Source organism: Alteromonas halophila (assembly GCF_014651815.1).
GTDB lineage: Bacteria > Pseudomonadota > Gammaproteobacteria > Enterobacterales > Alteromonadaceae > Alteromonas > Alteromonas halophila.
Map to the genome: position 1 here is coordinate 115,343 of NZ_BMXP01000001.1, position 57,671 is coordinate 173,013.

General features: G+C 49.2%; 54 protein-coding genes, 1 tRNA gene and 2 pseudogenes (2 of these 57 running past the window's edge). 38 read left to right on the plus strand and 19 right to left on the minus strand.

Annotated features, from left to right (window positions below):
* Positions 1-412, minus strand: the 5' end (the start) of a protein-coding gene (gene mltF, locus IE054_RS00555; protein WP_229804955.1) for a membrane-bound lytic murein transglycosylase MltF. The gene continues 986 nt to the left of window position 1, outside the view; the window shows 412 of its 1,398 coding nt (coding positions 1-412); the start codon lies at positions 410-412; its stop codon lies off the left edge, out of view.
* 145 nt (positions 413-557) lie between these two features.
* Here mltF and purL point away from each other — a divergent pair, with 145 nt between their 5' ends.
* Positions 558-4,451, plus strand: a complete 3,894-nt coding sequence (gene purL, locus IE054_RS00560; RefSeq protein WP_189403144.1) for a phosphoribosylformylglycinamidine synthase — start codon at positions 558-560, stop codon at positions 4,449-4,451.
* A gap of 337 nt (positions 4,452-4,788) precedes the next feature.
* On the opposite strand, the gene smrA is transcribed toward purL, so the two are convergent.
* Positions 4,789-5,379 (minus strand): DNA endonuclease SmrA, encoded by a 591-nt coding sequence (gene smrA, locus IE054_RS00565; RefSeq protein ID WP_189403145.1) that lies wholly within the window; start codon positions 5,377-5,379, stop codon positions 4,789-4,791.
* A 150-nt stretch (positions 5,380-5,529) separates the two neighbouring features.
* On the opposite strand from smrA, the gene IE054_RS00570 reads away from it, so the two are divergent.
* Entirely contained in the window at positions 5,530-6,642 is a 1,113-nt protein-coding gene (locus IE054_RS00570; protein WP_189403146.1) for a transporter substrate-binding domain-containing protein, read from the plus strand.
* 113 nt (positions 6,643-6,755) lie between these two features.
* On the opposite strand, the gene IE054_RS00575 is transcribed toward IE054_RS00570, so the two are convergent.
* The 3 genes from IE054_RS00575 to IE054_RS00585 all read right to left on the minus strand — a co-directional run bounded on the left by IE054_RS00575 (position 6,756) and on the right by IE054_RS00585 (position 9,614).
* Positions 6,756-8,000 (minus strand): hypothetical protein, encoded by a 1,245-nt coding sequence (locus IE054_RS00575; protein WP_189403147.1) that lies wholly within the window; start codon positions 7,998-8,000, stop codon positions 6,756-6,758.
* Between the two features lie 268 nt (positions 8,001-8,268).
* A tRNA-Arg gene (locus tag IE054_RS00580) sits at positions 8,269-8,344 on the minus strand.
* A 61-nt stretch (positions 8,345-8,405) separates the two neighbouring features.
* On the minus strand, positions 8,406-9,614 hold the full coding sequence (locus tag IE054_RS00585; RefSeq protein ID WP_189403148.1) for a flagellar assembly protein T N-terminal domain-containing protein: 1,209 nt from the start codon (positions 9,612-9,614) through the stop codon (positions 8,406-8,408).
* 250 nt (positions 9,615-9,864) lie between these two features.
* Between IE054_RS00585 and IE054_RS00590 the strand changes: the two genes are divergently transcribed.
* Positions 9,865-10,356: an LPP20 family lipoprotein gene (locus IE054_RS00590; RefSeq protein ID WP_189403149.1), complete on the plus strand. Its 492-nt coding sequence runs from the start codon at positions 9,865-9,867 to the stop codon at positions 10,354-10,356.
* A 23-nt stretch (positions 10,357-10,379) separates the two neighbouring features.
* Here the strand turns inward: IE054_RS00590 and flgN are convergent, their stop codons facing one another.
* The 3 genes from flgN to flgA all read right to left on the minus strand — a co-directional run bounded on the left by flgN (position 10,380) and on the right by flgA (position 11,992).
* Positions 10,380-10,808, minus strand: coding sequence for a flagellar export chaperone FlgN (flgN, locus tag IE054_RS00595; RefSeq protein ID WP_189403150.1), 429 nt, complete (start codon positions 10,806-10,808; stop codon positions 10,380-10,382).
* A gap of 11 nt (positions 10,809-10,819) precedes the next feature.
* The gene (gene flgM / locus IE054_RS00600; protein WP_189403151.1) at positions 10,820-11,152 is read right to left on the minus strand and encodes a flagellar biosynthesis anti-sigma factor FlgM; all 333 of its coding nucleotides are present in this window, start codon (positions 11,150-11,152) and stop codon (positions 10,820-10,822) included.
* A gap of 150 nt (positions 11,153-11,302) precedes the next feature.
* Positions 11,303-11,992: a flagellar basal body P-ring formation chaperone FlgA gene (gene flgA, locus IE054_RS00605; RefSeq protein ID WP_229804956.1), complete on the minus strand. Its 690-nt coding sequence runs from the start codon at positions 11,990-11,992 to the stop codon at positions 11,303-11,305.
* Between the two features lie 234 nt (positions 11,993-12,226).
* Here flgA and IE054_RS00610 point away from each other — a divergent pair, with 234 nt between their 5' ends.
* The 13 genes from IE054_RS00610 (at position 12,227) to flgL (ending at position 24,911) form a co-directional block, all read left to right on the plus strand.
* Positions 12,227-13,156 (plus strand): chemotaxis protein CheV, encoded by a 930-nt coding sequence (locus IE054_RS00610; protein ID WP_189403153.1) that lies wholly within the window; start codon positions 12,227-12,229, stop codon positions 13,154-13,156.
* A gap of 15 nt (positions 13,157-13,171) precedes the next feature.
* Positions 13,172-14,005 (plus strand): CheR family methyltransferase, encoded by an 834-nt coding sequence (locus tag IE054_RS00615; RefSeq protein ID WP_189403154.1) that lies wholly within the window; start codon positions 13,172-13,174, stop codon positions 14,003-14,005.
* Positions 14,006-14,075: 70 nt separating this feature from the next.
* A complete protein-coding gene (gene flgB, locus IE054_RS00620; protein WP_189403155.1) occupies positions 14,076-14,486 on the plus strand; it encodes a flagellar basal body rod protein FlgB in 411 nt (136 codons plus the stop codon).
* Complete coding sequence (gene flgC / locus IE054_RS00625; protein ID WP_189403156.1) at positions 14,486-14,908, plus strand: flagellar basal body rod protein FlgC; 423 nt, start codon at positions 14,486-14,488, stop codon at positions 14,906-14,908. The genes flgB and flgC overlap by 1 nt, the downstream gene beginning before the upstream one ends.
* Positions 14,909-14,938: 30 nt before the next feature.
* Positions 14,939-15,631: a flagellar hook assembly protein FlgD gene (locus IE054_RS00630; RefSeq protein ID WP_189403157.1), complete on the plus strand. Its 693-nt coding sequence runs from the start codon at positions 14,939-14,941 to the stop codon at positions 15,629-15,631.
* A gap of 15 nt (positions 15,632-15,646) precedes the next feature.
* Entirely contained in the window at positions 15,647-17,035 is a 1,389-nt protein-coding gene (gene flgE / locus IE054_RS00635; protein ID WP_189403158.1) for a flagellar hook protein FlgE, read from the plus strand.
* Between the two features lie 137 nt (positions 17,036-17,172).
* Positions 17,173-17,916 carry a flagellar basal-body rod protein FlgF gene (flgF, locus tag IE054_RS00640; RefSeq protein ID WP_189403159.1) on the plus strand — a complete coding sequence of 248 codons (744 nt, stop codon included), beginning with the start codon at positions 17,173-17,175 and terminating at the stop codon, positions 17,914-17,916.
* Positions 17,917-17,961: 45 nt separating this feature from the next.
* The gene (gene flgG / locus IE054_RS00645; protein ID WP_189403160.1) at positions 17,962-18,750 is read left to right on the plus strand and encodes a flagellar basal-body rod protein FlgG; all 789 of its coding nucleotides are present in this window, start codon (positions 17,962-17,964) and stop codon (positions 18,748-18,750) included.
* An 11-nt stretch (positions 18,751-18,761) separates the two neighbouring features.
* Positions 18,762-19,442 (plus strand): flagellar basal body L-ring protein FlgH, encoded by a 681-nt coding sequence (gene flgH, locus IE054_RS00650; protein ID WP_189403161.1) that lies wholly within the window; start codon positions 18,762-18,764, stop codon positions 19,440-19,442.
* Positions 19,443-19,451: 9 nt separating this feature from the next.
* On the plus strand, positions 19,452-20,564 hold the full coding sequence (locus IE054_RS00655) for a flagellar basal body P-ring protein FlgI (RefSeq protein ID WP_189403162.1): 1,113 nt from the start codon (positions 19,452-19,454) through the stop codon (positions 20,562-20,564).
* A gap of 1 nt (position 20,565) precedes the next feature.
* Positions 20,566-21,534 carry a flagellar assembly peptidoglycan hydrolase FlgJ gene (gene flgJ / locus IE054_RS00660; protein ID WP_189403163.1) on the plus strand — a complete coding sequence of 323 codons (969 nt, stop codon included), beginning with the start codon at positions 20,566-20,568 and terminating at the stop codon, positions 21,532-21,534.
* Positions 21,535-21,536: 2 nt separating this feature from the next.
* Positions 21,537-23,675: a flagellar hook-associated protein FlgK gene (flgK, locus tag IE054_RS00665; RefSeq protein WP_229804957.1), complete on the plus strand. Its 2,139-nt coding sequence runs from the start codon at positions 21,537-21,539 to the stop codon at positions 23,673-23,675.
* Between the two features lie 6 nt (positions 23,676-23,681).
* Complete coding sequence (gene flgL, locus IE054_RS00670) at positions 23,682-24,911, plus strand: flagellar hook-associated protein FlgL (protein ID WP_189403164.1); 1,230 nt, start codon at positions 23,682-23,684, stop codon at positions 24,909-24,911.
* Here flgL and IE054_RS00675 read toward each other — a convergent pair.
* Positions 24,879-25,865 (minus strand): hypothetical protein, encoded by a 987-nt coding sequence (locus IE054_RS00675; RefSeq protein ID WP_189403165.1) that lies wholly within the window; start codon positions 25,863-25,865, stop codon positions 24,879-24,881. The genes flgL and IE054_RS00675 overlap by 33 nt on opposite strands.
* A gap of 227 nt (positions 25,866-26,092) precedes the next feature.
* Between IE054_RS00675 and IE054_RS00680 the strand changes: the two genes are divergently transcribed.
* Positions 26,093-26,929, plus strand: a complete 837-nt coding sequence (locus IE054_RS00680; RefSeq protein ID WP_189403166.1) for a flagellin domain-containing protein — start codon at positions 26,093-26,095, stop codon at positions 26,927-26,929.
* A gap of 583 nt (positions 26,930-27,512) precedes the next feature.
* On the opposite strand, the gene IE054_RS00685 is transcribed toward IE054_RS00680, so the two are convergent.
* Positions 27,513-27,704, minus strand: coding sequence for a hypothetical protein (locus tag IE054_RS00685; protein ID WP_189403167.1), 192 nt, complete (start codon positions 27,702-27,704; stop codon positions 27,513-27,515).
* Between the two features lie 189 nt (positions 27,705-27,893).
* Here IE054_RS00685 and IE054_RS00690 point away from each other — a divergent pair, with 189 nt between their 5' ends.
* From IE054_RS00690 to IE054_RS17805, 8 genes and pseudogenes are all read left to right on the plus strand, one after another.
* Positions 27,894-28,730 (plus strand): flagellin N-terminal helical domain-containing protein, encoded by an 837-nt coding sequence (locus IE054_RS00690; protein ID WP_189403168.1) that lies wholly within the window; start codon positions 27,894-27,896, stop codon positions 28,728-28,730.
* Positions 28,731-28,818: 88 nt separating this feature from the next.
* Positions 28,819-29,286, plus strand: a complete 468-nt coding sequence (locus tag IE054_RS00695) for a flagellar protein FlaG (protein ID WP_229804958.1) — start codon at positions 28,819-28,821, stop codon at positions 29,284-29,286.
* Between the two features lie 11 nt (positions 29,287-29,297).
* Positions 29,298-30,722, plus strand: coding sequence for a flagellar filament capping protein FliD (gene fliD / locus IE054_RS00700; protein ID WP_189403170.1), 1,425 nt, complete (start codon positions 29,298-29,300; stop codon positions 30,720-30,722).
* A 21-nt stretch (positions 30,723-30,743) separates the two neighbouring features.
* The gene (gene fliS / locus IE054_RS00705) at positions 30,744-31,172 is read left to right on the plus strand and encodes a flagellar export chaperone FliS (protein WP_189403171.1); all 429 of its coding nucleotides are present in this window, start codon (positions 30,744-30,746) and stop codon (positions 31,170-31,172) included.
* Positions 31,169-31,483, plus strand: coding sequence for a hypothetical protein (locus tag IE054_RS00710; RefSeq protein WP_189403172.1), 315 nt, complete (start codon positions 31,169-31,171; stop codon positions 31,481-31,483). Before fliS ends, IE054_RS00710 begins: the two co-directional genes overlap by 4 nt.
* 7 nt (positions 31,484-31,490) lie before the next feature.
* A complete protein-coding gene (locus IE054_RS00715) occupies positions 31,491-34,976 on the plus strand; it encodes a 6-hydroxymethylpterin diphosphokinase MptE-like protein (protein WP_189403173.1) in 3,486 nt (1,161 codons plus the stop codon).
* Entirely contained in the window at positions 34,969-35,973 is a 1,005-nt protein-coding gene (gene pseB / locus IE054_RS00720; RefSeq protein ID WP_189403174.1) for a UDP-N-acetylglucosamine 4,6-dehydratase (inverting), read from the plus strand. Before IE054_RS00715 ends, pseB begins: the two co-directional genes overlap by 8 nt.
* 243 nt (positions 35,974-36,216) lie before the next feature.
* Positions 36,217-36,692: pseudogene (locus IE054_RS17805) on the plus strand (IS481 family transposase); the annotation flags it as partial.
* Positions 36,693-36,726: 34 nt separating this feature from the next.
* Here IE054_RS17805 and IE054_RS00725 read toward each other — a convergent pair.
* The 9 genes and pseudogenes from IE054_RS00725 to IE054_RS00765 all read right to left on the minus strand — a co-directional run bounded on the left by IE054_RS00725 (position 36,727) and on the right by IE054_RS00765 (position 45,278).
* Positions 36,727-37,485 (minus strand): WbqC family protein, encoded by a 759-nt coding sequence (locus tag IE054_RS00725; RefSeq protein ID WP_189403175.1) that lies wholly within the window; start codon positions 37,483-37,485, stop codon positions 36,727-36,729.
* A gap of 7 nt (positions 37,486-37,492) precedes the next feature.
* The gene (gene pseI / locus IE054_RS00730; RefSeq protein ID WP_189403176.1) at positions 37,493-38,548 is read right to left on the minus strand and encodes a pseudaminic acid synthase; all 1,056 of its coding nucleotides are present in this window, start codon (positions 38,546-38,548) and stop codon (positions 37,493-37,495) included.
* Positions 38,549-38,852: 304 nt separating this feature from the next.
* The gene (locus tag IE054_RS00735; protein WP_189403177.1) at positions 38,853-39,818 is read right to left on the minus strand and encodes a hypothetical protein; all 966 of its coding nucleotides are present in this window, start codon (positions 39,816-39,818) and stop codon (positions 38,853-38,855) included.
* A complete protein-coding gene (locus IE054_RS00740) occupies positions 39,811-40,776 on the minus strand; it encodes a sulfotransferase family protein (protein WP_189403178.1) in 966 nt (321 codons plus the stop codon). Before IE054_RS00740 ends, IE054_RS00735 begins: the two co-directional genes overlap by 8 nt.
* Entirely contained in the window at positions 40,776-41,834 is a 1,059-nt protein-coding gene (gene pseG, locus IE054_RS00745; RefSeq protein WP_189403179.1) for a UDP-2,4-diacetamido-2,4,6-trideoxy-beta-L-altropyranose hydrolase, read from the minus strand. The genes IE054_RS00740 and pseG overlap by 1 nt, the downstream gene beginning before the upstream one ends.
* Positions 41,834-42,523, minus strand: a complete 690-nt coding sequence (gene pseF, locus IE054_RS00750; protein WP_189403180.1) for a pseudaminic acid cytidylyltransferase — start codon at positions 42,521-42,523, stop codon at positions 41,834-41,836. The genes pseG and pseF overlap by 1 nt, the downstream gene beginning before the upstream one ends.
* Positions 42,520-43,755, minus strand: a complete 1,236-nt coding sequence (pseC, locus tag IE054_RS00755) for a UDP-4-amino-4,6-dideoxy-N-acetyl-beta-L-altrosamine transaminase (RefSeq protein WP_189403181.1) — start codon at positions 43,753-43,755, stop codon at positions 42,520-42,522. The genes pseF and pseC overlap by 4 nt, the downstream gene beginning before the upstream one ends.
* Positions 43,756-43,972: 217 nt before the next feature.
* A pseudogene (locus tag IE054_RS00760) lies at positions 43,973-44,148 on the minus strand (cytidylyltransferase domain-containing protein); the annotation flags it as partial.
* On the minus strand, positions 44,145-45,278 hold the full coding sequence (locus IE054_RS00765) for a glycosyltransferase (RefSeq protein WP_189403182.1): 1,134 nt from the start codon (positions 45,276-45,278) through the stop codon (positions 44,145-44,147). The pseudogene IE054_RS00760 and the gene IE054_RS00765, both read right to left, overlap by 4 nt.
* A 169-nt stretch (positions 45,279-45,447) precedes the next feature.
* Between IE054_RS00765 and IE054_RS00770 the strand changes: the two genes are divergently transcribed.
* From IE054_RS00770 to IE054_RS00830, 13 genes are all read left to right on the plus strand, one after another.
* Positions 45,448-46,251: a flagellin N-terminal helical domain-containing protein gene (locus IE054_RS00770; protein ID WP_189403183.1), complete on the plus strand. Its 804-nt coding sequence runs from the start codon at positions 45,448-45,450 to the stop codon at positions 46,249-46,251.
* A gap of 223 nt (positions 46,252-46,474) precedes the next feature.
* The gene (locus IE054_RS00775) at positions 46,475-47,926 is read left to right on the plus strand and encodes a sigma-54 dependent transcriptional regulator (RefSeq protein WP_189403184.1); all 1,452 of its coding nucleotides are present in this window, start codon (positions 46,475-46,477) and stop codon (positions 47,924-47,926) included.
* A gap of 136 nt (positions 47,927-48,062) precedes the next feature.
* Positions 48,063-49,217 carry a sensor histidine kinase gene (locus IE054_RS00780; RefSeq protein WP_189403185.1) on the plus strand — a complete coding sequence of 385 codons (1,155 nt, stop codon included), beginning with the start codon at positions 48,063-48,065 and terminating at the stop codon, positions 49,215-49,217.
* Positions 49,214-50,557 carry a sigma-54-dependent transcriptional regulator gene (locus IE054_RS00785; protein ID WP_189403186.1) on the plus strand — a complete coding sequence of 448 codons (1,344 nt, stop codon included), beginning with the start codon at positions 49,214-49,216 and terminating at the stop codon, positions 50,555-50,557. Before IE054_RS00780 ends, IE054_RS00785 begins: the two co-directional genes overlap by 4 nt.
* 109 nt (positions 50,558-50,666) lie before the next feature.
* Positions 50,667-51,011 (plus strand): hypothetical protein, encoded by a 345-nt coding sequence (locus tag IE054_RS00790; protein ID WP_189403187.1) that lies wholly within the window; start codon positions 50,667-50,669, stop codon positions 51,009-51,011.
* Positions 50,986-51,300 (plus strand): hypothetical protein, encoded by a 315-nt coding sequence (locus IE054_RS00795; RefSeq protein WP_189403188.1) that lies wholly within the window; start codon positions 50,986-50,988, stop codon positions 51,298-51,300. Before IE054_RS00790 ends, IE054_RS00795 begins: the two co-directional genes overlap by 26 nt.
* 133 nt (positions 51,301-51,433) lie before the next feature.
* A complete protein-coding gene (fliE, locus tag IE054_RS00800) occupies positions 51,434-51,769 on the plus strand; it encodes a flagellar hook-basal body complex protein FliE (RefSeq protein ID WP_189403189.1) in 336 nt (111 codons plus the stop codon).
* Positions 51,770-51,781: 12 nt separating this feature from the next.
* Positions 51,782-53,479 (plus strand): flagellar basal-body MS-ring/collar protein FliF, encoded by a 1,698-nt coding sequence (fliF, locus tag IE054_RS00805; protein WP_189403190.1) that lies wholly within the window; start codon positions 51,782-51,784, stop codon positions 53,477-53,479.
* Positions 53,480-53,490: 11 nt separating this feature from the next.
* Positions 53,491-54,534, plus strand: coding sequence for a flagellar motor switch protein FliG (gene fliG / locus IE054_RS00810; protein ID WP_189403191.1), 1,044 nt, complete (start codon positions 53,491-53,493; stop codon positions 54,532-54,534).
* Between the two features lie 16 nt (positions 54,535-54,550).
* A complete protein-coding gene (gene fliH, locus IE054_RS00815; RefSeq protein ID WP_189403192.1) occupies positions 54,551-55,336 on the plus strand; it encodes a flagellar assembly protein FliH in 786 nt (261 codons plus the stop codon).
* Positions 55,329-56,672: a flagellar protein export ATPase FliI gene (gene fliI, locus IE054_RS00820; RefSeq protein WP_189403193.1), complete on the plus strand. Its 1,344-nt coding sequence runs from the start codon at positions 55,329-55,331 to the stop codon at positions 56,670-56,672. The genes fliH and fliI overlap by 8 nt, the downstream gene beginning before the upstream one ends.
* Entirely contained in the window at positions 56,669-57,115 is a 447-nt protein-coding gene (gene fliJ / locus IE054_RS00825; RefSeq protein ID WP_189403194.1) for a flagellar export protein FliJ, read from the plus strand. Before fliI ends, fliJ begins: the two co-directional genes overlap by 4 nt.
* A 199-nt stretch (positions 57,116-57,314) precedes the next feature.
* Positions 57,315-57,671, plus strand: the beginning of a protein-coding gene (locus tag IE054_RS00830; RefSeq protein ID WP_189403195.1) for a flagellar hook-length control protein FliK. 1,524 nt of this gene lie beyond the right edge of the window; 357 of the gene's 1,881 nt are visible here — the first part of the coding sequence; it begins with the start codon at positions 57,315-57,317; its stop codon lies off the right edge, out of view.

A 57,671-nucleotide genomic window follows, 5' to 3' on the forward strand; every position in this document is an offset into this window, starting at 1 on the left:
GGTGCTGATCAACCCGCTGATAGGCTGGCCCGTAGTCGAACAGACTGGTGTCGTTGTAATCAATGACATCACCGGTTGCAATGATGTCCAGTTCCCCTTCAATTAAGTGCTGTCTGGCACTCTGGTAGGAGAAAAAGGGGTAAACCTGCAACTCGACACCCAGATAGTCAGCAAAGTTTTCAAGCAGTTCGTACTCAAAGCCCATGGGGCCGGCGGGGCCGTTATAATAGGTAGTTGAACCGTACAGCGTGCCAACTTTCAGTACACCACGCTCACTGAGCTCGGCCAGTGCGTTTTGCCCAGAAGGGGAATAGCAACTAAACAGCACTGATATACAAAGAACCAGCACGCCCAGTCGCAGGGAGCGATGACAGAAAGGCTGAACCAAAGTTAATAAAGTTATATTCTTCACCAAACCGTAAAAAATCCGTCCTAAACGCTTGCTGACGGTTATCAACGCAGTCGAATTCCTCTATAATCCGCGCGCAAACACTCGTCAAATTCCGGCGGTCGATTGCTATTCGCGGCGTCCGTCACAAACAATCAGGTAACGCACTATGTTGGTCCTTCGAGGCGCTCCCGCTCTGTCCGATTTTCATCAAACTAAACTGATTAACAGGCTGGGTCAATCCGGCATCAGTGTTAAACGGCTCTACAGTGAATTTGTTCACCTGGTTGATACTGACGCGACACTCAGTGATAGTCAGCATCAGGTACTGGACCAACTGCTGACTTACGGGCCGGGCCGTCAGAGCCAGGCGCCGGACGGAAAACTGTTTTTTGTGACGCCCCGCCCGGGCACCATTTCTCCCTGGTCTTCCAAAGCCACCGACATTGCCCACAATTGCGGATTAACCATGATCCACCGCATAGAGCGTGGTACCGCATTTTATATCGAAACAGACACCAGCCTGAATGATGAGCAGGCCCGTCAGGTTCGCGACGCGCTGCACGATAAAATGACACAGACGGTGTTTGGTACACTGGAGGATGCCGGGGTGCTGTTTGCCCAGGCCGAACCGCAGACCTATGCATCGGTAGATATTCTGGGCAGTGGCAAACAGGCGCTGGTTGAGGCAAATCAGACGCTGGGGCTGGCGCTGGCCGACGATGAAATTGATTATTTACATGAAAATTTCACACGGCTGGGACGCAATCCTAACGACGTCGAGCTGTACATGTTTGCGCAGGCAAACTCAGAGCACTGCCGCCATAAAATTTTTAATGCCGACTGGACCATTGACGGCGTCAAGCAGCCCAAGTCATTGTTTAAAATGATAAAAAATACGCATGAGACACATCCTGAGCATGTTTTCTCGGCGTACAAAGATAATGCCGCGGTCATGGAAGGCTGGCCGGCAGGGCGTTTCTTTCCTGAGCCACAGTCTCATCGCTACGATTTTCATCACGAAGACATTGCCATTCTGATGAAGGTAGAAACCCACAATCATCCAACCGCTATCTCCCCCTTCCCAGGCGCAGCCACGGGATCTGGCGGTGAGATCCGCGATGAAGGAGCCACCGGTCGTGGTTCTAAACCCAAAGCCGGACTGGTGGGGTTTAGTGTGTCTAATCTGCGTATTCCCGGTGCACAGCAGCCCTGGGAGACCGACTATGGCAAACCTCAGCGCATTGTCAGCGCACTGGATATCATGCTTGAGGGGCCTTTAGGTGGTGCGGCGTTTAATAATGAGTTTGGCCGGCCTAATCTGCTGGGCTATTTCCGTACCTACGAACAGCAGGTGAACAGCTTCAACGGTGAGGAAGTTCGTGGGTATCATAAGCCCATCATGATTGCGGGCGGGCTTGGTAATATTCGCCAGTCGCACATTGAAAAGGGTGAAATTACGGTTGGCGCGAAACTGATTGTACTGGGCGGCCCGGCCATGAATATTGGTCTTGGCGGTGGCGCGGCCTCGTCAATGGCATCGGGCCAGTCTAACGAAGATCTGGACTTTGCCTCGGTGCAGCGTGAAAACCCGGAAATGGAACGCCGTTGTCAGGAAGTGATTGATGCCTGCTGGCAACTGGGCGACGCTAACCCTATTCAGTTCATTCATGATGTCGGGGCCGGTGGTCTGTCGAATGCGCTGCCTGAACTGGTCAGCGACGGAGGCCGTGGTGGCAACTTCGATTTGCGCAAAGTGTTGTCTGACGAACCTGGCATGACGCCGCTTGAATTGTGGTGTAATGAGTCACAGGAGCGCTATGTGTTGTCAGTGTCTGATGACAACCTGGCAGTGTTCGAGGCAATTTGTCAGCGTGAACGGGCACCGTATGCCATTGTCGGCGATGCAACCGAAGCGCCACATCTGACCCTGAGCGATGACAAATTTAATAACACGCCTATCGATATGCCGCTGGATGTATTGCTGGGCAAGCCACCGAAAATGCACCGCGACGTAGCCACAGCGCAGTGCAGCAGCGAAGCCTTTGACCACATGGGTATTGCACTTGAAGATGCCGTGTCGCGCGTATTACGACTGCCAACGGTGGCAGAGAAAACATTTCTTATTACTATTGGCGACCGTTCAGTGACCGGACTGGTGAGTCGCGACCAGATGGTGGGTCCCTGGCAGGTGCCGGTGGCGGATGTGGCTGTGACAGCCTCGGCGTTTGATACCTATCACGGCGAAGCGATGGCCATGGGCGAGCGCACGCCGGTCGCACTGTTATCTTATGCGGCATCAGCGCGGATGGCGGTCGGTGAGGCACTGACCAATATCGCTGCCGCGCATATTGGTGACAGAAAGCGGATCAAGCTGTCTGCGAACTGGATGGCGGCAGCCGGGCACCCCGGTGAAGATGCCGGACTGTATGAGGCAGTAAAAGCTGTAGGTGAAGAATTATGTCCGGCACTGGGACTGACCATTCCGGTGGGTAAAGACTCAATGTCGATGAAAACAGCGTGGCAGGACGGTGATGAGAAAAAGGCAGTGACCGCGCCGCTGTCGCTGGTGATCTCGGCATTCGGTGCCGTCACCGATATTCGCAAGACCGTCACCCCGCAGTTAAATACTGAGGAAGACGCAACGCGCCTGCTGTTAATCGATCTGGGCGCGGGACAGAACCGCTTAGGCGGCAGTTGTCTGGCGCAGGTATTTTCACAATTAGGTGACAGCCCCGCTGATGTAGATAACGCCGACACACTGGCGGCCTATTTCGATACTATGCAGACACTGATAGCAGATAAAAAAGTACTGGCTTATCACGACCGTTCAGATGGTGGTTTATTTACCACGGTGACTGAAATGGCGTTTGCCGGCAAAACCGGCGTGTCACTGAACCTTGATGACCTGACAGGGGATAGCCTGTCAGTGTTGTTTAACGAAGAGCTTGGTGGTGTGATACAGGTGCGCGATGCGGATCTTAGCGCGGTGCGTGCGGTATTTAATGAGGCCGGGCTTGGAGAGCTGGTTCACGACATCGGTACGCTGAATAACAGTGACACCCTGTGTGTTGAGCACGGCGGCCAGACACTTTACCAGGAAAGTCGCGTTAACCTTCGCCTGATGTGGGCGGAAACCACCCATCACATGCAGACATTGCGCGATAATCCAGACTGCGCACAGCAGGAACATGACGCGAAAAAAGATGTCAATGATCCGGGCCTGCATGCGGCTCTGTCTTATGACGTGAATGAGGATGTTGCCGCGCCGTATATTGCCACGGGCGTGCGCCCTTCAGTTGCAATTTTACGTGAGCAGGGTGTTAACTCGCATCTGGAGATGGCCGCGGCGTTTACACGTGCTGGCTTCAATGCGATTGACGTACATATGAGCGATATTCTGGCAGGTCGCGTCGCGCTGGATGGCTTCAAAGGGCTGGCGGCCTGCGGCGGATTTTCTTACGGTGACGTGTTAGGGGCCGGAGAAGGCTGGGCAAAATCTATCTTATTTAATGCGCAGGCACGGGATCAGTTTGAAGCCTTTTTTAACCGCAATGACACCTTCAGCTTTGGGGTGTGTAATGGCTGCCAGATGCTGTCGAATCTCAAGAGTCTGATCCCCGGAACGGCTCACTGGCCGCATTTCGTTGCCAACCAGTCTGCACGTTTTGAAGCGCGGGTCGCGATGGTCGAGGTACAGCAGTCTGCTTCCGTGATGTTTGAGGGCATGGCGGGATCACGTATGCCGATTGCCGTCTCGCACGGCGAGGGGCAGGCGGAGTTTGCAAAGGCGGATTCATTCGCGACCCTCAAGCAGGGGCGTCAGGTTGCGCTGCGCTATATCGACAACTATGGAAACGTAGCCTCACGGTACCCCGCAAACCCAAATGGTTCACCTGAAGGGATCACCGGTCTGACTTCTGAAGATGGCCGCAGTACCATTATGATGCCGCACCCGGAAAGGGTATTCCGGGCGGTAGCCAATTCATGGTATCCACAGGAGTGGCAGGAAGACGGGGCCTGGATGCGCTTGTTCCGTAATGCGCGCGTATTTGTCGACTAATAGGTATGTCAAAAACGTGACAGGGTGTCAAAAACATAACCAGACACCTTGTCATCTTTCTGTAACTGACTTACATTAGTGAGTGCAATGGAATGTTTTGAGTTTACAGGATGTTAGATTCACCATTCTAACAGTCGGTCATTGTGGTGCGGCTGTGAAGATAACAAGAGACGACGATGAATCGTTCCAGTAAAGGGTTTGGCCTCGCAGGTGTAGCGGTAGCCGTTGCACTGATGTTCGTCACAGCTGTGTTCAGTTCTTCTGCAAAGTCAGCAGAAAATGAAACGCAGTCTTATTACAATATAGTCAACTCGCGCTAACCTGGATCAGATAGGCGTTAGCCGCGACGGTTTTTTTCGCGGTTGATTAACTTCTGCTCCGGATGTTTTTTCAAAAGTACGTAGGTGGCACCCAGGCCGCCATGGTGTGGCTGTGCCGAATGAAAGGCAATGACTTCATGAAGCTGTAACAGCCAGTGTTTCACGTAGCTTTTCTTCAGACCTGGATACGGCTTACTGTCATAGCCACGGCCATGCTGCACCAATAGCATTCTGACACCCCGCGCATGGCATTTTGCGATGCTGTCATAAAACGCGTCACGGCTCTGTTCTACCGTCAGCCCTTTTAACGACAGACGAAACTCAATGTCATACTTGCCCTGGCGAAGGTTTTTGTAAACCCCGTCCTGAATGCCAGGCTTTTGATAAGTCATGAAGTCATCCGGCTGTACAGGCACAACGCCTTCCATACTCAACGGGTTGTATTTCTTTTTACTGATTGAGGCCATCAGCGCTGCGCGCTTACTTTTTTCAGCCAGTTTTGCCGTCGGATTGTGAAGACTCACCTTATCGTCACCGCCGATCGGCTTCACATCCCCCATTTCTGCGTAAAACGAGTCCAAATCAGAGTTTCTGTCGGCATTATTCATACATCACCTCATCAAGCGCAGTGTAAATTGTCATTTATTGCAGTATATCAAGCGTAGAGCGTGTCTCTGAAGTACAAGCTAATTAACGTCTTTTCATTCCGTCTGTCGAAAAGTTTGTTAGAGTTAAAAAAATGCTCAAGGGAAAGCTTTATGTATTTTATTAATTCCATCGTTCGAAACCGCGTCCATTCGCGCGCAGTGCGGGTACCATTATTTATAGCGGCATTATTCTGTTTTGGTTTGGTATCGCAACAGGTTTCTGCACAACAGCAACAATCTCTGCAGGTTGGTACAAAGGTTGCGCCACCGTTTGTGCTTAAAAGTGACAGCGGTGAGCTGGAGGGGATAAGCATTGAGTTGTGGCGGCGAATTGCAGACGATGCGGGTCTTGAATATCAGTTCACTGAGAGTGAGCTGGACAGCCTGATAGCAGACACCGAAGGGGGGCAACTGGATGCCTCGGTGGCGGCGTTGACCGTTAACGCCGAACGTGAGGCGCGCATCGACTTTTCCCACCCGTTTTATACGACCGGACTGGCGATTGCCGTACCCAGCCGACAGGATAAGCTGACGGCCGCCATATCCGGGTTCTTTTCATGGGAATTTTTCGTAGCCCTGTCTGGCCTCTGTCTGCTGTTGTTTGCCGTTGGCGCGCTGCTGTGGGTCTTTGAACGTAAACGCAACGCGGAGATGTTTGGCGGTACGCCAGCGAAAGGTCTTGGTTCAAGCTTCTGGTGGGCTGCCGTTACTATGACGACCGTTGGTTATGGCGATAAGGCCCCGGTCACGCTGGGCGGGCGTATTATCGGGTTTATCTGGATGTTCGCGGCGATTATTATCATCAGTAGTTTTACCGCTGCCATTGCGACCAGCCTGACGGTGAGCCAGCTTGAGACCGACGTGCAGGGCGTCGATGATCTGCCCGACGTGCGGGTAGCAACGCTGGCCAATTCAGCCAGTGCTATTTTCCTGGACAAAGAAGACATTAGCTACAATAAGGTAAGTTCGGTCAGTGAAGGCTTGAAGCAACTTAAAAAAGGCAAACTTGACGCCTTCGTTTATGACAAGCCCATTATGCAGTTCTACATCAAGCGCGACTTTGACGACGATGTGGAAGTATTGCCAGAAATTATTGAACGTCAGGACTATGCCATCGCATTGCCCGAAAACAGCCCGTTGCGTGAACGTATAAATACCTCGTTATTACGGGTTATTGAACGTGATGACTGGGAAGAGGTGCTTAACGAGTATTTAGGGAAGTAAACAGCTGATCTTGCTGGTGACTTTACCCTACGCGAGGTAGTTATTCATTCATAGTAGGGTGTTGAGTGTGCCGCGCCCGGCTTCGGGCGCGTTACTTTATTGACCTGCTCTGGTTACGAGCCCAGAGTCTGGATAGGCTCGATATCGGTGGTGTTATTTTGAATGAAGCTGGCAACATCGTCGATGTTTTCATCACTGAAGCCTAACTTTGCTTTAATGGATATTTTACCATCGCGGTGTTCAGTCAACTCAAAGTGGTTCACTCCAAGGGTACGCGAAAAGAGTGTGTGCACTTGTTCGTTTGCGATATCTACCACTTTGACTTTGGTAGAAGTCCGGTAAAATGCAAGCGGCCCCTGAGGTGTATTTACCCAGCTAATCGACCAGTAATAGTGACTATTGTTGCGTAACCCCAGTTTGGTATAAAGCGACTCTTTAAAGTCGACGTCGTCGCATTTATTGATAAAGTCGTTCTGGCGCTTACAGTTTGAATGTTCGGCGATTGTTTTGCCCTGAATATTGACATCAAGTGGCACCGGCTTTGCCTTGTCCAGATTAACCAGCACGTAATGGTCTACTTTGTTAAGGCCCAGCGTGTTTCCAAGATTGGTAAATGAGGCCATAAGCCCACCGACCTGGTCGCCTTCAGCCCGGGCGTCTTTTTCGAGCAGTATGTAACCAGTCGACGCTGCGTCGCCATTCTGATATTTGGCAATATGATAGCCATCCAGCAGGGTGATAGATTTTACGCTGTTGTCTCCAATGACATAGCGAAAGGCTGAACCTTTGCGTCCGGCGATAAATCCATCTGATGTAGGGATTACCGCGTTGGCGGTGAACGTTTTGCCGGTTACAGTGCGGACCTCAAATTGCTCCCCCCGTTTTTTTACGGTGGCAATCTTTATCGGCGCCTCAGCCGAATTTGCCATATGGTATTTGAGGTTAAAAGAGCCGTCGAAGTTTTTTATTGCATAGGTGAATTCGCCGGTCAGTTTGTTGCCGCCGAAGTTCGCTACACTGCCTTCAAAGTCGTTAAAAATTTCACCGTTGATTGAGATCCCGTCTTTCTTTCTAAAGAAAATGGCGGGGCCGCCGGTGGCATCAATGGTGTTTTTTTTAGCGAGCAAATCTGCTTCGGAAAGTGTAGGTTCTGGCGCACGCTGCGGAGCTGGAGCCTGTTGCTGCGTTACCTGGCGACCAAGCAGTGCTTGTGCGCCACCCATTTCCTGGACTTTCCCCAACAGCGCCTGCTGCATCTTGTTCATCATGGCCTGCTCTTCAGGCGTAGGAGGTGTTGAGCCGCAACCACCAAGTAGGGCAGCGGCTATACTCATAGAAAGGATTACTTTTTTCTTCATTATGTTCTCTTGCTACAGTTGGTTAATACTGAAAGGAATCAGTAGAGTGCACGTATGCCATGCAATAGCAGAAAACGGGAGAGCAAGGTATACGCAAACCAACACTGCGCAAGTGCAGATTGTACACATCCTGTGTAGAAGCCATCCTTTTAGTTATTGTTATCGCTGGCTAACGACGCGATTGTAATATAGAGGAAAATAAAACGAATAACAATGAGCGACACCGCTGCCGCGAAAGACCTGGTACTTACTCGCAAAATAGTAACACTGGCATCCCCACCGCGACTCGAACGCAGATCTAAAGCTTAGGAGGCTCTTGTTTTATCCGGTTAAACTATGGGGACGTGTTAGCGCCTGAATAATATAGCATTTCAGGCGCTGATGAAACCGTAGGAACTGGGATTGTCAGCGCCGGGCAACAAAGTCATTAGGCTGAATATTGCCGAGCATGGTGCCTTCGACGGCCTCTACCGTCGCGTTATCCGCGTAGGCGGCAACGACCTGCACCTTGCCAGGGTAAACATTGTACTGCAGGAAGGTTTGTCCGAATGCATCAATTACCTGCCGCGACTTATAAACGTAAAGCTCATCGCCTTTTTGTAAGCCATGATCGCGACCAATGGATACCTGAAGCTGTTCACCCTGCGCCTCGATAACCCGCCCGGTCAGCGGTTGACAGGCCAGAGCGTCAGTCACATCGGTTACCACATTGCTGATGAGTGAATCCACGGCATCGCCATACGGAGAATGCCAGAATGCGCTAGATGTCACATCTACATTGGTAAAGCGATCAGCTTTCCAGGGCGCCTGCGTCTGATATTGCTTATTCAACAGGGTGCCGCCATTCATACCATCGATCACTTTAAGCGATAACCTGAAGTAGCGGGTAGCACGCTCCCCTTCCCAGAAACGCAGCGCTGAGCCTGCGTGACGCTCCACGCTTACATCGTCAATTTCTGCCGCAATAACATACTGGGTCTTGGTTTGCCGGGCCAGGGCTGGCGCCTGTCCTGCCACGCGCGGACTACTCCATTGCGCCGTGTAGGGGGCAATATAGCTGATACCAATACTTTCACTTTGCTCCTGAAAGCGCCGCTGCAGTCGGCTGACCAGCACATCCGGGAGTTGTTTAATCTGACCTTCAAGCAGATGCTGGGCATTTCGAACCGGAAAGACGGTAGTGGACAGGTTCTTTGGGTAGGCGGCGACACTGCAATGACTGGTTTTCGGGAAGATATCGGCGCGAATCGTCACCGAAACATAATCGTTATGCCAGACTTCATTCACCAGCTCCAGCTGTTCAACCTCGCCACTGCTGCTGATTTGCAGGCGATCATCGCCAAGCAGGCCGTTAGTTAGTGTCTGAACACTGCGCACAGATGCACCGGCGAACAACATAGCCTGTTTGATGGCCTCCTGAGTGGCAGCCTCACGGGCTGCAGGCTTATCTCCATCAATGATCAGGGCCTGACCTTTTGCTTCGTACCAGGCGGCAGATACTTGCCCTACCGGCAACAGAAATAGCCATAAAATGGCAATACTAAGGCGGTAGCGCAGGGAGCCTAGGCGTGCGACTTCGCGCAGAGTTGGTTGCAATTGTACTAACAATGACATGTCTTACTCACGATCCCGATGGTTTGGCTAACTATGCGCAGCACAGTGACAAGCAACGGCGTCATTCAGTTGACGATTTTGGCACTATTGCTGTCAGGCATACGCTTTTAACAGGGCCTTTGCATTTTTCGTTCCTGATTGTACAAGCCGGTGATGAAGTCGGCACATTGCTTGCAGCAGGTTTCGGGTAAAAAGTGACAGAGTTGAACCGCGCACAGTGCTGCGCCGGTTTTGAAAAAGGTAAATTCAGATGAAGACGTTAATACTATCAAATTACCGACGCGCAGCCTCTTTATGCTGTTTACTCATAGGTGCGTTCGTCCTGTCCGGGTGCAGCCAGTTTTTATCACGGCACGTTGAGTGGCAGACAGTGGAGCCAGAATCATATCCGGTGCTTAACGCTGTAGGCTACGCGCCCATCGCTTCACAACAGGGAAGCTCAGATTCGGTTAAAACCATCATGGCCATGAAGGCATCAAAGCTGGATGCTTACCGAGAGCTTGCTGAACAGGTTTATGGTCAGCGCATTGAGGGGCAGCAGTCACTGTCTGCAATGGTTGTGAAGGATGAGAGCCTCAAAGCGTCGGTAGAGGGCGTGATCCGCGGAGCACGAGTGATTAAAACCTATCCTGTGGGTGAGGATACATACGCGACAGAGCTGGAGCTGGACATGCAGCGGGTTTACGATTTGTATCTGACGACCGCAAAGCCACGTCGGGTTAAAGATGTTAAATACTACTGAGGCGAATGATTTGAGAAGGTGCGTTAAGCGCTGACACCCGGGCCAAGGTTAGAGCCTTTGGGTTTGCCGCTTTTATCGTAGGTTAATGATTCTTTAGCGCGAACTTCAAGCATCAGGTTACGTAAGTGGGACAGGCGTAACTGCCCTTGTTCAACGGCCTTTTGATTGATTTCAGTACGGTATTTACAATCCTCAAGGAGGCTTTGTGCCTGGTCAAGCAACGCCTGGGTGTCTTCGTCAATGGCGTTATTTTCCGACGCGTCAGTATAGGCTTTCTGTATCGAAACATCGAGGCTCTGAATATTTTCAAGCACCTCGGATTTGCTCTCCAGCAGAGCCATGAGCGCCTCGGCGTCGCGACTGCTGATATGGTGCAACTCAGCCTCCAGCAGACTGACAAGTGATTTCAGGTGATCAATTTGCTGACTTAGCAGCGACTGGAGTGACTGCATCTATTGTTTACCTAGGATTTGCCAAAGATCTCGGATTCCATCTTGGCAATTTTATTTGCCAGCGATTCCGGATTAACACGGTATTCACCGCTTTCAATGGCTTTCTTTAATTTATCGACCTTTTCCTGGTTAACCGGTGCTTCTGCACTGCGCTTTTGAACCTGACTTAACTGCTGAGCCGACTGTGTCAGTGAAACACTGTCCTGACGCGGTGCACTACCAACGGCAGATTTAGCCACAGTTTGCTGTTGTGCAGCCTGATTCTGGTTTTGCTGGTTAACCTTTGCATTGTCCAACGGCGCCTTATTAGATACGCCATTGTTATTAACGTTGTTAATTGCCATATAAAAAACCCACTACCTTTCTCATCCTCGGTTATGTTATCGGCTCCAAATACCAATACTTTAGCGGTTTTTGAAGAAAAAACGTCACTACTGTCAGCCGTTTTTCCTGTTTACTCCGAGCATGCGAAACTACCTACGTAAAACAAAGGCTTAAAGGTTTACAACAACCGTTTGAGCACTCGCTACTTCGGCAATAACTGACTTTTTCGAGCTGGCATTCACCACCTCAATGGTGTCACCTACAACACCATCCTGCTGCGCAATGCCTGATGTTTTCACCTGCATGCCAGCAGTTCTGGCGGTAATTGTAATACGATCACCTTTACAAACAAAGCATAGCATATTTGCCTGTACCGGGCTGCCTTCACGCACCCGGCGTTTCATACGGGCACCAATTAACTGTTCCATGCCAGAGTAAGCAGTATGACGTAACCGCTTCACATCAATATCGGCCAATTGCAAATTTTCTGCAGATAAAACCGTTCCCGGACTTATCATTCCTGCGGTCACCACAATTTGCCGCGTTCTCGATACCTGCGCACTGGAAAATAAATACCAGTCATTGTTTCGGCAGCTGACACGCACCGAAATGTAAGACTGAGCCAGTGCATCATCATCGGCATGGTATGTGAAACCTTCGGCGCATTCGGGGATAGCTATCCGGCTATCGATACCGACAACCTCGACCTGCACGTTGGTATCCGCTTGCGACCCCGCCAAAGCGTCCAGCAAATAACGTTCGACCCCCTGCTCAATGGTGGTATGACGCTGCGTTGCCTGAACAGGCAGCACCATCATTGCACACAGGATGAAAAGTATCAGGCAAAGTACAGATTTCATGTTGGTATACTTTAGGTTATCCATAGTCACATTTTCGTGTTCAGTTGATGTCATTTTGTCTATGATTAATAAACGTCTTTAAACCACCCATTTTCGCTGCGCCAACCCGGCAGATTGCCCGGCAAATGAAATACAAACGTCATTTTTCTGGCGTTTTACAGCGTACAGATTGGTGTTATGGTTTTATTAAATGGGTACGCAATGTTCATGCCCAGTATTTTGCAGAGGTGACGCATGTCCGGAATTCTAGACTCAGTTAATCAGCGTACACAGTTGGTTGGACAGAACCGTCTTGAACTTTTACTGTTCCGATTAAACGGTCGGCAGCGATTTGGCATTAACGTATTTAAAGTCAGAGAGGTGCTGCAATGTCCTAAACTGACATCGATACCGAAGCTCAACTCTCTGGTGCGCGGTGTGGCGCACATTCGCGGTCAGACCATTTCAGTTATTGATTTAAGTATGGCGACTGGCGGCAAACGCATCGAGGATCTCAGCAGTGCCTTTATTGTGATTGCTGAATATAACCGGTCTGTGCAGGGGTTTCTGGTGGGCTCAGTCGAGCGCATCATCAATACCAACTGGGACGCAATCATGCCCCCGCCACAAGGTACCGGTCGTGCCAGTTATCTGACAGCCGTTACCGAAGTCGAAAATGAACTGATTGAAATTCTGGACGTAGAAAAAATCCTGAACGAAATTTCGCCGTTGAATGCTGAAGTGAGTGAAGGCGTGGCTGCGGGCCTGACGACCGACGGGCATGAAGACAAAATTATCTTTATCGCTGACGACTCGTCGGTTGCACGCAGTCAGGTGAAAAAAGCACTTACTTCGCTGGGCCTGGAAATCGAGGTGGCAAAAAACGGGCTGGAAGCCCTCAAACGGCTGAAACAAATTGCTGAAGAATATGGTGATGTAACTAACAGAGTGGGCGTGCTGGTGTCTGATATAGAGATGCCGGAAATGGACGGTTACACACTGACAGCAGAGATAAAAAATACACCCGAGCTGCAGAAACTGCATGTTGTGCTGCATACCTCCTTAAGCGGGGTCTTTAATCAGGCAATGGTTCAGAAGGTTGGCGCTGATGATTTTATTGCCAAGTTCCATCCGGACGAGCTGGCAACGGCGGTACAAAAATGGCTGCAGACTGAATGCGAGTAACGGAGCCTTTCAGGGTTGAAAAATAAAGAAGTATCACAGGACTGCTACCGGTCTTTCGGCCAGTTCCTCGAAAAACAATGTGGTATCGTCCTTGGGGACAATAAACAGTACCTGGTGCGCAGCCGGCTGTCTGCATTGTTGTACGAATTTGACTACGACAACCTGGACGACTTAATTCGCGCTGCTACCAGCGGTCGTGAGAGAGTACTGTTACAACGCGTGATTGACGCCATGACCACCAATGAAACACTGTGGTTCAGGGATAATTACCCGTTCAACTTACTGGTGAAAGATATCCTGCCTGCGCTTGCCAGCAAACAGCAGCGGATTAGAATCTGGAGCGCTGCCTGTTCTTCCGGACAGGAGCCGTATTCAATTGCCATGTCAGTGCTGGAATACAAACGTCAGAATCCTGGCGCGTTTCGAAGCGGCATAGAAATCGTTGCGACAGACTTATCCTCAACCATGCTGAAAAAGTGCGAAGAGGGTGTTTATGATGAACTTTCGCTGGCCAGAGGATTGTCACCGCAACGACGCGATACCTACTTTCAACCTCACGCCAGTGGTTTGCTGCAGGTTAAGCCGGACGTCAGACGGATGGTGTCGTTTAAAAGCCTGAACCTGCTACATACCTACGCCGGGCTTGGCCGGTTCGACGTGGTGTTTTGCCGTAATGTGCTAATCTACTTCTCTGGCGCCGTCAAACAAAAGATACTGCAACAAATTGCCGCTTCACTGCAGTCAAACGGCATACTTTTCCTCGGTGCATCAGAATCCATCAGCAGTGCCGGTGAGCTGTTCTCGATGATTAAATGCCATCCCGGCCTTTATTATCAACGTAAAACCTGAGCTCTAGCCCTTCAATATAATTATTGGCACTCCATTTGCACGTGTCCTGTGAAATGTAGGAGAGTGCGCTATGGCTATTAATCTTGACAAACTGACCGCTTTTCATCACAACGCAGTGAATATCCGCACCGAGCGGATGGAAGTGATCGCCGGGAATCTGGCCAATGCCAATACACCTGGTTACAAAGCCCGTGATATCGATTTTAACGCAGCAATGAAATCTGCTCAGGCTAAGCAGTCCAGTGGCCATGAACTGGTGCGTACCAACGACAAGCATATGCAGGGGCGCTCAATTTCCGCCCACGAATTGCAATACCGAATTCCCAGCCAGCCGGATACCGGAGATGGTAACACTGTCGAAGTGCAGCAGGAACGGAATAAGTTTCTTGATAACGGCATGCGGTACCAGGCCAGTATTGAGTTCTTAAATGGAAAAGTAAAAGGCATGAAGAAGGCAATCAGTGGTGGAGGACAAGCCTAATGAGTTTATTTAACGTGATGTCGATATCCAGTACCGGCATGGAGGCGGAAAGTGTTCGTCTGAATACCACTGCCAGTAACATAGCCAATGCCAACAGTGTCAGCAGCAGCTACAACGAAACCTACCGCGCCCGTCAACCGGTGTTTGCTGCAGAATTACAGCGCGCTACAGAGGATCAGGGAAAAGGTGTCGGTGTGCATGTAAAAGGCATTGTCGAGAGTGATGCTCCCCTGCAGGTGGAATACTCACCCAATAACCCTTTGGCTGACGAAAATGGCTATATCTATAAGCCTAATGTGAACGTGGTTGAGGAGATGGCCAACATGTTATCAGCCTCAAAGTCTTATGAAACCAATGTGCAGGTTGCGGATACAACGAAACGAATTTTTCGTCGCGTACTGCAATTAGGTAGCGGGCAATAATTTGCCGTCGTCGATACAGAGGAACTGACCGTGAATACTATCGATAACCAAGGGATCAAAAGTAAAGATGATCTCTACTGGCAGGAAGAAAAGGTCAAGGTCGCTGACGGCTCAGAACAAAAGCTGTCACAGGAAGATTTTTTCTCCATGCTGACCGAGCAACTGTCTAATCAGGATCCGACCAAACCGGTGGACAATGATCAGATGGTTGCGCAAATGACATCCTTCACGATGGCGGATGGCATCTCATCGCTGAATGAAAAGTTCGATAACTTTGCCACGTCAATGACGTCGAATCAGGCTCTACAGGCCTCCAGCCTGATCGGCCAGGATGTACTGGTGCAGGGCAACGTTGGCGTGATGAGCGCGCCTGGTGAAGGCATTTCCGGCGTGGTTGTTAACGAAGAAACTGTACAGAACATGGAAATTACCATCCAGAACCAGTACGGCGAAGTTGTCAAAACTATTGATGCCGGTACCCAGACCGCGGGCAATATTCAGTTTGCCTGGGATGGCACGGATCAGCGCGGCAATGTTATGCCGCCGGGGCAGTATGTGGTCTCTGCCACGGGTGAAGTAGGCGGTGAGGGAGTGCAAATCTCTACCGCCATGAATCGTCATGTCGGCAGTGTCAGTCTGGCGGGCGCTAATCAGGGCGTAATTTTGAATTTGGACGGTGACGTAAGTATTAACCTTGAAGACGTCATCCAAATCGGTAGTTAGCAGGAGAAGTGAACTATGTCTTTTAATATCGCATTAAGTGGTGTGTCCGCAGCACAAAAAGATTTGGATGTCACCGCCAATAACATTGCCAACGTGAACACGGTTGGCTTTAAAGAATCACGGGCTGAGTTTGGTGACGTGTACGCGGCCTCGTTGCTGGCGGGCGGCAAAACCAAGGTTGGTGACGGCGTACTGACCCAGGATGTGGCTCAGCAATTCTCGCAGGGCAGCCTGCAGTTCACCAATACCGCGCTGGATTTGGCGATCACCGGGAATGGCTTTTTTGCCACCGTACCGGAAATCACTTCGCGGGACTTTTCGTTTACCCGTGCCGGACAGTTTAAGCTTGATGACAATAATTTTGTGGTTAACAGCAACGGTGACAACCTGCTGGGCTTTCCGGTGAATGCTGATGGCACCAGTGCGTCGGTTGCATTGAGTACTACCGAGCCTGTGCGGATCCCGGATTCTTCCGGTTCGCCACAGCAAACCTCGGAAGTGGACATCCGCATGAACCTGCCAGCAGGTGACCAGGCACTGGATCCGGCACAGTTTGACCCCGACGATCCGCTAACCTACAACGATTCTACGTCGGTAACGGTGTATGACTCGCTCGGCGACAGCCATGTCATGACGTATTATTTTATCAAAGATAATGACCCTGCCGTAGATAACGAGTGGTATGTGGCGACAGCCGTGGATGATCAACTGGTCGATATGACCAACGCCGATGGGTCAGATTCCGATCCGACGACCGCGACGCACGCAATTGGCAATGCTGCGGCGGGCAGCGAAGTCAGTGCTGCAAAACTGCAATTCAGTGAAGGTGGCGACTTTATTGGTATTGAATCTGCTGACGGTAATACCGCGCTGGATTTTAAAATTCAGACAGAGGCACTGGGACCGGGGATCCTGTCTAATGGGTCGGATGATGCGCAGCAAATCACCATTGACTTTAACCTGACACCTGGCTCGGCAACACCCAATGAGCCCACCCAGTTTGCATCGGGTTTTGAAGTGACGTCACTGGAGCAGGATGGTTTGCCGGTAGGGCGGCTTACCGGTATTGATATCGGTGCTGACGGTCTGGTGCGTGCGACTTTTTCTAATGGTACCTCTGAGCCAATTGTGCGTGTAGCACTGGTCCGGTTCGCCAATGAACAGGGCCTGACGCAGCAAAACTCGACGCAGTGGCAGGAGAGTATAGAGTCAGGTGAAGCGCTGGCTGGTGAAGCGACAACCGGTACCTTTGGCGAGATTAATTCCTCGGCACTGGAGCAGGCGAACGTGAACCTGACCACCGAGCTGATTGATATGATCATTGCTCAGCGAAACTTCCAGGCCAACTCGCGGGCACTGGAAGTCAATAACCAGCTTAACCAGACTATTCTTAATATCCGATAGTGTCTTAATACTGTGGAAGGCCGCGATACACGCGGCCTTTTTTATGCCTGCCCGTTTGCTTTTCCCAAAAAGTTATCTTTTGGCACTGGTATTGCAAGTATTGATGGTAATTCATTCACTATCGTCAAAAGACAGTCATGGATAAACTACTCTATATCGCTGCCAGTGGCGCTAAACAAGACCTTATGGGCACCAGTGTTCGCGCCAACAACCTGGCCAATGCGCAAACCACAGGCTTTAAGGCGCAGCTTGAGCAGGCAAGAGCAATGCCGGCTTACGGCGAAGGTTTGCCGTCTCGTGTCTTCTCGGTAACCGAAAGCCCCGGCAACAACTATGAATCCGGCCCGATGATAAAAACCGGTCGTGAGCTGGATGTTGCCGTACAGGGCAACGGCTGGTTTGCCGTGCAGGATGAAACCGGCGGCGAGGCCTACTCCCGTAATGGTAACTTCCAGTTGGGGGACGACGGAATATTGACAGATGTGAACGGCAATGTGGTGTTGGGCGATAACGGGCCTATTTATCTGCCCGTACCGCTGGACAATCTCGATATTGCCAACGATGGCACAATTTCCACGCGACCGCTTGGTGCCCCTGAAAACGTGTCTGAAGAGGTTGGCCGGATCAAGCTGGTTAACCCTGACGTTCGCGAAATTGAGCGTGGCACCGATGGTCTGTTCCGGCGTCAGGACGGCGTTGTGGCCCAGGCCGACGAAAATGTCAGAGTCATGTCAGGCATGCTGGAAGGCTCTAACGTTAACGCCATTGATGAAATGGTCAGCATGATGAGTCAGCAACGTCATTACGAAATGCAGGTGAAAATGATGAAGCAGGCCGAATCATTGGATCAGCGCGGCAATATGCTGCTGAGAATTATTTAATTAACGACGACAGGTTGCATTACAACAGCAACGTGGGAGGGGGATATGCATCCAGCATTATGGATCAGTAAAACCGGCTTAGATGCAGCACAAACCGATGTGTCGGTGGTCTCGAACAACCTGGCTAACGCCTCGACTGTCGGTTTTAAAAAAGACCGCGCAATTTTTGAAGATTTGCTCTATCAGAACATAAATCAGCCGGGCGGGCGCTCGTCTGCCGATACCGAAATGCCCTCCGGCCTTATGCTTGGCTCGGGCTCGAAAGTTGTCGCAACCCAAAAAGCGCATACGCAGGGTAACCTGCAAACTACCGAAAATGCGCTGGATATGTCTATTCAGGGGCGTGGTTACTTTGAAATACTGCAGCCCGACGGCACGATAGCCTACACCCGTAACGGTCAGTTCTCGCTCAATGATCAGGGGCAAATCGTGACGCCTGGTGCAGGCTTTTTGCTGCAACCGGAAATTGCGGTGCCTGAAGATGCCCATCAAATCACAATCTCTCAGGATGGCGAGGTCAGTGCGACAATCCGTGGGCAGGCTGAACCGCAGGTGCTGGGCCAAATCAATGTGTCTGACTTTATTAACCCGAGTGGTTTGCAACCTGTGGGTCAGAACCTGTTTGTGGAAACCGCAGTAAGCGGAGCACCAATACAGGGGATCCCTGGCCTGCAGGGGTTAGGTACGATATCACAGGGAACGCTTGAAACCTCTAACGTGAACGTCACCGAAGAGCTGGTCAACCTGATTGAAAGCCAGCGTCTGTACGAGATGAATTCCAAAGTAATTTCATCGGTGGACCAGATGCTTGGTCAGGTCATCCAGCAACTTTAACAGGTAATATTATGCGCTATCTAAGCTTGGTTATGGTGTTAATGTTGGTCAGTGCGTGCGCCAGTACGTCGCAACCGCCTGTACAGGCTAATGACCCCATGTTCGCACCTGTCGTGCCAAATTATCCGCGCGATCAGATTGTTGAAGATGGCGCACTTTTCAGACCGCATATGGCAAACAGCCTGTATTCAGATGTTACCGCCAGACGGGTGGGTGACATTATTACCGTTACGCTGAACGAAAATACCAATGCAACGAAAACAGCAGGGACGACGACGTCCAAAGACAGTAACGTGGATTTGCAGCCGGTAACTGGCCTGGGCGGACAGGCGATTAATATCGGCAATGAGTCAATTCAGCTTGGGCTAAGTGGCAGTCAGGAGTTTGCCGGCGACGCGCAGGCTAACCAGAGCAACAGTTTAAATGGTGCCATATCGGTGACGGTGGTCGATGTGCTGCCGAATCAGAACCTGGTGATCCGTGGTGAAAAATGGCTGACACTTAACCACGGTGACGAATATATTCGTCTCACCGGTATTGTGCGCCCTGCTGATATCAGCCCGGACAACGAGATAATTTCGACCAAAATTGCCAATGCTCGCATTCAGTACAGCGGCACCGGCTCGTTTGCCCGGGCGCAGGAAAAAGGCTGGCTGACCCGTTTCTTTTCATCTAAGTGGTGGCCGTTGTAGGAGTCTGAGATGAAAACATTTTTAACGTTTTTCGTGACCGCGATACTGCTGACATCCATCAGCTGCTACGCTCAGCGTATTAAGGATGTGGCCAGCATTCAGGGGGTCAGAAGTAATCAGCTGATTGGCTACGGGCTGGTGGTCGGGTTACCCGGTACCGGTGAGCAAAGCCCGTTTACCGAACAAAGTTTCCGAACTATGCTGACCAACTTTGGCATTAGCATTGACTCAACGGTAAAACCGAAAATCAAGAATGTCGCGGCCGTCGCCGTGCATGCTGAGCTTCCGGCTTTCACTAAACCCGGCCAGACGATAGATGTGACCGTATCGTCGGTGGGTGAAGCCAGCAGTCTGCAGGGTGGAACGCTGTTACAGACGTTCCTCAAGGGCGTCGATGGCAAGGTCTATGCGGTCGCCCAGGGCAGTCTGGTAGTTAGTGGTTTCGGCGCAGAGGGGGCTGATGGCTCTCGGGTCGTAGTGAACACGCCGACTGTAGGTCGTATCCCCAATGGCGCTATGGTCGAGCAGGCTGTGCCGTCCGGGTTTGCCAGTGGCGACAGCCTCACGCTTAATCTTCATTACCCGGATTTTTCCACGGCCAAGCGTCTGGCAGATACCATCAATCAAAAACTGGGCGCGCAGCCTGATCAGGGGTATGTGATCGCAACACCGGTTGATGCTGCATCTGTGCGGGTTACCGCCCCCCGCGACATTGGTCAGCGGGTCGGTTTTCTGGCAACGCTTGAAAACTTTCAGTTTACGCCTGCTGATGCGCCGGCGCGTGTGGTGATAAACAGCCGTACCGGTACCATCGTGATTGGTCGTGACGTGCAATTGCTGCCTGCCGCAATTACCCATGGCGGCCTGACCGTAACCATTTCAGAGAATCAGCAGGTATCTCAACCCAATGCACTGGCGGAAGGCGAAACGGTCGTTACTACGCAGTCAATTGTCGATGTGGATTTGGCTGACAGCCGCATGTTTAAGTTTGAGCCGGGTACAACGTTGGATGATCTGGTACGCGCCGTGAACGAAGTTGGCGCCGCGCCGGGTGACCTGATGGCTATCTTAGAAGCACTGCGTCAGGCTGGCGCATTGCGCGGCGAACTGGTGGTGATCTGATATGGAACCGATTAACACGCAAAGTCAGCTTGAAATGTCACGTAATGTGCATGACCTTGGCAGCATTAATAAAATGCGTGAAGCCATCGCCTCGGGTGATGACAAAGTGCTCAGAGAGGCGGCCAATCAGTTTGAAGCGATCTTCGTGCAAATGATGCTTAAATCAATGCGCAAGGCGCAGGATGCACTGTCGGATGAGAACAGCCCGTTTAATTCTGAACAAATGAAGTTCTACCGTGACATGCATGATCAACAACTTGCCACCGATCTGTCGTCGGGGAAGGGAATGGGACTGGCCGATCTGATTGTGAAGCAGTTGGGTCAGCAGGATGACAGCTATACACCCGGTAGCCTGGTACGCAGCGACGGTAATCTCAATCCGGTTAATCAGGCCAGCCGTGATGCTGTCAATACAGTCACACAAAACATGCTCGACTCAGCGAGTAAAGGCAGCCCGTCGGCGCATAAAGCCGCCATGTTCGAAACACCGCAAGACTTTGTGGCGGCAATCAGGCCGCATGCAGAGCAGGTCGCAAAAGAGTTGGGTGTTGATCCTAAGGCCATTATTTCTCAGGCCGCGGTTGAAACCGGCTGGGGAAAGTTTGTCATCCATGACAAACAGGGGAACAGCAGTCATAACCTGTTTGGCATTAAAGCGTCGGGTGACTGGCAGGGGCGCGCAGCAGTGGTTGATACGCTTGAATTTACCGGCGATGTCCCACGCCGCCAGAAAGCGGCATTCCGGGCCTATGATTCACTGAATGAGGCGGTGCGGGATTACGGTAAATTTATTGCCGGGCAGCCGCGTTATCAGCAGGCCTTAGAACAGGGCACTAATGCCAGAGGCTACGCAGAATCACTGCAACAGGCCGGCTATGCCACTGATCCCACTTATGCTGAGAAAATTATGTCGGTCTACAACGGTGACAGGCTCAACAGCATGCTGCCTGATAACGGACGCGGAGAATAATTATGTCGGGTATTAATGGCGCTGATCTTTTTTCCATAGCCTCAAGTGGGGTAACGGCCAGTAATAAACTGCTGCAAACTACCAGCCGGAATATCGCCAATGTTAACACCGAAGGCTATGTGCGTGAGCGCACTCAAATGGACAACAGTAATGTCTATGGTGTTGAAATCGGTGCGACAGAACGGCTGATTAATGTGTTTGCGCAAAATCAGCTGCGCCGGGATACGACTGCGGTAGCAGAACTCGAAGCCTTCACCGGGCATACAGACCGAATGGATAATATGCTGGCCAACGAAGCCAACTCGTTGGCGACCGGCCTGAGTGAATACTTTGCGTCGTTGCAAACGGCGGCCGATGATCCTACCAATCTGGCGTCCCGCGAGCAGGTACTATCAGGTGCCGAGGCCATGCTGCGCCGTATGGATACCTTAAACAATTATATGGCCGAAAAAGAAGAGCAGCTCAATCTGGAATTCGCCAGTGAGGTGGAACGCGCGAATTCACTGATAAAAAATATCGGTCAGCTCAATGAAGCGGTACAGGTGGCGTATGGCAACCTGTCACGTGGCGATCAGCCAACCGCGCTGTTAAACGAGCGAGATGAAGCCGTTAAAGAGCTGGCCTCTATTATGGCCATTGATGTGCGCGAGAGCACAACACAGAAAGGCGCGATCGCGGTAAATCTGAAATCCGGTGATTCGCTGGTGCTGGAAAACGGGTCGTTTAATGTGGTGCAGGTAAGTTCCGATGCCGACTTAAGCTTTAAAGAGTTGCAACTGGCTAACGAGGTGAATCCGCCCACCAACCAGACCACCATTAATCTGGATGAATCGAATCTGGGCGGAACGCTGGGTGGCTTGTTCCGCTTTCGTGATGAGGTACTAGGCCCGGCACAACGTGATGTAGGGCAACTGGGCCTGGCTTTTGCCGATGCCATGAATACCCAGAATAATCTGGGCATGGATCTGGACGGACAGCTAGGCGGCGATCTGTTTACACTGCCCGTTGTTGAGGGTCTTCCCTATGATGGTACCCCTGGCAACCTGTCAGTAGATGGTCAGGTTACTGCCGGAAAAGGCAATGAACTGACAGATGCCGACTATCGCATTGAGGTAACCAGTGTAACCGGTGCTGGCGTGCCTGATGAGGTGACCATTCAGTTACTTAACGGCGATGGCAGCGTTAAAAAGGACGCCTCGGGTGCGGATCTGGAATACACGGGGATTGCTATCAACGCGACCGGATTTACCGAGTTACCCGGCGGTGTTGAAATTGATTTTACCGATGCATCGGGTTACAGCGTGGGTAATGAATTTTTACTGCAACCCACTAAAAGTGCTGCATCTGACATTGAACTTAACACCAACCGGCCAGAGGATCTGGCGTTTGCGTCACCTATTCGGGTACAGCCCGGTTCCGGTAATCTTGGCGATGCAGCCATTGCGAATGTGCGCGTGACCAATACCAACGTAGGCGCCAATGAATCCGCCTTCGATGGGGCAGGTGGGCTCAATGAATTGCCAGGCGCCCCCAGTGCTACGGTCGGCGCGCCGGTGCAAATCCGGTTTACCGCAGCCGACAGCTTTGACGTGCTCGACGGGGCTTCGCCACCTAATACCATTACCAGCGTGTCTGGTATTACCGATTACGACAACTTGCTGGCACAGGCTGAGGCAAGTGGCGCAGGCCCGGCCTGGCCCGGGGCATTTTCGGCGCTGGATGACTATCCCGGTTATGATGTGAGTCTGGAAGGGATCCCCCGGGCCGGTGATACGTTTAATATCAGTTATAACACCAATGGTTTTGCCGATAATACCAACGCGCTGGCAATGGCTGAACTTCAGGATGCCAACCTTGTCCAAACCAGCAGTGAGCCTACCAATGAGCCACGCAGTATGCACGATGCCTATGCCTCACTGGTTGGTCGGGTTGGAGAAGATGCGGCAACGGCCGATACATCACTGAAGGCAGCACAAGCCATGAAAGTGCAGTCGGAGAACTGGTTTGATTCTGTATCCGGTGTGAATCTTGATGAAGAGGCGGCAAACCTTATCCGCTTCCAGCAATCGTATGCAGCGTCAGCCCGGATATTGTCCACTGCGCAAGATTTGTTCAATACCATTCTGTCAGCAGCCAGGTAACGTAAAATGCGTATTTCTACAAACCAGATCTACAATCAGAATATCCGTGCCATCATGGATAATCAGCAAGGGCTGGTAGAGACGCAGCAGGAACTCTCTACGGGCAAAAAGCTTAACAGCCCGTCTGATGATCCGGTTGGTGCGGCAAAAGTGATCCGCTTTACCGAAGAGCTGGATCAACTCAAGCAGTTTCAGCGCAACAATGACCTGCTGACCGGCTCGCTGGAACAACAGGAAGCCGTACTGGATAATGTTACTGAAACCGCTAAACGGGCACGGGTCCTGACATTACAAGCAGGGTCGGGAATTCTAACGGACGCCAATCGCAAGGCCATTGCATCGGAACTGAAGCAGCTCAGAGATGAGATGTTAGATCTGATGAACAGTCAGGATGCCGATGGCAACTATATCTATTCAGGTCATCAGGCCGGCACTCAGGCGTTTACGATGAATACGTCGGCAACAGGTAACACCATTACGTTTGCCGGAGACGGCGGCAACAACTTTGTACAGGTTGCAGACAGTGCCCGTATTCAGTCATCCACCAGTGGCCAGGAAGTGTTCGAAAATGTCCTGGCCAGGCTCGACTACAGTGTGACGGGGAGCTCTGCCGGTGCCACCGTTAACAATGCCAGAGTGTCTGAGCAAGCTACCTTTGATACCTTCTACAACGCGAACTACGACGGCAATGATGCCACCAACAATGAATTCACACTGACGGTGCAGGGAGGCGGGCAGGTCGAGCTGACAAACGCAGTATCCGGTGTCTCCTTTGGAACCTCTGACTTTACGTCGGGTGAGCCTTTCACCATTCAGGGTATGCAGTTTTCGATAACAGCGGGTGTCGGAGACACCGTTGACTTTGAACTTGACCAGCCGCAAAAGAAAAATCTTGCGGAAACCGTAAACGACTTGTACGAGGCACTGTCCACGCCAGGACTGCCCCAGGATGATTACCAGCAGGCCATTGATGATGCGTTGATTGGGCTGGACAATGGCATGGAGAAAGTGGCGCTGGAGCAATCTTCCATCGGGGGGCGGCTGAACACGGCGGAGTCGATCTACGAAACCAACCTGGATCTGGAGATTGCCGCGAAAGAAGCCCGCTCTTCCATTGAAGATGTCGATTACGCCGAAGCTTCTGCTGAGTTTTCCCGGCAGGAAACCGCACTGCAGGCAGCGCTGGCGTCTTTCCCCCGGGTGTCAAACCTCTCGCTGTTTGACTATATTTCGTAATCCGGTCAGTCCAGTCAGGCTGGCAAGGTAAACTCGCGCACAGGCGTCGATGTGCGAGGAGTAGTAGGAAATATAAAGCGTATCTCCATCCAGAACCAGGCCGGGATAGCTGGTGTCGCCTGCTGAGGGCAGGGTGGTGAGAACCTCCAGTTTGCCGGTAGTCAACTGCAATAACCACAGCTTGCTTGATACGCTGTTACTCGAAAAGTCACGGCCACATACCAGCATGTGTGAATTGCCAAACGGCAACCAGGCCGGCCCGCCAATGTAGCGATCCAACTCAGTCCATGACCAGCGTCGGTATGGCGGTGTCGCCCAGCCGAGCTGCGCGTGCATGTTGCCCCCATCCCGTCTGGCCAGCGCCCACAACGTGCCGTCTGCATCAAAATGCAGCTCTGTTTCGTTGGGAAACGCGTTGTCCGGGTGCGTCTCCTTTAGTACACCCTGTACGTCACGGTGCATAGCTTTGCCGGGATGACCCACAAACAAATCCAGTCGGCGGGCTTTGCGCTGATAGGCAAGACTGTAGGCATGCTGATTCCGCCATACCAGGCGCCACAACCACCATCGATTCTCGCCAAACCAGTGCATACCAGACCAGCTATCACCATTAGCGGAGAACCAGCTTATATTGCGAGAGCGGGAAACCGTCCCATCCGGGTGAAATGACTTGGCGTAGGCGGTAAGCCACAGCCTGTTGCGATCATCAATACTAAATTGTGGATCGCGCAGATCCCAGCCTGAAAGATGCAGACGCTGACGATGCAGTAGTGTCCCGGCAGAGGACAGCAGGGCTACCTCTATATAGCCATCCTGGCTCATATGATGGTGTGCAACCCGATAGGCACAGAGCAAATGACCGGGGCGATCCGGGCATGCAATCAGGTCGGTAAAGGCGCAGTGAGCGAAGCCGGACGAGATACGTTGAATTTTTTCTGTTCGAAGTTTCTGCATAAAAAGCCTTTTGAGGCAAGTACTTAAAAATACGCTTCTAAGTATTTTAGCGTGTAAGGAGATTTTTTTAGATTTTTTCTAAAGGGAATTTTCTTACCGTCGATACAGTACTCAAGAAAGGCAGGTCATCAGGAAATACAAACGGGATGGTCGCCAGATTTGTTAACCGCCGGAAGCTCCGGCAGCCAGCAACATGCTGGACTGAGAATGAAGTGTAGGAGAGACTTATGTCTTTATATGTGAATACAAACGTATCTTCGTTGAATGCCCAGCGTCAAATGTTTGATACTGGAAATGCACTGACAACGTCGTTTGAGCGGTTGTCTTCAGGCTTCCGTATCAACAGTGCTGCTGATGACGCTGCCGGTCTGCAAATTTCTGACCGCATGACAGCGCAGATTCAGGGTCTGAACCAGGGGGTTCGTAACGCTAACGATGCAATCTCACTGGCGCAAACTGCAGAAGGTGCACTCGACGAAACCACGAATGCTCTGCAACGTATCCGTCAGCTGGCGATTCAGTCACAAAACGGTATTAACAGTGCCGAAGACCGTGAAGCGCTGCAAAAAGAAGTGTCGGCATTGCGTAGTGAAATCAACCGTATTGCCAGCGATTCACAGTTTAACGGTGTGGATTTGCTTGACGGTGGTTTCTCTGCCAAATTCCAGGTCGGCGCAAATGCAGGCCAGAGTATCTCTGTGAATCTGTCTGCAGGAAACATTGACGTCAATGGGTTCAGCGCAGCCGGTCTTGGCGTTGACGCAAACAACATTGATACCGAAGCCGGTGCATCAGCGATGATCGACGATATTGATGCAGCATTGTCAGGTATCGGGTCGGTACGAGCGGACCTTGGTGCACTGCAAAACCGCTTTGAGTCAAGCATTCGTAACCTGAGCAACATCTCAGAAAACGTTTCAGCAGCACGTTCACGTATCAGAGATACGGACTTTGCCACTGAGACGGCCAACCTGACACGTAACCAGATCCTTCAGCAGGCAAGTACTACGGTTCTGTCTCAGGCTAATCAGCGTCCTCAGGCCGCGCTGTCACTGCTGGGTTAAATCGCTAATGCGGGAATAGCCAGGAGGTAGTGAACCAGGTCGCCCGTGAAGCAAGGCGTGGAAGGTCGGGTCAATCCCGACCTTTTTTTTGTCTGCTTTTCAGCCCGCGTGCAGACGTACTTGTGTGCGATGCAATGCACCTTGTCTACCCGCACTGAAAGACAGGTAATGTTTTAGCCCATACAAAGTGGATATGATTGGCAACACCTTCAAAAAGGGAGCGGCGACAGACTGATTCGCATCTTCAATGGGCGTGACAGAAATTTGACTGAGGTAAGAGAAATGCTGACTGACAGGATTGAAGCCAGGAGGTAGTGAGAGGTATGAGGTCTGGGACAACTCTCCTGCCGTCAGCATATAGTAGGCGTTATGCACGCCTCTCATTCAGCGGTTTGTTGTTGAATGAGCGTCAGAGGTTTTACCCTCCGACGCAGTAGTATAAGCATTTACTATGCCGGGTTTAAGTGTTAATTGTTTTTTTGTAGACTTATTCGCATCTTCTCCAGGCAAGTGGGCATTTTGACTGGTTTACAGCCCATGCTGTGTCGTTGGTCCGGATGCAGAATAGATATGCGCCACAGCGCTAGCTGTCCGCACATGCACACCGGGGGGCGTGTGGGGCAAGCTGGCAAGCGGCAAGTGCACGTACTTCGGTTGCCGCTTTTTGCCGGATAAACGGCAAAAGTGACCCGGCAGCGTGTACGATTTCACACCCCCGGCCCCATGCCGGCGTGGCCATAACATCGCTTAGCTCAATTAATTCGCGGTGTTTCAATAAAATTACCTTCCTGTAAAAAATTTAAAAAAAATCCTAAAGAATCCTCAATGGCGGACGATAACAATAGTCGAGGGGTAATATTTTTACTTTTTTAAAGGGGTTGGTCAGGTGTAGTGACCTGGTCAATTTAATCTGGTTGAGTTTGGTGTCAGCGAGTGTGATATCGAATTCAAAGGAGGTAGTAAAATGTCTTTATATGTTAATACGAATGTGTCGTCGCTAAATGCACAGCGCCAGTTATTTGATACCGGTAACGCACTGTCGACGTCATTTGAGCGTTTGTCTTCAGGCTTCCGCATCAACAGCGCGTCTGATGATGCAGCGGGTCTGCAAATTAGTGATCGCATGACCGCGCAAATTCAGGGCCTCAATCAAGGGGTTCGTAACGCAAACGATGCAATCTCACTGGCGCAAACCGCTGAAGGTGCATTGGATGAAACCACCAACGCGTTGCAGCGTATTCGTCAGCTGGCGATCCAGTCACAAAACGGTATCAACAGTACCGAAGACCGTGAAGCGCTGCAAAAAGAAGTATCGGCCCTGCGCAGTGAATTAAACCGTATTGCCAGCGATACAGAGTTCAATGGTGTGAGCCTGCTGGACGGTGGTTTCTCAGCGAAATTCCAAATTGGTGCTAATGCCGGTCAAAGCATCTCTGTGAACTTATCAGCTGGTAATCTTGACGTTGACGGCTTTAGCGCTGCAGGTTTAGGCGTTAACACCAATAATATTGATACTGCTGGAGGCGCATCATCAATGATCGATGATATTGATGCTGCATTATCAGGTATCGGGTCAGTTCGCGCAGATTTAGGTGCGCTGCAAAACCGTTTTGAATCCAGTATTCGTAACCTAAGCAATATTTCAGAGAATCTGACCAGTGCACGCTCACGTATACAGGATACTGATTTTGCCTCTGAGACTGCAGAACTGACACGTAATCAGATCATGCAGCAGGCATCCATCTCTGTTTTGAGCCAGGCTAATCAGCGACCACAGGCTGCATTATCTCTGCTAGGATAATGAATAGGTTCCACAACCTTGTCTGAAGTTAAACGGGTGGCTGTTGCATTGCAGTGGCCCGTTTTTTGTTTAAGGCATGGAGGAAAGCATGGATATCGTATCAATACAGTCCGGACAGAACACAGTAACACAGCGTGAACCGAGCGCCAGAGAGGCGTCTCAGTCAACGGATATGCAGCAGGGGTTACAGAGCCGAGAAGCCGGCGCAGCCGGTGCGACACTCGCTCAAACAGCGCCCGTAGAAATTAGTCAAGCTCTGTCAAAAGAAGCTCAAGGTCGTCAGGAGGATGCCGATAACTCTGAAAGAAGCAAAGATGAAAACCTTTCTGAAATGGTCGAGCAAGTGCAATCGTTCTTTCGCGGCCAGAACAGAAATTTGACCTTTGCCATTGATGATGAAACGCAGCGTTCTGTCGTCACAGTAAAAGATTCCGACTCAGGTGACGTCATTAGGCAAATTCCTTCCGAGGAACTGTTACAGTTGGCTGAGTATATCCGGGCGTTTCAGAAAGACATTGACGGTCGCGTAGGCGTATTTGTCAATAACCAGGTGTAGTGAGGTAAAGAATGTCAATCAGTTCGTTAGGTGTAGGTTCAGGGCTCGCGCTTACGGACCTCGTAAACCAGTTGCTTCAGGCAGAGCGTCGTCCGAAAGAGATGCGCCTGGATGCACGGGAAGAGAAAGTTGATGCTGAAATCTCTGGCCTGGGGCAAATTAAGTCAAAACTTTCAGAGTTTAAAACTCTGGTGGATGGGTTGCGTTCCGATAGCGATATCAATGGTCGGGAACCGAAAATTACCAACCCGTCGGAAGATGATGATGTACTGTCTGCAAGTGCATCCTCGTCCGCCCTCAAAGGCAAGTATGAAATATCCGTATCTGAGCTGGCTACCGGTAGTCGCGCAATCACGGATGAAGGGTCGTTTACTTCAACGTCTGACAGTGTGTTGTCGACAGGTACGGGGTCACTGACCTTTTCAGTGCCTGATGGCGATTCATTTACGGTAGATGTTGCCGCGGGAATGACGCTGACCGAGTTGCGCGAAGCGATCAATGACAACGCCGACAATTTTGGAGTCGGTGCCAACATCATTGATACCGGCACTGCTGCCGGACCGCGTCTGGTGTTCACCTCGTCAGTGACCGGGGAGGGTAACAATCTCACCATCACCAATGATGGCGGCAATGCTGAGCTGGATAAATTCTCTACGGCGGGAATTTCTGCCGCCAACATCACCGATGCCACCAATGCCAAAGCACAAATAGATGGTATTGATGTGGAAAGCAGCACCAATAAATTCGAAAACACCATTGCCAACGTTTCGTTTGAAGTGAATGAGGTGTCGCCACTGGCGTCAGACGGTCTCACGCGCGAGACAACCCGGCTGGAAATTGGCTTTGACAAAGAAGGTCTGGAAGAAAAAATTCGCGGTTTCGTTGAAGGCTATAATGCGTTGATTCAAGAAATCGACAAACTTGGCCGATATGGAGAGACGCCGGAGGATGAGGATGGTGCACTGGCTGGCGATTCGCTGCTTCGTGGCATAAAAAGCGGCCTTTCCAGTATTCTGAGCAGCAGTGTATCGACCTCTGAGCTGGGTGGTCTGTTCCAGCTGGGTATCGAATTTAATAAGGATGGCGAGCTGGAAATAGGCTCATCAGACTTTGGACTTGGCTCGGGTAATACCAGGCTTCAGGAAGCACTATCTGACAATTTCGATGATATTGCGACACTGTTTACCGATGAAAATGAAGGGATTGCGGTTCGGCTCCACGAGTTTGCTAATCAGTACACTAACAGTAGTGGTTTGCTCACTACCCGTGAGCGCGCAGCGCAAGACGAGCGTAATGAAATCTCCGATGACAGAGAGCAGCTAGAGCGGAGAATGTCATCGTATGAAGATTTATTGCGTCAGAAATACACAAGTCTTGACCAGACAGTGGCAAGACTTAACCAGACGGGATCGGCCTTGTTTGCCGCCCTGGGTTAACCTACTACATCTGGAGTTATCATGGCTTTAAAAGGCATCAATGCTTACAAGCAGGGCAATACTAAGCAAGATATTGCCTCGGCTGACCCGCATAAACTGACACTGCTGCTGATGCAGGGCGCACTTGACCGTATCGCCTATGCGAAAGGTGCAATGGAGCGTAAGGAGTATGAGGCAAAAGCTGACTATATCTCGAAAGCCGTTGCTATTATTATGCATCTGCGTGATACGCTTGACCTGAGTGTTGGCGGGGAAACCTCAGAAAACATGTTTGCGCTGTATGACTACATGGTTGACCGTCTGAATTCAGCGCACTTTAAAAATGATTTGCAGATGCTGGATGAAGTATCTAGTCTGTTATCACCCATTCGCGACGCTTGGGTTCAGATTCCAGAAGCGGCCAAGCAGGAAGCCTATGAGGCCCAGCGTCAGAAAAGACAAGCTGTGTGACCAATAACGAGCTGAATCATAATAAAACACCTCCCGAACTGCGAGCGGTAAACGATGAATTGATCGCCGCTCTTTCGGCCGAGGAGCCTGACAATATCGAAGCGACGTTGCTTGACATCGTTTCCAGGCGAGATGCCATAGTACAGCAACATCTCGCCTCCCTCTCCACCGATGATGCGCGCGAATTTGCGCACAACGAAGTGCCCATCAATGATAAGCTTCTGGAATTGGTGCAAACCTTGCTAGACTCTGCAAAAGATGACATAACGCATTTCATGCGAAGTCGGGCAGCCGTAAAAAAATATAAATAAAACCACCATGCTTCAGAACATAAAACTGCATCTGCACTATGACGCCGACACACAGCAGGCATTTGAGCAGCAGGCCGCCGAGGGTATGACACGCCTGAAGCAAGAAAATCTTACTTTTTTTCAGAATGTTATGCCAAATGTTGTCGATCAGCTTCGGCAAAGGACTAATGTGAAGTACTCTGTTATGTGTAATCATGACGGCGCGCTGAATATTGTCGATTACGAAGCAGGTAACGTGGTGTACGGCAAGCAGCCGGGTCAGGAAATTGACACACAGCTCTCTCAGTTTTTGCAAACACCTCATTATGTTGCATTCGACGGCTCCCAGTCAGCACAGCATCCTGAACATGGTTTGCTAGAGGGACTGGACTCGCCGTTAGCTGACGTGTTGCGAAAGGCAAAGCCCTTTTCCTCGGCTTCGGCAGTGGTAGCAATGTTGGGCGTTGGGCTTGGCTATCAGGTTAAGTCACTGATTATGCGTGCTGATATTGCGCACTTGATAATTTATGAGCCTAATCTGGACTTTTTCAGCTGCTCAATGCTTGCGACAAACTGGCGGGATATTTTCAGTCTCGCCCGTCAAAAAAATACGGCAATTTACCTGCAACTGGGTAAAGACGGCCGGGATCTTTTTAGCGACATATCTGAGCTGGCTAATAACGTCGAGATGGTAGGCTTCTATCTTTACCGGCACTACCACCATCCGGTGTTTGATCAAATTACTGATGCGCTTGCTAAGCAGACCTGGACGTCTTTCAATAACTGGATCCCGGATTTAGATTTTGACAGTAAGGTCGATGAGTATGTGCCAACCTGGATGCCGCCAGTGCAACGGTCAGACTGGAAAACGCAGTACCTTGATCAGGTGCGATTTGACAAAAATATGGCGGCCTTTCGGCAGTTTTTTCCTGATATCTATACATCGTTTAAGGACTATACGCCTCTGAACTGGCAACCGTTGGCAAATAAAGCAGGTGAGGTGAATGTTTTTCATCGTAAAAGTCTCGCACACTTATATAGCCAAACGCCTGTTTTGGATGGCGAGGATATTTTTTCCAACTACGCTGCCCACCCCAATCGCAACAGTCTGATTATTCAGCGTACTACCGGAAAGCTTCGACGGTATCTGCATTACCAGTTTGTCCAGGAGGCCGTGGCTGTATTGAAAAACCTTGAAGAAAGTAAAGGACGGCTTCCTGATAATATTGAAACTCTTATCCTGTTTGGCATGGGCGCAGGCTACCAGCTGACACCTCTGATGGCCTCGCGCAATATTGATGCGCTTTTTATCTGTGAACCGAACCGGGACTTTTTCTATGCGTCGCTGTATGCGATTGACTGGTCATCTGTCTTAACCTCGCTGGATGAACGAGAGGGACGCGCCTACATCAATATCGGTGATGATGGCACCCATTTAGCCGATGATCTTCTCAAGGTTTTTGATGCTATGGGCGTTCATTTATTGGCGAATGCCTACTTTTACCGGGGCCATTACAATGAGCGCCTGAATCCGGCATTGAAGCAGTTGCACGAGCATCTGCGCCTGATAATTTCCATGCAGTTCTACTACGATCACTCGAAGTATGCCATCAATCATTCACGCAAAGCGGTAGAAAATCAGGTGCCGTTTTTGCTTGCTCATCCACACACTCAGTTGACGGAAGAACACAAAGATGTGCCCGTATTCATTGTGGGCAATGGACCATCGTTAGACGGGCTGTTTCCCGTTCTGAAAGAAAATGCAGACCGCGCCATCATCATAAGCTGTGGTACAGCACTACAAAGTCTCTACCGTCAGGGGATCACGCCAGATTTTCATGCCGAAGTAGAAATGAATCGCTCTACCTGTGATTGGGTCGGGCGGGTTGGCGATCCTTCTTATCTTAAGAAAATTCGGTTACTAAGCTGGAGTGCGGTTCACCCCGACCTTAGCGACATGTTTCACTCAAGTTATCTGGTTTTCAAAAATGGCGAAGCGCCCACTCAGGCGATTGGTTCGATGTACGGTCGCTTACCGTTATCATCACTCTTGTACGCTTATCCCACCGTGTCCAATCTCGCGGCTAGTTTTGCCAGCCAGTTTGGCTTTGCACAGTATTATTTGTTTGGGACCGATCTGGGCTTTGTGGATGACCAGTACCACCACTCAAAAAGTTCCGGCTATTATCTGGAGCAGGGCAAACAACTGGTCGACTACACGAAGATGAATTATACCCGACTTCAGGTAGAGGGAAATTTACGTCCGGTTGTGTTTACCAAGCAGGAATTCAAAATATCTTGCCGGATTTTAGGTAAAGTGTTCACACGGGTATCCGGCGATGTCTATAACCTGAACGATGGCGCGAAAATTGAGGGGACACAGTCACTGCACCCCGATAATGTGTTGATCTTATCCACACCGGGGCAAAAAACTTCGACACTGGACCACGTCCTTGACGCGTGTTTTACAACATTTGTTCCCGAAGACTTTAACCAGCGCTTTGAATCTTTCTATCCGCATCAGAAAACGCTTGATGATTTCCAGGCGCTGATCGCGCTGGCCAGCGATAATCCTGATGCTGTTGATTCACCGGAAACACTGATAGAAGCGCATCGCGCTATGCTTAGAGAAGCCCGCCAGGATCAGCCCACCATGTTCTGGTTATTGATGAAGGGAACGCTGGAACTGATGAACAGTATTATCAATAAGATACAGGTTGTTGAGAATAAAGCGCAACGCACGCAAAGCATGCAACGACTGCTGGACGCCTGGCAGTCATTTCTTGAACAGGCCTATGCCGGCGTAAAATACGATACCGATGCGCTGGATTACATATCAAGTCATGTCGAGCAGCGCAAAGCGGTTCGCTACAGGCAGTTGATAGATCAGCAGACAGTGGATGCTATCAAGGTGGTTCCTGCAACAGCGACACGTTATCTGCAAAAAATCGTACCCAATGATCTTTCTGAGCAGCTCGAACAGCCAAAACCTGTGCGTGACGACCTGAAGTTCGTTTTTATCAACACAAAGAGCGATGTTTTGGAAAGTGATGTGTCGTGCTTTATTGCTACCGACAAGCCGTCCTTGCACACCGTCACAAATAAGGTAGCCGTTCCCGTGGTATATTGTCCCTGTGACTATCGGCAAAGGCACATATCTGTGGCATGTAACCCGGTGAATATGCTGCAGTGTGCATTAGAGACAGCCATTAATGGTTATACCGGAGTGATTATTTTGCCAAAGCTTACACTGGACCCTGCGCATCAGCAGGTCGAGGAACATTATGATCTGAGCCTGGCAGACGACTTTTATGTATATGACGGCATTACATACCTGATGCTGTCACAAGAAAAAATCAGCGATGCCATGCTCGTCAATAAAATGGGTGACAGACTTCGATATGTACCAAGGTTACGCATAATTGACTTTGTGTGTGATGAGCAGGATATAGTCGAACAACAAACGAACAAGACGCATCTGTTTGAAGTAACTTCTGGGGATAATAATGTCTGATTTTTCAAATAAAACCATACTAATAACCGGTGGAACCGGCTCTTTTGGCCATCACTTTGTCAACCGTATCCTCAATAAGCATAAGCCTAAGAAGCTTATTATATATTCTCGCGATGAGCTTAAGCAGTATGACATGCAACAGCGATTCAATGCGCCTTGTATGCGCTATTTTATTGGTGATGTTAGAGACAAGTCACGACTTATTACAGCGACCACAGAGGTCGATATAATAGTGCATGCCGCAGCTTTAAAGCAGGTCCCCGCTGCTGAGTACAATCCTCAGGAGTGTATTAAAACGAATATTGATGGTGCGCAGAACGTGATAGATGCCTCGATCGCTAACGACGTCCCAAAGGTGATTGCACTTTCAACCGATAAAGCGGCCAACCCTGTGAATCTCTATGGCGCGACAAAGCTCGCGTCTGACAAGTTGTTTGTAGCAGCAAATAATATATCAGGTGCCCAGGGAACCCGTTTTTCTGTGGTTCGCTATGGAAATGTTGTAGGATCCCGTGGGTCAGTGGTACCGTTTTTCCGCCAAAAGCTTGCGGATGGCTGTAGCGCCCTTCCGGTCACTCACCCCGAAATGACGCGTTTCTGGATTACCTTAGAGCAAGGCGTAAAGTTTGTTGAGAGTAGCTTTAAGCGTATGCAAGGAGGGGAGATTTTTGTTCCCAAAATACCCTCGGTGCGAATCCTGGACCTTGTTGAAGCGGTCAGTGGTAAGAGGGACCATGAGATTGTGGGGATAAGACCTGGCGAAAAAATTCATGAAATGATGGTGCCTGAAGAAACATCTCATCATAGTATTGAGTTTACTGACCACTTTGTTATTAAACCGCCAATTACTTTTTTCGACAGTCAAATTAATTACCTGGAAAATAAATTGGGAGAGATAGGTCGGCCTGTTGAGCCCGGTTTTGAATACGAATCGGGAACTAATTCACATTTCCTCTCTGTCGAAGAGTTACGGGAATTAAATGAGAAGATTCTATGATCTTCAGGTTGCCATAGTATTGAAGAGGACGATATCGCGGTTATCATTCATATGAAGAATTAATTCCTGACGCAGAGTGATGAAGCACCGAATTTTCAGGCTATACTGTTAAATGCTATAGGTATGCGTCAGATGGTCGCGGTTAATTCGAAGACAACGGCGTAGCACATTGCCTTCTGGTAGATCGGGGGGAGAGGTGATGGAACTCTCGTTTGGATTGAATCAATCTCGGTTCGTCGATACTACAGTAAAATCACGCTCGCCAACCTCTATACTACTAAGACGCCAATCGCCTCAACCGACATACTCAATGACATAGTATTGCCGTTCTTCTAGGCATTGGAGCTGCCGATGCTTAAAATTCTGACAGCTAGAGGTACAGAATACTACGGCAAAGTAGAACAGCATGATTATCAGCTTTACTTAGCCATCAACAATATCGACTACACAAAAAATAAGGCGCGAAATCCGTCCGTGAGCGGTTCCATAAAATTGTCCTAAACGGCTTAGACCAGGTCATCATCCGCAGAAAGCTCTATGATTTTCCAGAGGAGTTCCAGTAAGATCTGGAGGGTGGCAGGAATACTACAGCAATGAAAGAGTAGATCAGAGCAAAATGTGTTGCGGCAGCACTCCAATGGAAACACTAACAGATGGGAAAACGGATTTGGGCTGCGAAGAATTTCGCTCAAAGCTATTTTGACACAGGCAACGGATAACGGGTAGCTGTCAGATCAGGTGAGCTCGTACATGTCATTGTGGTATTTTTTGGGGAAAGGGAACAGCTTCTTTGCTGCTTTCCACCATATTTTTGAGCGTTGCCGACGGGCCAATATTTAACAGAGCATCAAAAACGCTTAAATAACTGGTAAAGTTTTTATGGTTTTGCTGATATACTTGAGGTTGAAAATTCTGAAATTCAACTTTAATACGCTCTTTTGAAAAAGCTACTTTTGCCATTTCATTATCTAAATAGTCAATGGCACCAACAGGGCTCAGATAACGCTTGGCCCGTAAATGATTACAGATGGCAATAATGCCTTGTTCCTTTGGGCCTTTTGCTAGATCTAAGTCGCTAGATCTCAAAAATTTGCTCGAAATCTCAAGTAACGCTGCTATTTCTTTTATTAGATTGATATTAAAGTCCGCAAGTTTTTCGAAAGGCTGTTCGTAGATACATTTAAGATGATCGATGTAATCTCTGTAATATGGCGCTTTCCGATAATTTTGTTCAATGGATTTAAAATGTTTTTTTCGCCAAGGTTGCTTATCATCTACTAAAACATCCTTTATCATAACGTCATAATGATGCCTTTTTTTCTGTACTGGAACACTTAAATACAACTCCCCTTGAGGCGAATTTATTTTATTTCGACTTTGCCAAGACTGTTTAACAAATTGTACATCATCATAAAATACAAAGTAATCTGACTGCCTGATTAAATCAAAATAACCCAACCAAGGAATATAAGATGGCTGCATAATGACCACGGTTTTATTAGTTTTCTTCACGTTAAACCTAGTCCTTTTCAATCATATCCAATGAAAAAGGCGAACCCTTATCCATGTTCTTTGTAAACTTTTTACCCAATAGCGATTCGTAATGCTTTGGATGCAGTCCCAGGCCCGGCCTTAGTACTTTTATATTGCTAGGGGTGACTGTATCTCCAACTTTCACATCTTCTGAAACAAAAATCGAGCGTTTAAATTTTGTGGCATTGATCATTCTTGGGGATAAGTCTAAGCTAGCAGTGCCCATTGCTTTCTCCATATTGCGCACTTCCTTGACTAAAGTAGTGAATTCTGATGGGTCAAGAGAGAACTCTCTATCTAAACCAGCTCCTGCCTTATCTAAAATAAAATGCTTTTCAATAACTTTTGCTCCCATGGCCGTTGCGCCGAGCGCTGCTGTCAAACCTAAAGTATGGTCTGATAATCCCACCACTGTTTTATACTTTTTCTCCATATAGGGTATCGCATTTAAATTCACTTCCTCCAAAGGAGTTGGATAAGCACTGGTGCACTTCAACAGAGCAATTTTAGTATTTCCCTCTCTTTTACATGTTTCTATCGCTAATTCAATATCTTCTACATCAGCCGCCCCGGTAGAAATAATAATAGGCTTACCGGTTTTAGCTACTGCTTTAATTAAAGGAATATCATTGATCTCCAGTGAAGCAATTTTATATGCCGGTACTTCAATTCCTTCCAGCTTTTTAACTAAGTCAGGATGGAAAGGGGAAGAAAAGAAATCTAACCCTAAAGAATTGGCTAAGGTTTTGAGCTGAGCATGCCATTGCCAAGGGGTCTGGCCTTTTTCATAAACATCATAAAGCTTCCCTCCTGCCCAGGGGCTGTCTTGTCGAGTTCTAAACCACTTTTTATCACTATTAAGTGTCATGACATCAGGTGTATAAGTCTGAATTTTTACGGCATTAGCCCCTGTATCAGCAATTGCCTCGACCGACTTTTTCGCCAATTCAAGACTTCCTTCATGATTTGCTGATAACTCAGCGATGATATATACGGGATGGTCTTTACCTAACGTATTTTGATTGATTTGAAATTGATTCATGTATTTGGGTCCGGAGTCCGAAAATAAGCGCATCGCTTATGGTTAACGGTGAGCAGAACAACCGCCCGTCTGTGGTCTATAATCGCTAGAAAGAACAGTGTTATCATAATTTAAAATGAGTTGATCGAAAACCAACGATATCAGAATCAAGTTAACTAAAGCGAGAGGTTCAGTTATCAAAATTTCGGAACGTTAATGAGATAGCCTTTATCGAGATAACATCAATACTCAGCCAGACTTGTGCACTTTAGGATTGTTTTCAACGAAATAAATCCTACAAAGGTATCATCTGTAAGCGCAATGACTATAAATTATCTTTAATAATTAGAGAAGCTTTTTCAGCTTTTACCTCATTGAAGCGAAAGTCATTGAATAAATTTACGATTGCATTGTGCACTTTATCAGCCTGAGGTGTATTTTCAAGACTGTAAAGTGGTGCTATAGGCGCGTAATGACTGCTGGCAAAAAGGCCTGCTTCGAATAGCTTCTTCAAAATGTGAACTTTATTTTTTACGAAGATATTAAAACGCCAGTTTTGGAATGTATTACTAAGTTGTATATCATTTGGTAACACATCTGCATAGATCTTATTGATTTTTGCCTTATGCGCGACGGCATTCTGGCTCAAGATTAATACTTTTTCTTTGTATTCAGAAAATGAAAGTTGAGGCATCCTGCTATCTAACCAAGGAGTTTGAGGGATATTTATCTGAGATCCCTGCCTAATAGAGTTTCTAAAATATGCCTGCAGTTTTACATATGCACTTTCCTTAAAAGCGAGAGGGAACCTTTCGTACACGAAGTCGGAAGATAGGAACCCATATCCGCCCGATCCTATTTCTGCAACTTTAGAATAACCTGTGCTGTACAATATTAAGTCAGCTTCACTGTTCTCCACAGTAAATGAGGGAATCGACAAACACTGATCATCAACAAAGAAAATTGAAGGCGAATATGCCCTGACCGTTTGAATAAGTGGCTTAATATCAAGATGATTATCACCATAAGTTCTTACCCATATCAGACCACTAAAATCATGAGGATTACATTTTAAATCTCTAAATAGTAACGATTGATTAATGGTGAAAGATTTAGTATCAATGTCTATGAAATGAGGTGTTAATCCAGCTTTTAAGATAGTAGCTGGGACGATCGGACAAATATTAGCTGGTATAATTACTTTTCCTTTACCTATTTTCTTAAAGATATTATAAAGGATATAGCAAGCTCTACTTTCGTAGATTGTCTGGTAATTATCGTTTTCAGTCATAATATGCAATTAAAGCATTTTTCATTTTTTTTACTTTATCTGAACTTAGTCTAAGTTTGTTTCTATTACTAAAGTCAAAAGCTTTATGCTCTGATGGTTTATCAATCTTTATATTATTTTTTACGAAAAAAGCGTACAAGGAATTTAGTACAAGCTTAGTGTTGGCTACTAAGTTTTCAAATTCAATCTGAAAAAATTTATCCTTGAGAATATTTTCTAAACTATTTTCTATATATCGCTCGCTATGAAATATTTGCCCGGCAATTTGTTCCATTACAGGTTTTGACTTTAGTTCCAAGTATTCCGGTGGTTTAATACCAAACCAATTCTCTACCGTTCCAAATAACTCTATACGAGACTGGTATGTAGATTGCTGCACGAAGAGTGGTTCCCTCTTGATATAAAGAAATACTGCACTTGGGAATAATTGGTGAAGCGTCTCAATCTGAAAATTTACTTTGTGCAGATTTTTAAATATCCAAGGTCTATCTTCCATAGTTTGTATCGCGCGCATAATTTTTACGATCTTTTCGTTGTCGATACTGGATTTTTGAAATGTTTTTTCAAAGGCGTCCCAAGGAAACCAATGCTTCCAAAAATAGCCAAATTCGTGGGGGCCGGATAGTCCCTCTGTGTAACCCAAATTGGATTTATAAGATACATCCGCTTTAAAATTTAGATTATTTTGTAGTAGTAGTCCAGTTAAGGGTGCATTCCAGAATCTAGCCAAAAAGTTTGACGGATATGCGAAATTAAATTGGTTGATCAAGAGTTGGTTAAGCAAAGTTGTACCAGATCGTTGTAAACCAATTATAAAAACAGGACTCGGCTCTGTACTACTATTTATCTCCTTAATAATAGAACGATCTACCCCTTCCAATCTTGAGTTTATCTGGCGAAAATACTTTTCGATGAAAGTATTCTTTTTATATCTATCTTGTCTTTTTTGTTCTGACATTATGAATCTGAAATCAAATTATCAATCTTTTCTGTCACTTTCTCAACGCCATTGACAGCTACTACTTTGTTAAAATTTTTCACCATTAAGGAATTGAGTCTATCTTTTTTGTAAGCAGCGATGTGCTTTAATAGTTCAAGATCTGTCATCAGATTTGTATCTTTAAGATGGTGTACAAGTTTTTGTTCGACACAAAATGCTACAGTTTTTCTTTCACGCTCACTTGAAGGACTTACGATTTGTAAGGTGTTGAGACAAGCTAACTCCCAGAGTGTCAGTCCACCGGATGTCAAGGCATATTTAGCTTTTGCCATCAACTCGGGCATTTTAGTTGTATTGATATATAACGTAGCATCCATTTCTTTGTGGTCATCAATGTACAGTTTAATTGCGTCTAAATCGGGGTTTAAGGAACCGCATACTACAATTAGAGACCGAAATAGCTTGGTATTATTACCTAGTGCTTTTAGGTAGCGCAAAGTTTGACGGCTTACATCTGCTCCTCCAAAAAATAACAGACAGTTATCTTCTTTATCTGAAAATTGCTTAAGCCCGTCTTTTTGGAGCTTTGCATATGTATCACTTAAGATTGCATATTGAGGTCCAAGTAAAAGCTTTGTGCGACTACCGACCTGATAATTCATCTGCAATGCTCTAATATTTTGGTTTAACACAATATCTGCAAGAAAGTCATATTTATCATCAAATGAAAAGTACATTAAACGTAAGCCATAATCGTTTCTAATTATCGACTGGAACTCTAGATCGTGAAGCTCAGGTGCATCATGATCAATTATGAAAATCGTTTTTTCTCGCTGCCTATACCTTTTGAAGAAATTATATACTAGATCTGATTCTTTCTGATTTTTCTCAAATTGGACCACTGTAAAACTATATCTAGTTAGATCGTCAGCTAAATCTTCAGTTAGATTTTTAGCTATAAAAAAGATCTGAAATCCTAAAGCTTGCAGTTTATGGGCAAGTAGTTTACAACGCAAAATATGGCCCGTACCAATTTTTGTATTTGCATCTGCTCTGAATATCGCTCTTTTACTCATCAAGTAAGCTTTTCCCTGAGCGAAGAAAATTTTAATTTCGCTAATTTCAGATCTTCATAAGTATCTATATCTTGTACTTCTAACCGCTCTTTTTCTATAAAGCCACTGTTATTCATAAATAGCTTTTTTTGCTTTTTAAAACTTTCTGGATTGAACCAATACCATTGTCCTGCATCGTGATAAACTTTTTGCAAATCTTGTGAGCGTGAACGTAAATACTTAGGCCATATCATTTCAATTTTTTCTTTATCACTGATTTTTAACCCTCTCCAAATTGGATAGTCAAAGGAAACTACGGGAAAAACAGAATCTAAATTTTGTAGTTTAATCTTTTTCAACCCATCGTTAATATCTGCTTGCTGAGCTAAGACAGCAGTTGGGTATATACAGCAAACCCAATCGAACTTACTCCTATAATTATCTAAAACCTCAGCTATACAATCTGCAGTAGTTGCAAGGTCATTTGCATTATCCTTTGAACGAAGAAAAGGAACACTTGCTCCACAATCTTGTGCTATTTTTGCTACTTCTTCGTCCTCTGTGGAAACCATAATCTCATCAAAAAGCCCTGATTCTACTGCTAATTCAATAACATATGAAATCATTGGCTTTCCCAGAAAGTCTCTAATATTCTTTCGTGGAATACGTTTGCTTCCACCGCGTGCCGGTATTATGCATAAATTGCTCATCTGTAATAATCCTCAAGTGCTCCAATCACATATTCCTGATCTTCTTCACTGAGTGTTGGGAACATCGGTAAACTTAAACAGCCGTTATAGTAAGATTCAGCATTCGGACAATCCCCTAGCGACCATCCAAGTTGGCGATAATAGGGCATTAAATGAATTGGTATATAGTGAATCTGAACAAAGATTTTATGTTCTCTCAAGTGATTGTATAAACCTAATCGATCTTCTACTTCTATAACGTATAGGTGATATGCATGCCCGGCGACTATACCGGATTGACTTTTTACAAAACTTTTATGTTCAAACGCATTGAAATATCGTTCGGCTATAGCTCGTCTCTTCTCTAATCCTTCGTTAGCCCTACTAAGTTGGCTCAAACCTAAAGCGGCTTGAAAATCTGTTAATCTATAATTGTAACCCAACTCTTGCATCTCCATGTACCATGCTGGGTATTCCTGATTTGTTGTTGGCTGGTCGCCGATGGCAATATCAATCGAATTTTGAAAATCGTTCACATTTTTTGTGATGCCGTGTGTTCGCAACATCAGGAGCTTTTTATATAATGCTTTATCATTAGTAGTGATCATTCCTCCTTCTCCTGCGGCGATGTGCTTTACAGGGTGAAATGAAAAAATAGCTAAATCCGAAAATTTCCCATTTCCGCAATATTGCTTATTACCACTAGTATCACAAAAAAAACCTCCAGGTGAGTGGCAAGAATCCTCAATAATCCATAAATCGAATTCATTTGCCAGATCCCTAAATGCTTCCATATCGACTGCTCTGCCGGCAAAGTCTACCGGAATTATTCCTTTATAAGTCCCTTTTGGTGAAGCGTCTAAAAGTGCTCTAACGTGATTAATGTCTAGCAAATAGTTATCAGGATCAATATCGGCAAAAACTACTTCTCCTCCGCAATACTGAACACAATTAGCTGAAGCAGCGAAGGTGATAGGGGTTGTAATCACTTTATCGCCTTCTTTTACATCCAACGCTAGGCAGGTTAAATGAAGTGCAGCTGTGCCATTAGAAACCGCCACTGCAAACTCTGCTCCTACATATTTTGCGAAAGCATCTTCAAACTCTTTGCTCCTCGGCCCCTGCGTTAAGTAATCTGACCTTAACGCTTCTACGACTGACTGAATATCTTCTTCTGTGATATTTTGTTTGCCGTAAGGTATTGGCCATTGATGATTGATACTTGGAGGTTCTATATTTTTATTTGACGCCATGACTTATAGCCTACTTTTCTATCTTAAGCTTAACAAAATGCATTTAGTTGTTTTAAAAAATTTTAATTTTCTAAACTTTTTTTTGGGGAAAAAGGTCACTCCCTACGCCATCAGCAATATTATCATCGATACAATCAGAAGTGCGTTTCATTGACTAATTAAGCGAAACTTTTCAGCATCAAGAAATTAAGTGCGTTGATTCGTAAAAAACAACGTTCGCAACCCGGGCAATCTCATCGTCGTCGGTGGAGACCACAACAACATCCACGGCACCGCTTTCCAGAGCCGCATGAATAGAGTGCGCAAGCATTGGCTTTTACCACTAAAGTTGCGAATGTTTTTTCTGGGAATGCGCTTACTGCCGCCGCGGGCGGGAATGATGGCTATATTCATACAGTCTTCTGTGTCGTTTCATCGCCAGGTAAGTCTGACGGTAAGGTTGAGAGCATTTTTTCCAACCTGCAAAGCCAGGTATGGTGCCGAAATACCTGTTGACGCGCCTGAGTACGTCGCCGGTCATAGTCTTTATCGTCAATGCCGGCAAAAAATTGAGCCGGGGTGACAACCCCACTGCCCATAGTCTGGTTTACATAGGGACAGTCTACCGCCACAACCGGTGTTCCCATGGCCAGTGGATAAACCACGCGCTCGTGTAAACCTCGTTCAAAACCGGGTGAGTGGTGAACTACAAAGCGGGCCGTTGACATCGCAGTTAATAAATCGTCAAACGGCAGACCGGCTGAATAGTGATGACGTGGCGCGACCGATTGATATTTTTCACTTTGACGACCGACCACCGTAAGCGTTACGTCCTCTGCGTCAAAGTAGTGTAAACGGGCTTCTCGTTGTTTTGCCCGCAAGTATTTGTCAACCAGTATACACAGCTTCAAAACATGCTTGTCGAGCCCGAGTCGCGCCGGTTTACCTGCCGCAGGCAGCACACAGATGACCTCCATAAAGCGCGATACAGACGTACACTGCTCTATGGCATAGCCCAGGTTATCCCAGCATGACGCAAGTTGTTTGTGGTAATAGTTTTTATCAATGTAGGAAGCAGGAAAAAGTACCGTATCGTGTTTGTATTCGGTGGCGGTCTGGCTATACCGGTTTGTTTTCGCGCTGCTTATTGCATGGGCAAAATATTCTGCTTTGAAGCCACAGAGTGACGCGAACTGGACATGCTCCTGATCAATACAAAGTAACCTGACCTTCATGCCCCAGATGCGCCGGAGTACGTGAATAGGGTGATCAACGCAAAAGACGTAAATTGGAATACTGGGCGCGAGCGCGCACACATCGGTACCATCTGGCCACTTTCCAAGTCCTACGCCATTAAAACTTATGACAAAATCAAACGAAGACAGCGAGGGTAACGTTTCGAGGCCGGCTTTCAGCGTGTCTGGCGACTCAGCGTTTAGCAGTGCCGTATCGATCGCCATTTGCTTAAGGTCTGCAATAATCCCTGCTAAAAAATGTGAGACAACCCCATACTGATTCTGGCCGGTAAGTAAAAGTGCATGCATAAGAAAGCGTTAGTCACTTTTTTATTTGATTGTGATGATAATAACAGCCTCCATGCGTATAAGTGAGTGCTGTGAGGTATAAATTTTCATACACAATGCAGGCCGTCAGTTGCTTACTAATTGGTCAGTGTTCTGCTAAGCTTACGTAAGGTCTAAATAGAGGTGGCGTATGTTCGAGATCAATGGTCCACAGTCCAATTCGTCTTTACTGAACCAGGTTCAGCAAAAGCGTGAGACACTGTTTGAGCAGCTGTCCAGTGGTCAGCGCGTGAACAGTGCCGCTGATGGCGCTGCGGCGCAGCAGATTATCGACCGACTGACGTCGCAGGTCGAAGGCAATCGTCAGGCAATCAGTAATGCCTACGATGGTATATCACTGGCGCAGATAGCTGAAGGCGGACTTGAAGGCATTAATCAGGACGCTGAGCGGATCCGGGAACTGACATTGCAGGCAGGCAACGGCGCGCTTAACAACGCCGACCGTCAGGCCATTCAGTCTGAAATAACTCAGTTGCAGGACAATATTTCTCAAACCATTGAGCAAACCAACATTGGCGGAAAGCCGCTGTTGTCGCAGGATTCTGAGATCCAGTTTCAGGTTGGCGCTAATCCGGGACAGTCTGTCGGGGTCCAAACCCAGGATGTCGGCAGTCAACTCAGTAACCTGTTGTCCGTTGACCTTACCGGCGGCACCAGCGTGGAAGATGCCCTGAATGCCGCAGATGAGGCGATTCAGACTATTGGTGGCGCGCGTTCTGATTTAGGTGCCGTGCAAAACCGTTTTGAGAGTACCGCACGTTCGTTATCAGACGCTGATATTAATGCCGCGCAAGCGCGCAGCCGAATTCAGGATACTGACTTCGCGCAGGCTGTGTCTGAACAGGTCGCTAATGATGTGCGGGGGCAGGCAGCATTGACCGTGCAGTCACAAGCCAATCAGCAACAGGGTCAGGTGCTGGCGCTGCTCAATTAACAACACTGGTGGCGGGGCTACCTGCCACCCATTAAGGCTCTGCATCTTCCCAGGCGCATCGTGACATTTACCGAGTGCTTGCTGGTCAATTATTCTGCGTTTTCAAAGGCTGAGACTTTATTTGTTCCTATTCTGTTAAACAGCAGTTGCGCTTGGATCTTTTACCGTTACAATTCATAGATGCGATAAACTATTATAAATAAAACGCGCAATCGGGGAATTGATGAAGGACATTCTGCTTGTTAGTGATAACAGCGACCTAATCAAAAATTTAAGTACCATCATTACGTTTTTGGGCGAAAGTTGTCAGTCGCGCACGTTGTCCGACTGCCAGTCCTTTCTTGATACCTCCGAAACGGAGGCTGTGCTGATTGATTATGCTAATCCCGAGCAGGTTAAGACGTTGGTCTCGGATTATCCGCACATTGCCTTTGTGGCCGTGAGTGACCAAAGTGTCGAAGTCGTCGCCGAACGCAATCTTGTCAGTGCAATCACACTGCCCATTACCTACCCTGTGTTAACCCAGGCGATACACCGCTGTCAGGAATATGGCAGACAGCGACCGGACAAGCGTTCGGCCAGTGGGACCAAAACCCGGTTATTTCGCAGTCTGGTCGGTAAATCCGGGCAAATTCAGGTGGTCAGACGCCTGATCGAGCAGGTTGCACCTACAGACGCAACGGTACTTATCCTCGGCGAGTCGGGCACCGGCAAAGAAGTGGTAGCCCGCAACGTACATTTTCTGTCTGCCCGTCGTGAAGGGCCGTTTATTCCGGTCAATTGCGGTGCCATTCCCGGTGAATTGCTGGAAAGCGAGTTATTCGGCCACGAAAAGGGCGCATTTACCGGTGCCATCGGGTCGCGCAAAGGACGGTTTGAACTGGCTGAAGGCGGCACTCTGTTTCTCGATGAAATTGGTGACATGCCCATGCAAATGCAGGTCAAGTTACTGCGCGTACTACAGGAGCGCACGTTCGAACGGGTGGGCGGAAATCGTGCCATGCAGTGCGATGTGAGAATTATTGCGGCTACCCACCGTGACCTCGAGGCGATGATCAACGAAGATAAATTTCGTGAAGATCTCTACTACCGACTGAATGTGTTTCCTATCGACAGCCCAGCGTTGCGGCAACGACGCGATGACATTCCCCTGTTGCTTCAGGAGCTGAACAGCCGTATCCAGGGCGAGGGTGTCGATGGGGTTCGCTTTACTGAATCGGCCATTGCATCACTGATGGAACACGACTGGGCAGGGAATGTACGGGAACTGTCGAACCTGGTTGAGCGTTTGTCTATTTTGTATCCTGGCGATATTGTTGATATTCAGGATTTGCCGGAAAAGTATCAGTACGGTGATATTAAAGCCTACACGCCAGATTATCCGGAAGAGCTGCTAGAGCGTGAAGCGTTTAATGAGCTGTTTGCTGAATCTGCGGCGCAGGAACAAGCCAAAGAGGGCAACGGGCAGGAAGGACAACAATATTCGTCGGCTCTGCCCGAAGAAGGCGTTAACCTTAAAGAATATCTGTCTGAGCTTGAGATTGATATGATACGCCAGGCGCTGGAGCAGCAGGATTGGGTCGTAGCCCGGGCGGCTGACCGGCTTGGAATGCGTCGTACGACACTGGTTGAAAAGATGCGCAAGTACGACATTCAGCGCATAGAAGAAAGCTGAGTTGTCAGAGAATTGACAGCAGTCCTGCAGAAAAATCTCCCCTTAACTCACTGTATTTTATAAGAATGTAAAGCTGGCACAAGACCTGCTTTATGTGTGTCAGATACGATTCCGTCTGCTTTTTGACGAGGACAGCATGGCATACGACAGCAGCCTTCATATTACCGATAGCTATGATTTCACGCCTTACCCCGAGATCCCGACCACGGGGACAGGGAGTCAGTCTCAGCACTACACCAGCGATGCAGAAATTCAGCGCCTGCACCAACAGGCCGGTCGCTTGGAGCATTTGCTAAAGGTCATGCCTGCCGGCGTGATCGTGCTGGACGGCAAAGGGGTGGTCAGGCAGGCCAATGATCAGGCCAAAGCGTTGCTAGGTGAGCCGCTTGAAGCAGAAGTCTGGCGCACAATCATCGCCCGTTCTTTTAAGCCCCGTGCCGATGACGGTCATGAAGTGTCGCTGGTCGATGGTCGCCGCGTTAAGTTGTCTATCACACCGCTTGAAAACGAGCCGGGCCAGTTAATTGTTATAACCGACTTAACAGAAACCCGCCGCCTGCAGGCTAGAGTAAGCCACATGCAGCGCCTGTCTTCACTGGGGAAAATGGTAGCATCGCTGGCACATCAAATCAGAACGCCACTCTCTGCGGCCATGCTGTATGCCTCAAACCTCACACGTAAATCCTTGCCCCGCGAAGCAATGACACAGTTCGCTGGTAAACTCACCGACCGCCTTCAGGAGTTGGAGAATCAGGTTAACGACATGCTGCTGTTTGCGAAATCCGGCGAAGAGCAGGTGGTCAGTACGCTAAGCCTGAACGATCTGCAACAGGCCGTAGAACCTGGCGCAGAAGGTGTGATTCAGAGCGCCGGACAGTCAATTCAGTTCTCTGGCTTTGACGAAAACATCAGTTTCACCGGCAACATTACGGCTCTGCAGGGAGCGATACTAAATCTTATTCATAATGCCTGCCAGGTGAGTCCGAAGCAAAGTACGATTCAGGTCAGTGCCCGCACAGAAGACAACGATATCCGGATTGCTGTCACTGACCAGGGGCCAGGGATCCCTGCGCAACTGCAGAGCAAAGTGTTTGAGCCGTTCTTTACCACTAAAGCCCATGGCACCGGACTGGGTCTGGCTGTCGTGAAATCTGTGGTCAATGCCCATCAGGGACAACTGGCCGTGGAAAACTTGACCAGCGGTGGGGCTCGCTTTTCATTCTCACTACCACGTCACGGCGCTGCTGCGGCCGTGCGTGATACTCAGAGTTTAACAGGAGACGCGTCATGAGCGAAACGACCATACTTATTGTAGAAGATGATGCAGGCTTGCGAGAGGCGCTCGAAGACACGCTGATGCTGGCTGAGTACCGGGTTATTGCTACAGACAGCGCCGAGTCGGCGCTGGCCAGGCTGTCGTCCTGTAACATTGATTTGGTTGTCAGCGACATTCAGATGGGAGAAATGAACGGTCTGACGCTGCTCAAAAACATCAAAAGTAAATTTCCGCAGATGCCGGTATTGCTGATGACCGCCTATGCGACTATTGACGATGCGGTCCAGGCCATGCGCGATGGCGCAACAGATTACCTGTCTAAACCTTTTGCCCCCGAGGTGCTGCTAAATCTGGTCGGGCGCTATGCACCCGCGCAAAAAATTGAATCACGCACCCCCGTGGTGGCCGATCCGTCCAGCCTCAAACTACTGGAGCTTTCCCGCAAGGTAGCAAAGTCTGAGGCCACGGTTATGGTGCTTGGGCCGAGTGGCTCGGGTAAAGAGGTGATTTCCCGCTATATCCATGATCAGTCCAGCCGTCAGGACGCGCCTTTTGTGGCAATAAACTGTGCGGCCATTCCGGAAAATATGCTGGAGGCAACCCTGTTTGGCTATGAGAAAGGGGCATTTACCGGCGCGGTACAGGCCTGCCCGGGAAAATTTGAACAGGCGCAAAACGGCACCCTGTTGCTGGATGAGATTACCGAAATGGATTTAGGCCTGCAGGCAAAATTACTGCGGGTGCTGCAGGAGCGTGAAGTCGAACGCCTGGGTGGACGTAAAACCGTACAGCTGGACGTGCGGGTTATCGCCACCAGTAACCGCGACTTACGCCAGGCGGTTGAAGCTGGCACATTCCGTGAGGACTTGTTCTATCGCCTTAATGTCTTTCCTATCATCTGGCGTCCTCTTGCCGAGCGCCCAGGAGATATTGTGCCGTTAGCTGAGCACCTTATTCAGCGCCACACATCCGGCCAGGGCATGAGTGCGGTACGACTGACTGCCGCAGCGCGCAATAAGCTTAATCAGCATCAGTGGCCGGGTAATGTGCGGGAGCTTGAAAACGTTATTCAGCGTGCCCTTATTCTGTGTGAAGACGGTGAAATTGATTCAGATGATCTGATGATCGAGATGTCAGCCGTAAGTGGGCACGAGGGCGCGTCAGAAAGTCTCACAGAAGACAGCAGCCGGCTTGGATCGGAGTTACGCCATCAGGAGCACCAGATTATTCTGGATACACTGGAAATGTGTAACGGCAAGCGCAAGGACGTGGCAGAGAAACTGGGTATAAGCCCTCGTACGCTGCGCTATAAGCTGGCCCGCATGCGCGAGGACGGTATCAACGTGCCTGCCTGATTTGCATGTGTTTCGCTCCGGCTGCAGGTGACGCTGTCACCCTCGCTGCACGCCGTAAACCCCTCCATGGGGGCTCCGCTGCCGCATCCCTGCGGCAGAGGGCATCGAGATGCAACAGCGCCCCCTGCATTTTAAGCTGCTGTCACACTTCACCGAAGTCAGTGAATATGCATCGCTCTGGCTGCAGGTGACGCTGTCACCCTCGCTGCACGCCGTAAACCCCTCCATGGGGCTCCGCTGCCGCATCCCTGCGGCAGAGGGCATCGAGATGCAACAGCGCCGCCTGCATTTTAAGCTGCTGTCACACTTCACCGAAGTCAGTGAATATGCATCGCTCTGGCTGCAGGCAACGCTGTCACCCTCGCTGCACGCCGTGAACCCCTCCATGGGGGCTCCGCTGCCGCTTCCCTGCGGCAGAGGGCATCGAGATGCAGCACCGCCGCCTGCATGTTAAGTTGCCGTCACATTTCACTGTAGCCGGTAAGTGTGCTGAGTTGGGGATGCAGGCGACGCTGTCACCCTCGCTGCACGCCGTGAACCCCTCCATTGGGGCTCCGCTGCCGCTTCCCTGGGCAGAGGGCATCGAGATGCAACAGCGCCCCCTGTATTTTAAGTTTCTCTCACACTTCACCGGAGTCGGTGAGTATGCATTGCTCCGGTTGCAGGCAACGCTGTCATCCTCGCTGCACGCCGTGACCCCTTCCCTGATTTTGGATGGCGTACTATTCATCATCAGGGGCTGACCTGTCATTTTTTTGGCTGAATTCTATAACCTACTGAAAATTATCAAATATAAAAGTTGGTGCGGTATTTGCCTTTATCTCCATAGACGACATAAAAACGCCAGTAAACTGGCAGCAATCACCGAGGTGAGTGATGGAAGTTAACGCTAATAACCTGTATCAGGAAATGCAAAACATGATCAGTCAGGCCAGACTGACTGAAAATCAGGTTCAGCCCCAGGAGCTGGTGCAACAGAACCAGTCTGCTAGCGAGTTCTCGACCATGCTTCAAAACGCCGTGGACGGGGTGAACTCAATGCAACTGGAGTCAAAAGACATGCAACAGCGCTTTGAGCTGGGTGACAAATCATTAAGCCTGGCCGAGGTCATGCTGGCCAAGGAAAAATCCGGAATCGCGTTTGAAGCCACCATGCAGGTGCGCAATAAAGTGCTGGAAGCCTACAAACAAATTATGAATATGCCGGTGTAAGTGGGGTAAGTCATGGCAGAAGCAACGGGCAATGATATCGCCGTTTCAGATCAAAACGCGTCATCGGAGAATGAGCCGGAGAATAAAGCCGGATTTATGGATACCCTGGGCAGCGCCGACATGGTGCGCCAGATGGCACTGGTGGTAGTGCTGGTTATCTGTATCGCGATCGCTGTTTTTATTCTGATTTGGGCGCAGGAGCCTGACTACCGGCCATTGGCAAAAATGGAAACTCAGGAGCTTATTGAGACCCTGGACTACATGGATGCTAACCAGATTGACTACAAGCTGGAGGGGAACACCCTTTACGTCCGGGCTGATGAATTTCAGAATATCCGCCTGGGTATGGCGCGTCAGGGCCTGACCCAGACAGAGCAGAATGGCTCTGACATCATTATGCAGGACATGGGCTTTGGGGTGAGTCAGAGGGTTGAGGCTGAACGCCTTAAACATGCCCGAGAGCAGCAAATTGCGTCAACTATTCAGGACATGTCCGGGATTCAGAAAGCCCGCGTGTTACTGGCAATGCCTAAAGAAAACGTGTTTGCCCGGCGTGAGAAAAAAGCCTCGGCAACCGTGGTACTGACCGCAAAACGAGGTGCGGTGATAAGCGGTGAAGAAGTCGATTCAGTGGTCGATATTGTGGCCTCAGCGGTACAGGGCATGGAGCCTTCTAAAGTCACAGTGACTGACTCAAACGGCCGTCTGCTTAATTCCGGCTCACAGGACTCAATGAGCGCCCGTGCCAGAAAAGAATACGAAATTGAACAAAAGCGCGAGCAGGAGTACCTGGATAAAATCGACTCTATTCTTATTCCGGTTCTGGGCGTGGGCAACTATACGGCGCAGGCCGATGTGACCATGGATTTTACTGCCATGGAACAGACACAGCGCAGCTATAATCCGGACTTACCAGCCGTACGCAGTGAAATGATCATTGAGGAGAACAGTGTTGGCGGGGGCGCAGGTGGCATTCCCGGCGCGCTGACAAATCAGCCGCCGCTGGAGTCCAATATTCCTGAAAATGCCGTGGGAGAAAGTACTCAGCAAGCCGCGCCAGGCCGCACATCAAAGGAAGAAACCCGCAACTATGAGCTGGACACCACCATCAGTCATACTAAAAAGCAAACGGGTACCATTCGCCGTCTGAGTGTGTCAGTCGCGGTTGACCATGTACGCAGCACAGCGGAGGACGGCAGCATGGAGTCCTCACCCCGTTCGCAGGAGCAACTGCTGAATATTCGGCGCTTACTGCAAGGCGGTATTGGCTTTGATGTGACCCGCGGCGATTCACTTGAGGTTGTCAGTGTGCCCTTTACCCGGGTTGACAGTGGTGAGATTGAAGAAGTGCCGCTTTGGGAGCAACCTGGTTTTTTACCTATACTTAAGCTGGTCATTGGCGGGCTGGTCATCATGGTATTGATTATCTTTGTTATTCGCCCAATGCTGCGCCGCCTGATCAACCCAGAAGAAACCAAAGAAAGTGATGACTTTGATGCAGACGAAGGACTGGATCTGGGGGATGAAACCATTAGCATGTTGTCTACGGACTTTGATGAAGGACAGGTCGGTTTTGCCCAGGATGGCTCGCTGATGCTGCCTGACCTGCACAAAGATGAAGATGTGCTTAAAGCGGTACGTGCCCTGGTCGCCAATGAACCTGAGTTGTCAGCACAGGTGGTGAAAGGCTGGTTATTGCAGGATGAATAAGAGATAGCAAGATGGCTGAAGAATTACAAACCACCGAAGAGGAAATAGGCTACGACGTTAGTAAGCTGGAAGGCGTCGAGAAAGCTGCAATCCTGCTGCTGAGTCTGTCTGAAGAAGATGCCGCGCAGATCCTTAAGCATCTTGAGCCAAAGCAGGTTCAGAAGCTTGGGTCGGAGATGGCAAAAATTGATGACATGACGCAGACCAAGATAACAGCCGTCCACAAGTATTTTATTGAGGATATTCAGAACTACAGCACGATAGGCTTCCAGAGTCAGGAGTTTGTGCGTAGTGCGCTAACCGCGGCACTCGGCGAAGATAAAGCCGCGAACCTGATTGATCAAATCATGATGGGCTCTGGCGCCAAAGGCCTTGATTCATTGAAATGGATGGACTCCAAGCAGGTGGCCAGCATTATTCGCAACGAACACCCGCAAATCCAAACCATTGTGTTGTCCTATCTGGAAGCCGAGCAGAGTGCCGAAATTTTGGCGCAGTTCCCGGAGAAGGTCCGGCTCGACTTGCTGATGCGGATCGCCAACCTCGAAGAAGTTCAACCTGCCGCACTACAGGAGCTCAACGAAATTATGGAGAAACAGTTTGCCGGTCAGGCTGGCACGCAGGCAGCCAAAATGGGTGGCCTGAAATCTGCCGCCGATATTATGAATTACCTGGATACGGCCATCGAAGGTCAGCTGATGGATGCCATCCGCGAGCAGGACGAAGAAATGAGTCAGCAAATTCAGGATCTGATGTTTGTCTTCGACAACCTGGTCGATGTCGACGATCGCGGCATTCAGGCTATTCTGCGCGAAGTGCAGCAGGATTCGCTGCTTAAAGCCATTAAAGGTGCCGATGAAGAACTGAAGAACAAGATCATGAAGAATATGTCCAAGCGTGCCGCTGAGATGCTGCAGGATGACCTGGAAGCGCTTGGACCGGTGCGTATTTCTGAAGTGGAAACCGCGCAGAAGGAAATTCTGTCTGTGGCCCGCCGTTTGTCAGATTCAGGTGAGGTCATGCTTGGCGGTGGTGGCGGTGAAGAATTCGTCTGACCAGGCAGCATAAACTATGACCAATACTAAGCGTTTTACGGAAGCAGAGCATTCCGATGCGAAAGCCTGGGATTTGCCGTTTATTGACGATCCCCAGAAGGCTGAACGCGACGCTGATAAGACCAATGCGCTGAATAAACGTTCAAACTGGAAGTATGAGCCGCCGGAAGAAGAAGAGGAAGTCCTGCCACCTACGGCTGAAGAAATTGAAGCAATTCGCCAGGCCGCACATGAAGAGGGGTATCAGGAAGGTTTTCAGAAAGGCCATAAGGAAGGCCATCGACAAGGCAGTGAGGCAGGACACGAAGAAGGTCAGCAGCAAGGCTATGACGAGGGCTATCAAAAGGGCCTTGAGACCGGCCAGAATGTTGCAGATGAGCGTGCTGGTCAGTGGCAGGCATTGCTCGATACACTGCACGACCCCTTAAGCCAGGTCAATCTGGAAACCCGCGAACAACTGGTAAAACTGGCGGTATCGCTGGCCAAATCGGTGATCCGCACCGAAGTCAAAAGCAGTGAAGATGTGATCATGCAAGCGTTGTCAGAAGGCATGAAGGTGCTGCCGGTGAATGAAACCCAGTATCGCATTCAAATGCATCCGGACGATATCGAGCTGGTGAAAAATCATCTTGGCGATGAGGACATCGCGGCTAAAGGCTGGCAATTTGTTGAGTCACCCGCTATGGCGCGTGGTGGCTGTGATATCGCTACTACGCAAAATGCGGTGGACGTGTCGATAGAGCGACGCAGCCGCGATGTGCTTGAAAAATTTCTGATGGACCAGGGGATTCGTGATGACTAGTCCCTGGGGCTCGTACTTTGCAGACCTGAGTGAAAAAGTGACGAGCCCGCCGGTGGTCGCCGCCGGAAAACTGGTGCGTGGTATCGGCCTGACCCTCGAAGCGGTTGGCTGTCAGCTACCGGTCGGTAGTCAGTGCCTGGTGCAAACCATCGATGGCGAAATTGAAGCTGAAGTTGTCGGCTTTGGCGATGACATTACCTACCTGATGCCTACCGAAGCCGTGCGAGGCATTGTTCCGGGCAGCCGCGTACTGCCCCTTAACCGGCAAAGTGGACTGGCAGTAGGTATGAATTTGCTGGGACGGGTAGTGGATGGTAATGGTCAGCCGCTGGATGGGCAGGGCGCAATTACCACGGAGACCCGGGTGCCAACTATTAAGCCGCCAATCAATCCGTTATTGCGTCGCCCGATAACCCGCCCGCTGGATGTCGGCGTACGTTCGATCAATGCCCTCAACACGGTGGGTATCGGGCAGCGAATGGGGCTATTTGCCGGTAGTGGTGTTGGAAAAAGCGTACTGCTGGGCATGATGACCCGGGGCAGTCAGGCCGATGTGGTGGTGGTCGGGCTGGTGGGCGAACGTGGCCGTGAGGTGAAGGAATTTATTCACGACATTCTTACCGAAGAAGAGCGGGCGCGTGCGGTGGTTGTAGCGGCACCGGCCGACACGTCTCCGCTAATGCGTTTAAAAGGCTGTGAAACCGCCGTCACGATTGCAGAGTATTTCCGCGATCAGGGGATGAATGTGCTGCTACTGATCGACTCGCTGACCCGCTATGCCATGGCGCAACGTGAGATTGCGCTGGCCGTTGGAGAGCCGCCCGCGACCAAAGGCTATCCGCCGTCAGTCTTTGCCCGGCTGCCAGCGCTGGTTGAGCGCGCCGGCAACGGTTCGGATCGTCAGGGCTCCATTACCGCCTTTTATACCGTACTGACCGAAGGGGATGACCTGCAGGATCCCGTGGCCGACACAGCCAGAGCCATTCTTGACGGTCATATTGTTTTGTCACGCAGTCTGGCAGACAGTGGCCACTATCCCGCCATCGACATTGAAGCCTCGATCAGCCGGGTAATGCCAGCAGTCGTCAGTGACGAACACCTGCTGCAGGCGCGCAGAATACGACAGGTCTACTCCACCTATAAGCAAAACCAGGATTTGATTTCTATTGGTGCGTATAACAAGGGAACGGATCCACGTATTGATTTAGCAATCCGCGCGGAACCCGCGATCAATGCGTTTTTACAGCAGGGAATGAAAGATATCCTGCCCTATGATGAAAGTCTGGAAGGCATGACTGCGCTGGCCAAAGGCTTAGGTGACGGGAGTCGCGGATGAGTCAGCAACTCGCACGCGTTGCCCAGTACGAACGGGATAAAGAGCAGCAGTTCGCGCAGGCATTTCGTCAGGCTCAGGCGTTTGTGAATCAGCAGCGCCAGAAACTGGCCAACCTGGAACAATACCGGCTGGATTATCTGAAGAATATTCAGCAAACCGGTAAGGCCGGCGTAGGCGCCAAGCATTATCACCAGCACTTGTCCTTTGTGGGTAAGCTGGACAGCGCCTGTCTACAGCAAAATCAGCATATTTCTCAGGCTGTGCTGGCAGCCGATCAGCGTAAACGCCAGTGGCTTGAACAACAGCGACGGTGTGAAGCTGTGGAGACACTGCTTGAAAAGCGGCGCATGGAAGTCGCAAGGAAAGAAGAGAAAGCAGAACAGGATATGCTGGATGAGTTTGCTACTCAGGCATATTATCGTCGCAAAAACCATGCGTTTTAAGCACCCGAAACTCACCTTATCTCAGATTACGTACACTATTTATTAAAATTGGAATACTCCTTGCTGACTACTTCAGTGTGCACCAGCACAAGGTGTTGATACCGGTTAGCGGTATACAACAGGGAAAGTACACCGGCCCAGACAGGCCGCGGGCTTTCGGGAAGTCAGATGGTACCGTGCTACCACAGGGTAAAACGACATGATGCAACAACTTGCCGCTAAACAATCAGATATTGCCGCCCTTGATATTGGCAAAAGGGAGACAATCGGGACGTCGAGAGAAAATACGTCACAAACGTCCTTTACCGACGTTATCCGCGAAGTATCGTCACAGACGCCATCGACGGAAAAATCGCAAAGTAAACCGGCTGCATCGCCCGTTACTGATAATAAAGCAGTGAGGTCTGGCGAAACGGCATCGTCGGCGTCTGACACCGCCAGTGAAAACAAGGTGTCCCGTGTCGAGGTAAAACGTGGTGAAGAACATGCATCGCTTCCGAATAAAGATCCGCTGGAGAAAAAGCAGCCTCTGCCGGGTGACGGCGACGCTGTTGCG

What these genes read in the sequence shown, in the direction of transcription:
- purL (WP_189403144.1), top strand. Translation starts at nt 558, where the DNA reads ATGTTGGTCCTTCGAGGCGCTCCCGCTCTGTCCGATTTTCATCAAACT.
- smrA (WP_189403145.1), bottom strand. Translation starts at nt 5,379, where the DNA reads ATGAATAATGCCGACAGAAACTCTGATTTGGACTCGTTTTACGCAGAA.
- IE054_RS00570 (WP_189403146.1), top strand. Translation starts at nt 5,530, where the DNA reads ATGTATTTTATTAATTCCATCGTTCGAAACCGCGTCCATTCGCGCGCA.
- IE054_RS00575 (WP_189403147.1), bottom strand. Translation starts at nt 8,000, where the DNA reads ATGAAGAAAAAAGTAATCCTTTCTATGAGTATAGCCGCTGCCCTACTT.
- IE054_RS00585 (WP_189403148.1), bottom strand. Translation starts at nt 9,614, where the DNA reads ATGTCATTGTTAGTACAATTGCAACCAACTCTGCGCGAAGTCGCACGC.
- IE054_RS00590 (WP_189403149.1), top strand. Translation starts at nt 9,865, where the DNA reads ATGAAGACGTTAATACTATCAAATTACCGACGCGCAGCCTCTTTATGC.
- flgN (WP_189403150.1), bottom strand. Translation starts at nt 10,808, where the DNA reads ATGCAGTCACTCCAGTCGCTGCTAAGTCAGCAAATTGATCACCTGAAA.
- flgM (WP_189403151.1), bottom strand. Translation starts at nt 11,152, where the DNA reads ATGGCAATTAACAACGTTAATAACAATGGCGTATCTAATAAGGCGCCG.
- flgA (WP_229804956.1), bottom strand. Translation starts at nt 11,992, where the DNA reads ATGAAATCTGTACTTTGCCTGATACTTTTCATCCTGTGTGCAATGATG.
- IE054_RS00610 (WP_189403153.1), top strand. Translation starts at nt 12,227, where the DNA reads ATGTCCGGAATTCTAGACTCAGTTAATCAGCGTACACAGTTGGTTGGA.
- flgB (WP_189403155.1), top strand. Translation starts at nt 14,076, where the DNA reads ATGGCTATTAATCTTGACAAACTGACCGCTTTTCATCACAACGCAGTG.
- flgC (WP_189403156.1), top strand. Translation starts at nt 14,486, where the DNA reads ATGAGTTTATTTAACGTGATGTCGATATCCAGTACCGGCATGGAGGCG.
- flgE (WP_189403158.1), top strand. Translation starts at nt 15,647, where the DNA reads ATGTCTTTTAATATCGCATTAAGTGGTGTGTCCGCAGCACAAAAAGAT.
- flgF (WP_189403159.1), top strand. Translation starts at nt 17,173, where the DNA reads ATGGATAAACTACTCTATATCGCTGCCAGTGGCGCTAAACAAGACCTT.
- flgG (WP_189403160.1), top strand. Translation starts at nt 17,962, where the DNA reads ATGCATCCAGCATTATGGATCAGTAAAACCGGCTTAGATGCAGCACAA.
- flgH (WP_189403161.1), top strand. Translation starts at nt 18,762, where the DNA reads ATGCGCTATCTAAGCTTGGTTATGGTGTTAATGTTGGTCAGTGCGTGC.
- IE054_RS00655 (WP_189403162.1), top strand. Translation starts at nt 19,452, where the DNA reads ATGAAAACATTTTTAACGTTTTTCGTGACCGCGATACTGCTGACATCC.
- flgJ (WP_189403163.1), top strand. Translation starts at nt 20,566, where the DNA reads ATGGAACCGATTAACACGCAAAGTCAGCTTGAAATGTCACGTAATGTG.
- flgK (WP_229804957.1), top strand. Translation starts at nt 21,537, where the DNA reads ATGTCGGGTATTAATGGCGCTGATCTTTTTTCCATAGCCTCAAGTGGG.
- flgL (WP_189403164.1), top strand. Translation starts at nt 23,682, where the DNA reads ATGCGTATTTCTACAAACCAGATCTACAATCAGAATATCCGTGCCATC.
- IE054_RS00675 (WP_189403165.1), bottom strand. Translation starts at nt 25,865, where the DNA reads ATGCAGAAACTTCGAACAGAAAAAATTCAACGTATCTCGTCCGGCTTC.
- IE054_RS00680 (WP_189403166.1), top strand. Translation starts at nt 26,093, where the DNA reads ATGTCTTTATATGTGAATACAAACGTATCTTCGTTGAATGCCCAGCGT.
- IE054_RS00690 (WP_189403168.1), top strand. Translation starts at nt 27,894, where the DNA reads ATGTCTTTATATGTTAATACGAATGTGTCGTCGCTAAATGCACAGCGC.
- IE054_RS00695 (WP_229804958.1), top strand. Translation starts at nt 28,819, where the DNA reads ATGGATATCGTATCAATACAGTCCGGACAGAACACAGTAACACAGCGT.
- fliD (WP_189403170.1), top strand. Translation starts at nt 29,298, where the DNA reads ATGTCAATCAGTTCGTTAGGTGTAGGTTCAGGGCTCGCGCTTACGGAC.
- fliS (WP_189403171.1), top strand. Translation starts at nt 30,744, where the DNA reads ATGGCTTTAAAAGGCATCAATGCTTACAAGCAGGGCAATACTAAGCAA.
- IE054_RS00715 (WP_189403173.1), top strand. Translation starts at nt 31,491, where the DNA reads ATGCTTCAGAACATAAAACTGCATCTGCACTATGACGCCGACACACAG.
- pseB (WP_189403174.1), top strand. Translation starts at nt 34,969, where the DNA reads ATGTCTGATTTTTCAAATAAAACCATACTAATAACCGGTGGAACCGGC.
- pseI (WP_189403176.1), bottom strand. Translation starts at nt 38,548, where the DNA reads ATGAATCAATTTCAAATCAATCAAAATACGTTAGGTAAAGACCATCCC.
- IE054_RS00735 (WP_189403177.1), bottom strand. Translation starts at nt 39,818, where the DNA reads ATGACTGAAAACGATAATTACCAGACAATCTACGAAAGTAGAGCTTGC.
- IE054_RS00740 (WP_189403178.1), bottom strand. Translation starts at nt 40,776, where the DNA reads ATGTCAGAACAAAAAAGACAAGATAGATATAAAAAGAATACTTTCATC.
- pseG (WP_189403179.1), bottom strand. Translation starts at nt 41,834, where the DNA reads ATGAGTAAAAGAGCGATATTCAGAGCAGATGCAAATACAAAAATTGGT.
- pseF (WP_189403180.1), bottom strand. Translation starts at nt 42,523, where the DNA reads ATGAGCAATTTATGCATAATACCGGCACGCGGTGGAAGCAAACGTATT.
- pseC (WP_189403181.1), bottom strand. Translation starts at nt 43,755, where the DNA reads ATGGCGTCAAATAAAAATATAGAACCTCCAAGTATCAATCATCAATGG.
- IE054_RS00765 (WP_189403182.1), bottom strand. Translation starts at nt 45,278, where the DNA reads ATGCATGCACTTTTACTTACCGGCCAGAATCAGTATGGGGTTGTCTCA.
- IE054_RS00770 (WP_189403183.1), top strand. Translation starts at nt 45,448, where the DNA reads ATGTTCGAGATCAATGGTCCACAGTCCAATTCGTCTTTACTGAACCAG.
- IE054_RS00775 (WP_189403184.1), top strand. Translation starts at nt 46,475, where the DNA reads ATGAAGGACATTCTGCTTGTTAGTGATAACAGCGACCTAATCAAAAAT.
- IE054_RS00780 (WP_189403185.1), top strand. Translation starts at nt 48,063, where the DNA reads ATGGCATACGACAGCAGCCTTCATATTACCGATAGCTATGATTTCACG.
- IE054_RS00785 (WP_189403186.1), top strand. Translation starts at nt 49,214, where the DNA reads ATGAGCGAAACGACCATACTTATTGTAGAAGATGATGCAGGCTTGCGA.
- IE054_RS00790 (WP_189403187.1), top strand. Translation starts at nt 50,667, where the DNA reads ATGCAACAGCGCCCCCTGCATTTTAAGCTGCTGTCACACTTCACCGAA.
- IE054_RS00795 (WP_189403188.1), top strand. Translation starts at nt 50,986, where the DNA reads ATGCAGCACCGCCGCCTGCATGTTAAGTTGCCGTCACATTTCACTGTA.
- fliE (WP_189403189.1), top strand. Translation starts at nt 51,434, where the DNA reads ATGGAAGTTAACGCTAATAACCTGTATCAGGAAATGCAAAACATGATC.
- fliF (WP_189403190.1), top strand. Translation starts at nt 51,782, where the DNA reads ATGGCAGAAGCAACGGGCAATGATATCGCCGTTTCAGATCAAAACGCG.
- fliG (WP_189403191.1), top strand. Translation starts at nt 53,491, where the DNA reads ATGGCTGAAGAATTACAAACCACCGAAGAGGAAATAGGCTACGACGTT.
- fliH (WP_189403192.1), top strand. Translation starts at nt 54,551, where the DNA reads ATGACCAATACTAAGCGTTTTACGGAAGCAGAGCATTCCGATGCGAAA.
- fliI (WP_189403193.1), top strand. Translation starts at nt 55,329, where the DNA reads ATGACTAGTCCCTGGGGCTCGTACTTTGCAGACCTGAGTGAAAAAGTG.
- fliJ (WP_189403194.1), top strand. Translation starts at nt 56,669, where the DNA reads ATGAGTCAGCAACTCGCACGCGTTGCCCAGTACGAACGGGATAAAGAG.